The organism is Streptomyces mauvecolor (genome assembly GCF_039532965.1).
Classification (GTDB): Bacteria; Actinomycetota; Actinomycetes; order Streptomycetales; family Streptomycetaceae; genus Streptomyces; species Streptomyces violascens.
Genome location: NZ_BAAASQ010000018.1, coordinates 170185 through 225969, shown reverse-complemented (window position 1 = coordinate 225969; position 55785 = coordinate 170185). Strand labels below are relative to the sequence as shown.

General features: G+C 70.9%; 55 protein-coding genes, 1 tRNA gene and 1 pseudogene (2 of these 57 cut by a window edge). 34 read left to right on the top strand and 23 right to left on the bottom strand.

All coding sequences use genetic code 11. The annotated features are described in order from the left end of the window. On the top strand, positions 1-473 hold the 3' portion of the coding sequence (locus ABD346_RS24060; RefSeq protein WP_344377558.1) for an ECF transporter S component. 334 nt of this gene lie to the left of the window's left edge; 473 of the gene's 807 nt are visible here — the last part of the coding sequence; its start codon lies off the left edge, out of view; its stop codon occupies positions 471-473. A gap of 307 nt (positions 474-780) precedes the next feature. Beyond that, positions 781-1203: an aggregation-promoting factor C-terminal-like domain-containing protein gene (locus ABD346_RS24055; RefSeq protein ID WP_344377557.1), complete on the top strand. Its 423-nt coding sequence runs from the start codon at positions 781-783 to the stop codon at positions 1201-1203. Here the strand turns inward: ABD346_RS24055 and ABD346_RS24050 are convergent. Continuing rightward, positions 1200-2414, bottom strand: a complete 1215-nt coding sequence (locus ABD346_RS24050; RefSeq protein ID WP_344377555.1) for an alpha/beta fold hydrolase family protein — start codon at positions 2412-2414, stop codon at positions 1200-1202. The genes ABD346_RS24055 and ABD346_RS24050 overlap by 4 nt on opposite strands. A 321-nt stretch (positions 2415-2735) precedes the next feature. Here ABD346_RS24050 and ABD346_RS24045 point away from each other — a divergent pair, with 321 nt between their 5' ends. Continuing rightward, positions 2736-3515 (top strand): SDR family oxidoreductase, encoded by a 780-nt coding sequence (locus ABD346_RS24045; protein ID WP_344377554.1) that lies wholly within the window; start codon positions 2736-2738, stop codon positions 3513-3515. A gap of 268 nt (positions 3516-3783) precedes the next feature. On the opposite strand, the gene ABD346_RS24040 is transcribed toward ABD346_RS24045, so the two are convergent. After that, the gene (locus ABD346_RS24040) at positions 3784-4953 is read right to left on the bottom strand and encodes a steroid 3-ketoacyl-CoA thiolase (RefSeq protein ID WP_344377552.1); all 1170 of its coding nucleotides are present in this window, start codon (positions 4951-4953) and stop codon (positions 3784-3786) included. A gap of 237 nt (positions 4954-5190) precedes the next feature. Between ABD346_RS24040 and ABD346_RS24035 the strand changes: the two genes are divergently transcribed. The 6 genes from ABD346_RS24035 to ABD346_RS24010 all read left to right on the top strand — a co-directional run bounded on the left by ABD346_RS24035 (position 5191) and on the right by ABD346_RS24010 (position 10489). After that, the gene (locus ABD346_RS24035) at positions 5191-6438 is read left to right on the top strand and encodes a cytochrome P450 (protein WP_344377551.1); all 1248 of its coding nucleotides are present in this window, start codon (positions 5191-5193) and stop codon (positions 6436-6438) included. Between the two features lie 81 nt (positions 6439-6519). Continuing rightward, the gene (locus tag ABD346_RS24030; RefSeq protein ID WP_344377549.1) at positions 6520-7491 is read left to right on the top strand and encodes a phosphotransferase family protein; all 972 of its coding nucleotides are present in this window, start codon (positions 6520-6522) and stop codon (positions 7489-7491) included. Between the two features lie 62 nt (positions 7492-7553). Continuing rightward, on the top strand, positions 7554-8258 hold the full coding sequence (locus ABD346_RS24025; protein ID WP_344377548.1) for a pyridoxamine 5'-phosphate oxidase family protein: 705 nt from the start codon (positions 7554-7556) through the stop codon (positions 8256-8258). 151 nt (positions 8259-8409) lie between these two features. Continuing rightward, positions 8410-9516 (top strand): DUF2330 domain-containing protein, encoded by a 1107-nt coding sequence (locus ABD346_RS24020; protein WP_344377546.1) that lies wholly within the window; start codon positions 8410-8412, stop codon positions 9514-9516. Positions 9517-9596: 80 nt separating this feature from the next. Continuing rightward, positions 9597-9926, top strand: coding sequence for an antibiotic biosynthesis monooxygenase family protein (locus ABD346_RS24015; RefSeq protein WP_344377545.1), 330 nt, complete (start codon positions 9597-9599; stop codon positions 9924-9926). Positions 9927-9985: 59 nt separating this feature from the next. After that, on the top strand, positions 9986-10489 hold the full coding sequence (locus ABD346_RS24010; protein ID WP_344377544.1) for a GNAT family N-acetyltransferase: 504 nt from the start codon (positions 9986-9988) through the stop codon (positions 10487-10489). A 10-nt stretch (positions 10490-10499) separates the two neighbouring features. Here the strand turns inward: ABD346_RS24010 and ABD346_RS24005 are convergent, their stop codons facing one another. Next, positions 10500-12542 carry an MDR family MFS transporter gene (locus tag ABD346_RS24005; RefSeq protein ID WP_344377542.1) on the bottom strand — a complete coding sequence of 681 codons (2043 nt, stop codon included), beginning with the start codon at positions 12540-12542 and terminating at the stop codon, positions 10500-10502. A 194-nt stretch (positions 12543-12736) separates the two neighbouring features. Between ABD346_RS24005 and ABD346_RS24000 the strand changes: the two genes are divergently transcribed. From ABD346_RS24000 to ABD346_RS23990, 3 genes are all read left to right on the top strand, one after another. After that, positions 12737-13582 carry a peptidoglycan-binding domain-containing protein gene (locus ABD346_RS24000; RefSeq protein WP_344377540.1) on the top strand — a complete coding sequence of 282 codons (846 nt, stop codon included), beginning with the start codon at positions 12737-12739 and terminating at the stop codon, positions 13580-13582. Between the two features lie 87 nt (positions 13583-13669). After that, positions 13670-13888: a hypothetical protein gene (locus ABD346_RS23995; RefSeq protein WP_344377538.1), complete on the top strand. Its 219-nt coding sequence runs from the start codon at positions 13670-13672 to the stop codon at positions 13886-13888. A 167-nt stretch (positions 13889-14055) separates the two neighbouring features. Next, on the top strand, positions 14056-14730 hold the full coding sequence (locus tag ABD346_RS23990; protein WP_344377537.1) for an HAD-IA family hydrolase: 675 nt from the start codon (positions 14056-14058) through the stop codon (positions 14728-14730). A 118-nt stretch (positions 14731-14848) separates the two neighbouring features. On the opposite strand, the gene ABD346_RS23985 is transcribed toward ABD346_RS23990, so the two are convergent. Next, positions 14849-15430 carry a TMEM165/GDT1 family protein gene (locus ABD346_RS23985; protein WP_344377536.1) on the bottom strand — a complete coding sequence of 194 codons (582 nt, stop codon included), beginning with the start codon at positions 15428-15430 and terminating at the stop codon, positions 14849-14851. A gap of 256 nt (positions 15431-15686) precedes the next feature. Next, a complete protein-coding gene (locus ABD346_RS23980) occupies positions 15687-16451 on the bottom strand; it encodes an ABC transporter permease (protein WP_344377534.1) in 765 nt (254 codons plus the stop codon). Positions 16452-16776: 325 nt separating this feature from the next. On the opposite strand from ABD346_RS23980, the gene ABD346_RS23975 reads away from it, so the two are divergent. From ABD346_RS23975 to ABD346_RS23960, 4 genes are all read left to right on the top strand, one after another. Continuing rightward, positions 16777-17445, top strand: coding sequence for an HNH endonuclease family protein (locus ABD346_RS23975; RefSeq protein ID WP_344377533.1), 669 nt, complete (start codon positions 16777-16779; stop codon positions 17443-17445). A 102-nt stretch (positions 17446-17547) separates the two neighbouring features. Beyond that, complete coding sequence (locus ABD346_RS23970) at positions 17548-19224, top strand: alkaline phosphatase D family protein (RefSeq protein ID WP_344377532.1); 1677 nt, start codon at positions 17548-17550, stop codon at positions 19222-19224. An 82-nt stretch (positions 19225-19306) separates the two neighbouring features. Then, positions 19307-19765: a DoxX family protein gene (locus tag ABD346_RS23965; RefSeq protein ID WP_344377531.1), complete on the top strand. Its 459-nt coding sequence runs from the start codon at positions 19307-19309 to the stop codon at positions 19763-19765. A 271-nt stretch (positions 19766-20036) separates the two neighbouring features. Further along, positions 20037-20663, top strand: a complete 627-nt coding sequence (locus tag ABD346_RS23960; RefSeq protein ID WP_344377530.1) for a DedA family protein — start codon at positions 20037-20039, stop codon at positions 20661-20663. Positions 20664-20721: 58 nt separating this feature from the next. On the opposite strand, the gene ABD346_RS23955 is transcribed toward ABD346_RS23960, so the two are convergent. Beyond that, positions 20722-20952, bottom strand: a complete 231-nt coding sequence (locus ABD346_RS23955; RefSeq protein WP_344377528.1) for a DUF2277 domain-containing protein — start codon at positions 20950-20952, stop codon at positions 20722-20724. A 109-nt stretch (positions 20953-21061) separates the two neighbouring features. Here ABD346_RS23955 and ABD346_RS23950 point away from each other — a divergent pair, with 109 nt between their 5' ends. Further along, complete coding sequence (locus ABD346_RS23950; protein WP_344377527.1) at positions 21062-21475, top strand: RNA-binding S4 domain-containing protein; 414 nt, start codon at positions 21062-21064, stop codon at positions 21473-21475. 299 nt (positions 21476-21774) lie between these two features. After that, entirely contained in the window at positions 21775-22038 is a 264-nt protein-coding gene (locus tag ABD346_RS23945) for a hypothetical protein (RefSeq protein ID WP_344377524.1), read from the top strand. A 23-nt stretch (positions 22039-22061) separates the two neighbouring features. On the opposite strand, the gene corA is transcribed toward ABD346_RS23945, so the two are convergent. Continuing rightward, the gene (gene corA / locus ABD346_RS23940) at positions 22062-23147 is read right to left on the bottom strand and encodes a magnesium/cobalt transporter CorA (RefSeq protein WP_344377702.1); all 1086 of its coding nucleotides are present in this window, start codon (positions 23145-23147) and stop codon (positions 22062-22064) included. A gap of 225 nt (positions 23148-23372) precedes the next feature. Next, positions 23373-23936 (bottom strand): DUF1990 domain-containing protein, encoded by a 564-nt coding sequence (locus ABD346_RS23935; protein WP_344377523.1) that lies wholly within the window; start codon positions 23934-23936, stop codon positions 23373-23375. 445 nt (positions 23937-24381) lie between these two features. Between ABD346_RS23935 and ABD346_RS23930 the strand changes: the two genes are divergently transcribed. From ABD346_RS23930 to ABD346_RS23920, 3 genes and pseudogenes are all read left to right on the top strand, one after another. Then, the gene (locus ABD346_RS23930; protein ID WP_344377521.1) at positions 24382-25122 is read left to right on the top strand and encodes a DUF6879 family protein; all 741 of its coding nucleotides are present in this window, start codon (positions 24382-24384) and stop codon (positions 25120-25122) included. After that, positions 25119-25257: pseudogene (locus ABD346_RS23925) on the top strand (helix-turn-helix domain-containing protein); the annotation flags it as partial. The gene ABD346_RS23930 and the pseudogene ABD346_RS23925, both read left to right, overlap by 4 nt. Positions 25258-26205: 948 nt before the next feature. Then, complete coding sequence (locus tag ABD346_RS23920) at positions 26206-27069, top strand: nuclease-related domain-containing protein (RefSeq protein WP_344377520.1); 864 nt, start codon at positions 26206-26208, stop codon at positions 27067-27069. 210 nt (positions 27070-27279) lie between these two features. Here ABD346_RS23920 and ABD346_RS23915 read toward each other — a convergent pair. After that, positions 27280-27354 (bottom strand) — tRNA-Val (locus ABD346_RS23915). Positions 27355-27519: 165 nt separating this feature from the next. On the opposite strand from ABD346_RS23915, the gene ABD346_RS23910 reads away from it, so the two are divergent. From ABD346_RS23910 to ABD346_RS23890, 5 genes are all read left to right on the top strand, one after another. Then, positions 27520-28278 (top strand): DUF4097 family beta strand repeat-containing protein, encoded by a 759-nt coding sequence (locus tag ABD346_RS23910; protein ID WP_344377518.1) that lies wholly within the window; start codon positions 27520-27522, stop codon positions 28276-28278. Between the two features lie 150 nt (positions 28279-28428). Beyond that, positions 28429-29790, top strand: coding sequence for a coiled-coil domain-containing protein (locus ABD346_RS23905; RefSeq protein WP_344377517.1), 1362 nt, complete (start codon positions 28429-28431; stop codon positions 29788-29790). Between the two features lie 214 nt (positions 29791-30004). Then, entirely contained in the window at positions 30005-30520 is a 516-nt protein-coding gene (locus ABD346_RS23900; protein WP_344377516.1) for a DUF4383 domain-containing protein, read from the top strand. A 183-nt stretch (positions 30521-30703) separates the two neighbouring features. Further along, a complete protein-coding gene (locus ABD346_RS23895) occupies positions 30704-31390 on the top strand; it encodes a FadR/GntR family transcriptional regulator (RefSeq protein ID WP_344377514.1) in 687 nt (228 codons plus the stop codon). 109 nt (positions 31391-31499) lie between these two features. Next, positions 31500-32435 carry a sugar kinase gene (locus tag ABD346_RS23890; protein WP_344377513.1) on the top strand — a complete coding sequence of 312 codons (936 nt, stop codon included), beginning with the start codon at positions 31500-31502 and terminating at the stop codon, positions 32433-32435. Between the two features lie 298 nt (positions 32436-32733). Here the strand turns inward: ABD346_RS23890 and ABD346_RS23885 are convergent, their stop codons facing one another. The 5 genes from ABD346_RS23885 to ABD346_RS23865 form a co-directional block, all read right to left on the bottom strand. Next, the gene (locus ABD346_RS23885) at positions 32734-32946 is read right to left on the bottom strand and encodes an FmdB family zinc ribbon protein (RefSeq protein ID WP_344377512.1); all 213 of its coding nucleotides are present in this window, start codon (positions 32944-32946) and stop codon (positions 32734-32736) included. A gap of 382 nt (positions 32947-33328) precedes the next feature. After that, positions 33329-33991: an O-methyltransferase gene (locus ABD346_RS23880; protein WP_344377509.1), complete on the bottom strand. Its 663-nt coding sequence runs from the start codon at positions 33989-33991 to the stop codon at positions 33329-33331. Positions 33992-34004: 13 nt separating this feature from the next. Next, entirely contained in the window at positions 34005-34817 is an 813-nt protein-coding gene (locus ABD346_RS23875) for an HAD family hydrolase (RefSeq protein WP_344377508.1), read from the bottom strand. After that, on the bottom strand, positions 34814-37255 hold the full coding sequence (locus ABD346_RS23870) for a phosphoribosyltransferase (protein WP_344377506.1): 2442 nt from the start codon (positions 37253-37255) through the stop codon (positions 34814-34816). The genes ABD346_RS23875 and ABD346_RS23870 overlap by 4 nt, the downstream gene beginning before the upstream one ends. A 79-nt stretch (positions 37256-37334) precedes the next feature. Beyond that, positions 37335-38498 carry an HpcH/HpaI aldolase/citrate lyase family protein gene (locus ABD346_RS23865; protein ID WP_344377505.1) on the bottom strand — a complete coding sequence of 388 codons (1164 nt, stop codon included), beginning with the start codon at positions 38496-38498 and terminating at the stop codon, positions 37335-37337. Positions 38499-38707: 209 nt separating this feature from the next. Between ABD346_RS23865 and ABD346_RS23860 the strand changes: the two genes are divergently transcribed. Then, on the top strand, positions 38708-39505 hold the full coding sequence (locus tag ABD346_RS23860) for a TerD family protein (RefSeq protein WP_344377503.1): 798 nt from the start codon (positions 38708-38710) through the stop codon (positions 39503-39505). A 21-nt stretch (positions 39506-39526) separates the two neighbouring features. On the opposite strand, the gene ABD346_RS23855 is transcribed toward ABD346_RS23860, so the two are convergent. From ABD346_RS23855 to ABD346_RS23830, 6 genes are all read right to left on the bottom strand, one after another. Then, entirely contained in the window at positions 39527-40264 is a 738-nt protein-coding gene (locus tag ABD346_RS23855; protein WP_344377502.1) for a TerD family protein, read from the bottom strand. Positions 40265-40417: 153 nt separating this feature from the next. Beyond that, positions 40418-41560: a DUF475 domain-containing protein gene (locus tag ABD346_RS23850; protein ID WP_344377500.1), complete on the bottom strand. Its 1143-nt coding sequence runs from the start codon at positions 41558-41560 to the stop codon at positions 40418-40420. Positions 41561-41720: 160 nt separating this feature from the next. Continuing rightward, entirely contained in the window at positions 41721-42296 is a 576-nt protein-coding gene (locus tag ABD346_RS23845; RefSeq protein WP_053727176.1) for a TerD family protein, read from the bottom strand. A gap of 93 nt (positions 42297-42389) precedes the next feature. Further along, on the bottom strand, positions 42390-42965 hold the full coding sequence (locus ABD346_RS23840) for a TerD family protein (protein ID WP_189960861.1): 576 nt from the start codon (positions 42963-42965) through the stop codon (positions 42390-42392). A 162-nt stretch (positions 42966-43127) separates the two neighbouring features. Next, the gene (locus ABD346_RS23835) at positions 43128-43586 is read right to left on the bottom strand and encodes a peroxiredoxin (RefSeq protein WP_114035478.1); all 459 of its coding nucleotides are present in this window, start codon (positions 43584-43586) and stop codon (positions 43128-43130) included. 117 nt (positions 43587-43703) lie between these two features. Continuing rightward, on the bottom strand, positions 43704-44126 hold the full coding sequence (locus tag ABD346_RS23830; RefSeq protein WP_189960860.1) for a DUF3052 domain-containing protein: 423 nt from the start codon (positions 44124-44126) through the stop codon (positions 43704-43706). Between the two features lie 439 nt (positions 44127-44565). Here ABD346_RS23830 and aceE point away from each other — a divergent pair, with 439 nt between their 5' ends. Next, complete coding sequence (gene aceE, locus ABD346_RS23825) at positions 44566-47298, top strand: pyruvate dehydrogenase (acetyl-transferring), homodimeric type (RefSeq protein WP_344377497.1); 2733 nt, start codon at positions 44566-44568, stop codon at positions 47296-47298. Positions 47299-47574: 276 nt separating this feature from the next. On the opposite strand, the gene ABD346_RS23820 is transcribed toward aceE, so the two are convergent. The 3 genes from ABD346_RS23820 to ABD346_RS23810 all read right to left on the bottom strand — a co-directional run bounded on the left by ABD346_RS23820 (position 47575) and on the right by ABD346_RS23810 (position 50065). Beyond that, positions 47575-47886 carry a small hydrophobic protein gene (locus tag ABD346_RS23820; protein WP_344377495.1) on the bottom strand — a complete coding sequence of 104 codons (312 nt, stop codon included), beginning with the start codon at positions 47884-47886 and terminating at the stop codon, positions 47575-47577. 48 nt (positions 47887-47934) lie between these two features. Continuing rightward, entirely contained in the window at positions 47935-48303 is a 369-nt protein-coding gene (locus ABD346_RS23815; protein WP_344377493.1) for a peptidase inhibitor family I36 protein, read from the bottom strand. A gap of 163 nt (positions 48304-48466) precedes the next feature. Continuing rightward, entirely contained in the window at positions 48467-50065 is a 1599-nt protein-coding gene (locus ABD346_RS23810; protein WP_344377492.1) for an MFS transporter, read from the bottom strand. A 137-nt stretch (positions 50066-50202) separates the two neighbouring features. Here ABD346_RS23810 and ABD346_RS23805 point away from each other — a divergent pair, with 137 nt between their 5' ends. From ABD346_RS23805 to ABD346_RS23780, 6 genes are all read left to right on the top strand, one after another. Continuing rightward, positions 50203-50835 carry a TetR family transcriptional regulator gene (locus ABD346_RS23805; RefSeq protein WP_344377700.1) on the top strand — a complete coding sequence of 211 codons (633 nt, stop codon included), beginning with the start codon at positions 50203-50205 and terminating at the stop codon, positions 50833-50835. 158 nt (positions 50836-50993) lie between these two features. Next, the gene (locus ABD346_RS23800; protein WP_344377490.1) at positions 50994-52205 is read left to right on the top strand and encodes an alpha/beta hydrolase; all 1212 of its coding nucleotides are present in this window, start codon (positions 50994-50996) and stop codon (positions 52203-52205) included. Between the two features lie 117 nt (positions 52206-52322). Then, positions 52323-53189: a DUF4429 domain-containing protein gene (locus ABD346_RS23795; RefSeq protein WP_344377489.1), complete on the top strand. Its 867-nt coding sequence runs from the start codon at positions 52323-52325 to the stop codon at positions 53187-53189. An 88-nt stretch (positions 53190-53277) separates the two neighbouring features. Further along, positions 53278-54555, top strand: coding sequence for a sensor histidine kinase (locus tag ABD346_RS23790; protein ID WP_344377487.1), 1278 nt, complete (start codon positions 53278-53280; stop codon positions 54553-54555). A gap of 9 nt (positions 54556-54564) precedes the next feature. Further along, a complete protein-coding gene (locus ABD346_RS23785; protein ID WP_344377486.1) occupies positions 54565-55248 on the top strand; it encodes a response regulator in 684 nt (227 codons plus the stop codon). Positions 55249-55428: 180 nt separating this feature from the next. Then, a protein-coding gene (locus ABD346_RS23780; protein ID WP_344377484.1) for an alpha/beta hydrolase crosses the window boundary here: on the top strand, positions 55429-55785 show its 5' end (the start). It continues 687 nt past the right edge of the window; 357 of the gene's 1044 nt are visible here — the first part of the coding sequence; the start codon lies at positions 55429-55431; its stop codon lies off the right edge, out of view.

Sequence of the window (55785 nt, the reverse complement as noted above, 5' to 3'; positions counted from 1 at the left end):
TGCTCGGCCCGGGCTTCGGCTTCGTACTCGGCTCGGTGACGATGTTCGCCTCGGCCCTGCTGACCGGCGGGGTCGGGCCGTGGATGCCGTTCCAGATGCTCGCGATGGGCTGGTTCACGATGGGCGCGGGCCTGCTGCCGGGCCCGCAGCGCCTGCGCGGCCGGGCCGAGCTTGCCCTGCTCGCGCTGTACGGGGCGCTGGCCTCATTCGCCTACGGCACGGTCATGAATCTCCAGGGCTGGACCTTCATCGGCGGGATGTCCTCGGGCATCTCCTTCCACCCCGGCGACGCCCTCCACGACAACCTGATCCGCTTCTTCGCGTACTGCGCGGCCACCTCGCTCGGCTGGGACCTGGGCCGGGCGGCGCTCACGGTCGTACTGACCCTCACTCTCGGGACCACTCTGCTCAAGGCGTTGAGGCGGGCGACAAGGCGCGCCGCCTTCGAGGCCCAGGTCACATTCGAGGCCTGAAAAGGGTCCCGCCGGGGTGAGGCCGCCCACAGGCCCTTGGTCCTCTACGAGGCGGGATAGTGGCCTCAGAACATGATCCACGAGGCCTCTCGCGGCCGCGCTGACCTGCACTTATCCGGGTCTTACATCCGACGGACGTTTCACCCGTCATGCGAATCCCGCTAGTAAACGGGGTCATTGCGGCCACCCATCGAGCCGGTTACAACTGTTCGAGTCGCCGGAACCGCCCGGTCCGCTCGCCGGGCTGATTCATTACGAGTTCCCTCGCCGTGGAGGTCTTCGAACCTCCGGCGGAGCGCGACGGCCAATGTCCCCGAAGTTAGGTTTCGCCTTGTCTTTCGCCGCCCGCATCACCGCTCGTAAGAAGTCCATTGCCGCCGCCGGCGCCACGCTGCTCGCCGCTGCGGGTGTCGCCATGGCCGCCGTCCCGGCTCAGGCCGCACCGACGAGCGCCCAGGCGATCGCGCAGAAGATGATGCCGTCCGACCAGTTCCAGTGCTTCAGCAAGATCGTGAACCACGAGTCCGGCTGGAACCCGTCCGCCACGAACGCCTCCTCCGGCGCCTACGGCCTGGTCCAGGCCCTGCCCGGCAACAAGATGGCCTCGGCCGGCGCCGACTGGCAGACCAACCCGGCCACCCAGATCAAGTGGGGCCTGGGCTACATGAACGAGCGTTACGGCAGCCCGTGTGGCGCCTGGAACTTCTGGCAGCAGAACAGCTGGTACTAAGCCGTACCGGCAACGGAGTCGAAGAGCCGCACGATCTGCGGCCCCGACTTCCTGAAGGCCCCGTTGTGGTCGACCGCTCCCTGGTCGACGACCGGGGCCTTCTTTCCGTGCGCGGCCAGCTGCCGGACGCAGCTGAGCGTGTTGGCGAGGGGCACGTCGGTGTCCCCGGTGGCGGTGTAGAGACGCACGGGCACGGCGGGCTTCCAGTCACAGGTGTGATCGTTGTCCTGCATGGCAGCGAGCAGCGCCCCGCGCGGATGCTGAAGCCGCTGGTAGAAGCCGGGCGTGAGCAGGTCCTTCACCTTGCCGGGCAGGGCCCCGAGGATCTCCTCCTCGGTGTGGCTCCCGTCGAGGAGCCCGTCGACGACCCGGTCGTACGGCGCACGGAAGGCTTCCCCGGGCTCCTTGTACAGGGGGTGGAGCCGATTCTGCGCAGTGAGCCAGTAGGACAGGTAGAGCACCCCACTGGTGTCATTGACCCGGCCGTCGAAGAGAGCGGGCACCTCTTGCCCCGCGAGGTCGTACGGTCCGGAGACCGGTGCCAGTGCCTTCAGCCGGAAATGGGCGTCGGCCCCCTGGCCGAGCGCCTTGCCGAGCGCCATGGCGACCTGCCCGCCCTGCGAGAACCCGGTGCCGTACACGTCCCCGGTCAACGGCCGGCCCAGCTCGCGGGCGGCGGTGCGGGTGGCCCGCAGCATGTCGAGCGAGGCGGACACGGACGATGCGGTGTCCATATAGGGGTGCCGGCCGGGCCCCTCGCCGAGCCCCAGATAGTCGGGCGCGGCGACGGCCCGCCCGGCAGAGGCATGCAGATACGGCGAGAGCCGCCCGTAGTCGTTCCCGACGGAGGGCGCGTAGTCCCGGTCGACCATGGTCCCGTGCGTGTCCGCGACGAGATCGACCCGCCCGTGCCGCCCGTCGAGAGGCAGCACGAGCAACCCGGTGGCGGTGGTGGGGGCGCCTTGCGGGGTGATGGTCCGGTACGTGACCCGATACCCCCGCACTCCGTACCGGACGGTGGCGCTGTCGACACCGGCGTCCTTGAGAAAGCCGGAGACCTGGGCGGGGGTGAGGTCGGAGACGGGCGTGAGGGACAACAGGTCACCGCGGTGTTCCGGGGTGGTGCGGGCCTGAGCGGGCGCGGCGCCCCCAACGAACCCTGCGACCAGGGCGGTTGAGGCGGCGACGACCCGAGCGATGGAATGAGTCATACGGAAATCCTGGCCGTTCCCGCCGCCCGGGCCCATCCGGCCAGCCCCCGCACCGAAAGGGGGCCCAGGTCCACCAGGGGGGTGCCCCCTTCCTCGTACCGACCCGACCGCCGATCCCATGGATGCCCCGCCTCGGCATGCCCCGCGCGCCAACTCCTTTACCCGCGACGGGACTTACCGCTGCCCCACAGCAAGCAGCAAGGGGCTGTCCCATTCCCCGGTCTTCTCGCCGGACTTCACGTACCGTGCGATCGAGAACGTGTTCAGGACGGTCGGTACAGGCCGGCCTTCGGGCGGGCGGCGCAGCGGGGAGAGGCGATCATGGAGAAACTGGACGGCAGGACCGCACTGGTGACGGGCGGCTCGCGCGGGATCGGGCGCGCGGTCGCCCTGCGGCTCGCCGCCGAGGGTGCGCTGGTCGCGGTCCACTACGGCGGCAGCCATGCGGCCGCCGAGGAGACGGTGGCGCTGATCGACAAGGCCGGGGGCCGGGCGTTCGCGGTGCAGGCCACCTTCGGCGAGAGCGGCGCGGTGGACCGGCTGTTCGAGCAGTTCGCCGCCGGTCTCGCGGATCACGGCGCCGACGGCCTGGACATCCTCGTCAACAACGCGGGGGTCCACTCGGTCAGTTCCGTCGCGCAGCTCACCGAGGAGGAGCTCGACCGGGTGCTGGCCATCAACGTGCGCACGCCGGTCTTCGTGATCCAGCGGGCGCTGCCCCTGCTGCGGGACGGCGGGCGGATCATCAACGTGGGCTCGGCGGCCACCCGGATCGCCAACCACCTCCAGATCGCCTACACCGCCAGCAAGGCGGCGCTGGCCGCCCTCGCCCCCTCGCTCGCCAACGAGCTGGGCCGGCGCGGCATCACCGTGAACACGGTCGAACCCGGGGTGGTGCAGACCGACATGACCGCCGGGTGGACCGTCGCCCCCGAGGCGGTGGCCGGCCTCGAAGCGATCACCGCGCTCGGCCGGATCGGCGAGCCGGAGGACGTCGCGGATGTGGTGACCTTCCTGGCAGGCCCCCAGGGCCGCTGGGTGACGGGCCAGGCCATAGACGTCTCCGGCGGCACCTACCTCGGCCCGATCACGGCCGGGTGACCCGCCGTCCGGGCAGGTACGACGGGTCCGGCCTGCCCGGTCCGACGTCAACGAGCATGCGGGGCGCCCTACAGGGGCGCGGGGAACTGCGCGACCAGCCACCCACGACCTGCAGCCGAAAGCGGACCACACACAGCCCCTCCGGCGTTTGAGGAGCGGGGGTCCGGGGGCGGCGCCCCCGGGAACGGACCTCAGCCCATCACGACCCCCGGAGGCCACGCGGCGGAGCCGCAGAGTGTCGCAGCGGGAAGGGGCGGGCTGGGGAAACCTACAGCCGCTGAATGATCGTCCCCGTGGCCAACGCCCCACCCGCGCACATGGTGACCAGCGCAAACTCCTTGTCCCGCCGCTCAAGCTCGTGCAACGCCGTCGCGATCAGCCGAGCCCCGGTCGCCCCCACGGGATGCCCCAGCGCAATCGCACCCCCATTGACGTTCACCTTCTCCAGGTCCTGCTCGAAGACCTGCGCCCAGCTCAACACCACAGAAGCGAACGCCTCGTTGATCTCGACCAGGTCGATGTCCCGCAACGACATGCCCGCCTTGCCGAGCACCGCCCGCGTCGCGTCGATCGGCCCGTCGAGATGGAAGTGCGGGTCGGCCCCCACCAGCGCCTGGGCGACGATCCGCGCCCGGGGCTTCAGCTTCAGGGCGCGGGCCATCCGCTTGGAGGCCCACATGATCGCCGCCGAACCGTCCGAGATCTGTGAGGAGTTGCCCGCCGTGTGCACGGCCGTCGGCATGACCGGCTTGAGCCGCCCGAGCGCCTCCATGGACGTGTCACGGAGGCCCTCGTCGCGGTCGACGAGGCGCCACATGCCCTGCCCCGCCGCCTGCTCCTCCTCCGTCGTGGGGACCTGAACCGCGAACGTCTCGCGCTTGAAGCGTTCCTCGCCCCAGGCGACCGCCGCCCGCTCCTGCGACAGGAGACCGAGAGCATCGACCCGCTCCCGCGTCAGGCCTCGGTTACGGGCGATCCGCTCCGCCGCCTCGAACTGGTTCGGCAGGTCCACGTTCCACTCGTCCGGCCACGGCTTGCCCGGCCCGTGCTTGGAGCCCGAGCCAAGGGGCACCCGTGACATCGCCTCGACCCCACAGCTGATGCCGACGTCGATGACCCCCGCCGCGATCATGTTGGCGACCATGTGGCTGGCCTGCTGGGAGGATCCGCACTGGCAGTCCACGGTGGTCGCGGCCGTCTCGTACGGCAGCCCCACCGCGAGCCAGGCGTTGCGCGCCGGGTTCATGGACTGCTCGCCGGCGTGCGTGACCGTACCGCCGACGATCTGCTCGACGCAGTCGGCGTGGATGCCGGTGCGGCCGAGGAGTTCGCGATAGGTCTCGCCAAGGAGATAGGCGGGGTGCAGATTGGCGAGCGCGCCTCCACGCTTGCCGATGGGGGTGCGTACGGCTTCGACGATGACGGGTTCCGCGGCCATGAGCTCGTCCTCTCCTGACACAGCCGCTGGGTGTCCCGGCACCGCACGGCCACGAACTGATACGCGTTCTAGTTCTGAGTGCAGTCTTATGAGAGCTACCCCGGGTACGCAAGGGTTGTGCACGTCCCGCGTAGGGAGTTCCGTGCGCAACAGATGCTGCCGCGGCCCTTGCCACTTGTAGAACCCGTTACTACCTTTCGGACAACTTCTGATGGACCGTCAGACATGGAGTGGCCAATGCGTTGCCCCCACCTGCCCGACGGGTTCGACTTCACCGACCCCGACCTGCTCCAATCCCGCGTGCCGCACCCGGAGTTCGCCGAGCTGCGGCAGACAGCCCCGGTGTGGTGGTGCGCCCAGCCGAACGGCATCGCCGGCTTCCAGGACGACGGCTACTGGGCGGTGACGCGGCACGCGGACGTCAAGTACGTGTCCACGCACCCGGAGTTGTTCTCCTCCACCACCAACACCGCGGTCATCCGCTTCAACGAGTCGATCAGCCGCGAGCAGATCGACGTCCAGCGGCTGATCATGCTGAACATGGACCCGCCCGAGCACACCCGGGTCCGGCAGATCGTCCAGCGCGGCTTCACCCCCCGCGCGATCCGCTCCCTGGAGGGCGCCCTGCGCGAGCGCGCCCGCAGCATCGTGAACGCGGCCCTGTCGGAAGCCGACAAGAACAACGGCACCTTCGACTTCGTCACCAACATCGCCGTCGAGCTCCCCCTCCAGGCCATCGCCGAACTCATCGGTGTCCCCCAGGAGGACCGGACCAAGATCTTCGACTGGTCCAACAAGATGGCGGCGTACGACGACCCCGAGTACGCGATCACCGAGGAGATCGGCGCCGAGGCGGCGATGGAGCTGGTCTCGTACGCGATGAACCTCGCGGCGGCCCGCAAGGAGTGCCCGGCGAAGGACATCGTCTCGACGCTGGTCGCGGCCGAGGGCGAGGGCAACCTGCTCTCGGACGAGTTCGGCTTCTTCGTCATCCTGCTCGCGGTGGCCGGCAACGAGACGACCCGCAACGCCATCAGCCACGGCATGCACGCGTTCCTGACCCACCCCGACCAGTGGGAACTCTACAAACGCGAGCGCCCCGAGACCGCGGCCGAGGAGATCGTGCGCTGGGCGACCCCGGTGGTCTCCTTCCAGCGCACGGCGACCCAGGACACCGAACTCGGCGGCCAGAAGATCAAGGCGGGCGACCGCGTCGGCATCTTCTACTCCTCCGCCAACAACGACCCCGAGGTCTTCGAGAACCCCGAGCGCTTCGACATCACCCGGGACCCCAACCCCCACCTCGGCTTCGGCGGCGGGGGCCCGCACTTCTGCCTCGGCAAATCCCTGGCGGTCCTCGAAATCAACCTGATCTTCAACGCGGTGGCCGACGTCCTGCCCGACCTGCGTCTGGCCGGCGATCCCCGCCGCCTCCGCTCGGCCTGGCTGAACGGGATCAAGGGCCTTCAGGTGTCCCGGAGTTGACCCACCCGGAACCGGGAGGCAGGGGCCGTCCCCCTACGCCCCGCCCCTGTCTCCTCCCGGGCTTCCCGTTACGCTCGTGCCATGGTCAACGGGGTGGACACCGCAGGTCAGGGCTGGGGCGCGACCCGGCTGTGGGTCGAGAAGAGCGTGGGCGCGCAGGTCGAGCAGGCGGTCGCGCTGCACGGCGGCATCACGTCCGAGATGCGGCGGCTGTACGTAGGCGGGGAGCGGCCGCGCTCGGTCGTGCTCCGCTCCTTCGTCATGGAGTTCTACGTCCGGCACGCCCGCGGGCTGCTCACGCGCGAGGCCGACATCCTGACCCTGCTCGCCCGCACCGGCGTGCCAGCCGCCGAGCTCATCGCCGTCGACGCGGGCGGCGACCACTGCGACCACCCCTCGCTGCTCATGTCGCTGCTTCCGGGCGAGGTACGCCTCGACGCCTCCGGCGCCGACGGGCGCGCGCCGCTGCTCGCGCGCCAGCTCCTCGACATCCACCGCGTCGAGGTCGGCGCGTCCGAGCGGCCCCGCGACTACCAGGCCTGGACCACCGCCGACGAAGTCGAGGCACCCGAGGACACCCGCCGGCCCGACGTCTGGCAGCGCGCCATCGACGTCATCCGGCGCCGACCGCCCACGTACCGGCCGGTGTTCCTGCACCGCGACTTCCATCCCGGCAATGTTCTGTTCACCGGCGCCGGTGCGGATCTGCGCGTCAGCGGCGTGGTCGACTGGGTCGAGACGTCCTGGGGCCCGGCCGACCTCGACGTGGCGCACTGCTCGACCAACCTCGCGCTGCTCCACGGCGCCCCGGCCGGGCTGGCCTTCGCCGAGGAGTACGCCGCGGCGGGCGGACAGCTCGCGTCCGACCCGCACGACCGGCTGTACTGGCGCCTCCTCGACGCCCTCGCCTTCGCCCCGGATGCCGCGAAGGTCGCCGTCCCCTGGCGCGCACTCGGCCGCACCGACCTCACCGAGGACCTCGTCAAGGAGCGCCTGGAGGACTACGTCCAGGCCGTGCTCGACCTCTGCACGCGGGAGACCGACACCTCTTGATGAGCGCCCTTTCTGCTGAAACAGTTGACCAGGCATGCCCTCGCAACTGAATCGGCAGGAAAATGGACGCAGAGCGACCGGATCAACACATTCAGCCGACACACCTGGCCGTCACCGAACGGACCCGGCATCGGCGGCTGCGTGACCAGGGCAGCACCCGGGTCGCGGATCTCGACGCGATCCTGAGGGCCGGGTTCGTGTGTCATCTCGGGGTGGTCGTCGACGGCACGCCGATGGTTGTGCCGACCGTGTACGGCGTGGACTTCGAGAGCCGGACCCTGTTCGTGCACGGCTCGGTCGCCAGCCGCAGCATCGTTCAGGCGCCGGACGCGACGGTCTGCGTGAGCGTCACGCACATCGACGGGCTCGTGCTCGCCCGGTCGGTCTTCGAGCACGGGGTCAACTACCGCAGCGCGATGGTGTACGCCGTGCCCCGGCTGATCACCGGCGGGGACGAGCTCCTGCACGGGCTCAGGGTCGTCACCGAGCACTGCACGCCGGGCCAGTGGGACTACGCCAGGCGCCCCAACTCCCGTGAACTGGCGGCCACTTCACTGCTCGCCCTCTCGCTGGAGGAAGCGTCCGTGAAGGTGGCCGCGGGCCCGCCCGACGATGCGGACGGGCCCGACGGGGAACTCGGCCTGTGGGCCGGGGTGGTGCCGCTGCGAAGCCGCTTCGGGGCGCCCGAGGCCGACCCGGCGCTGCCCGTCGGCATCGCCGTGCCCGCCCATGTCGCGGCTCTGGGCGGCGGCAGCCCGGGGAATTGACGACCCGCGCAACCGTGTCTACGCCTGGCCGTCCCGCAGATTTGTCCGGAACGGTCCCGGAACGAGCCGCGAACGGGCAACGTACCGGAACCGAAGGCACCGCAACGCCGTCGTAGCTCCCGTCGATCGATCAACACGGGGGTTCGCGGACATGCGGAACGGTCAGAGGCGATGGCGGCGGGCGCTGTTGGTGGCATTGGCGCTGGTGGCGATGCAACTGGGCTCGCTGGTGGCGCCCGCGTACGCCTGTGGCTGCGGGGCGATGGTGCCGCAGAGCGGGCGGCAGTTGAGCGTGAAGCAGGAGACGTCGGCCGTGCGCTTCGACGGGCACACCGAGCAGATCGTCATGCGGCTCACGGTCGACGGAAACGCGCCTAAGGCGGCGTGGATCATGCCGGTGCCGAGCCGGGCGACGGTGAAGCTCGGCGACCGGCACCTCTTCGACCAACTGGAGGAGCTCTCCGAGCCGGTGAACCGCACCCGTTCGTACTTCTGGCCCCGGGACGGCGACTGGCCGTTCACCAAGAGCCGCAGCGTAGGCGACGGAGCGCCGAACCCCGGGGCAAAACCTCCCGTCGAGGTGATCGGCAGGGAGCGGCTCGGCCCGTTCGACGTGGCCCGCCTCACCGCCACCGACCCGACGGCCCTGCGCGACTGGCTGACCCGCAACGGCTTCCAGCTCCCGCCCGCCCTGGCCACGGAGCTGCGCCCGTACGTCGACCAGAAGTGGGAGTACGTGGCGATCCGCCTCGCCCCCGACCAGCAGGGCCAGACCCTGGGCGGCCCCCTGGACCCCCTGAGCCTGACCTTCGCCAGCGACCGCCTGGTCTACCCGATGCGCCTGTCCCGTCTGGCGAAGACCCCGCAGACGCTGAACCTGTACGTCCTGGCGAACCACCGCATGGAAACGACGTCACCGATCGGCGGCTCCACCCCCCAGCTCCTGTTCGCGGGCGGAATCGCCCACCCGACGGGCTCCCTTGCCGACCTGGTGGGCCGTGAAAGCCCGGTCTACCTGACCGCCATGACCCAGTTCTTCCAGCATCCGTCCGAGATCACCGGCGACCACGAACTGAAGACGTCGACCGACGACACACCCTTCCAACGGGCTCGGTACACGGACGCGTTGATGACGGTGGGCGGGATTCCGGCCTGGCTGTTGACGGTGGGGGGCGTGCTGGTGGTGCTGGGGGCCGGGGCCGGCCTCGCCGTCCGGGCCCGCGTGAGGCGTCGGGCCACCGCCCTCACACCGCTTTGACCTGGCCATGTAGCACACTGACCCCACAAGGACGAGGCGAAGGCCCCCACCCCCGGCGGCCTTCTGACGAGAGGTGTCGCGTGGCCAGCGTCGTAAAGATCAACGTACTGACCGTGCCGGAAGAGCAGCGGGAGGTCCTTGAGAAGCGGTTCGCTGCTCGGGCCGGGTCGGTGGAGAACTCGGACGGGTTCGAGTGGTTCGAGCTCCTTCGGCCGGCCGAGGGCACCGACCAGTACCTCGTCTACACCCGCTGGCGCAGCGAGGAGGACTTCCAGAACTGGATGGCCACCTCGATGCGCGGCGCCCACGGCGGCTCCCAGGGCGAGGGCGGCGAGCGCCCCAAGCCCGCCGCCTCGGGCTCGGAACTGTGGTCCTTCGAGGTCGTCCAGCAGGCCGCGCCCAAGGCTTGAACCCGGCGGCCCGCTTAAATCGGTGGCCACAACGGCCACCCCCGGGATAGGTAGGGGCCATGAGTTGGATCATGGCTGCCGAGCAGCCCGACACCCCCGATGCGAGTCTTCTGCGGCGCGACTACTACGACGAGGTGGCGAGCCGGTGGTACGGCCGGCCCGCCACGGTCGAGGAGATCGCGCAGGGGCTCACCGATGACGGTGCCGATCAACTGCGGTCGCCCACCGGAGGCTTCGTGGTCGGGCGGTACGGCGGGCGTCCCGCCGCCTGCGGGGGTGTGCTGCTGTGTGCCGAGGCTCCCGTCATCGACGGGACCGCCCCGGCCACGGCCGAGCTCACCCGCGTCTACGTCCGCCCCTTCGCGCGCGGCACCGGCGGTGGCGCCGCGCTGCTCTCGGCCCTCGAGGACGCGGCCCGGCGCCTCGGCGCCCGGCGGCTCGCCCTCGACACCCGGCACGATCTCGTCGAGGCCCGCGGGCTCTACGCCAAGCACGGCTATCGCGAGGTCGAACCGTACAGCGAGGGTCCCTACAGCGAGCGCTGGTTCGCCAAGGAGCTGTGAGTACGGCGCCCTACGCCGCGTGGTCCCTCGGCGCCCCCGGGCCCGTCGGCTGTTCCCCGTCCGAGCCCGACAGCTCCGCCGAGAGTTCCGCCACCAGTTTCTCCAGGTCCCTGGGGCGGTCCGGGCCCCACCAGTCGCCGAGCAGCTCGGCGAAGGACTCCTCCCGTGCCGCTGCCAGGCGGACCGCGACCTCGCGGCCCTGGTCCGTGAGGATCATCGGCATGCCCTCGCGCGTGGCGAGCCCGCGTTCCTCGATCTGGCGGGCCGCCTCGGTGATGACGTGCAGCGGTACGGTGACGCGCTCGGCGAGCACCGCGGGGTCGGCGGACCCGTACTTCCTGATGCGCAGGAGCAGCCAGCTCGCCGCCGGGAGAAGGTCGAGGTCCGCCTTCGTCGTGATCGTCTCGTAGATCTTGCGGCGGCCCTCGCGCGTGCCGAGGACCGAGAGGGCCCGCGCGCACTCGTCGTAGGAGGAACGCTGGACGGGGTTCGAGGCGAGGGTCTCGCTGGTGTCGGGCGCGGTGACCGCACCCCGCAGCTTGTCCTCCTTCAGGAACCACGCCGTGACGAAGGCGAGGAGCACGACCGGCGCCGCGTACAGGAACACGTCGGTGATGGAGGACGCGTACGCGTGCAGTACCGGCGGCCGTGCGGCGGGCGGGAGTTGGCCGATGGCGCGCGGGTCGGCGGCGATGGTGCCGGGGCCGACGCCGGGCGGCAGCTGCTGTCCGGCCAGCGCGTCGGCGAGCTTGCCGGTGAGCCGGTTGGTGAAGATCGTGCCGAAGATGGCGACGCCGAACGAGGCGCCGATGGAGCGGAAGAAGGTGGCACCCGAGGTCGCGACGCCCAGGTCCGCGTAGTCGACGGCGTTCTGCACGACCAGGACCAGGACCTGCATGACCAGACCGAGGCCCGCGCCGAAGACGAAGAAGTAGACGCTCATCTCCCAGGTGGAACTCGTCTCGGTGAGCCGGTGCAGGAGCAGCAGGCCGATCGTCGTGACCCCCGTGCCCGCGATGGGGAACACCTTCCAGCGTCCCGTCCGCGACACGATCTGGCCGGACGCCGTCGAGGTCAGCAGCATGCCGAGGACCATCGGCAGCATGTGCACCCCGGACATCGTCGGCGAGATGCCCCGCACGACCTGGAGGAACGTCGGCAGGTACGTCATCGCGCCGAACATCGCGAAGCCCACGATGAAGCTGATGACCGCGACGAGGGTGAACGTACGGATCCGGAACAGCTTCAGCGGAAGCACCGGCTCGACCGCCCTGCGCTCCACGGCGGTGAAGGCCACGAGCAGCACCACGCCGAGCACCGCGAGCCCGATGATCTGCGCCGATCCCCAGGCCCACGTCGTACCGCCGAGGGACGCGACCAGGACCAGACAGGTGGCGACGGAGGCGATCAGGAAGGTGCCCAGGTAGTCGATGGTGTGCCGGGTGCCGCGCGCCGGGATGTGCAGCACGGCGGCGATGACGAGGAGCGCGATCACCCCGATGGGCAGGTTGATGTAGAACACCCAGCGCCAGCTGAGCTGTTCGGTGAAGAACCCGCCGAGCAGCGGACCGAGCACGCTGGTCGCGCCGAAGACCGCGCCGAACAGGCCCTGGTACTTGCCGCGTTCGCGCGGCGAGACGATGTCGCCGACGATCGCCATGGACAGGACCATCAGTCCGCCGCCGCCAAGACCCTGGAGCGCCCGGAAGCCGATCAGCTCGCCCATGTTCTGCGCGATGCCGCACAGCCCGGAGCCGATGAGGAAGATGACGATCGCCAGCTGGAACAGCTTCTTGCGGCCGTACTGGTCACCGAGCTTGCCCCACAGCGGGGTGGCGGCGGTGGCGGCCAGCATGTAGGCCGTGACCACCCACGACAGGTGCTCCATCCCGCCGAGGTCGCTGACGATGGTCGGCAGCGCGGTCGAGACGATGGTCTGGTCGAGTGCGGCGATCAGCATGCCGAGCAGCAGCGCGCCGATGGCGACCAGCACGGTCCGCCGTTCCTGCCCCGCACCGGGGGCGACGGTGGCGGGAGCGATTCCCTGAGCCATGACCACGTCCCATCCGTGTGTGTGCTCCGACTCGCTCCCACCATCTTGATCGGAATGTACGGAAATGGCCTGCCGGGCTGCTCCCGCGCACCCCGGGTGCCCGCGGGCCTCCGGGCATAATCGCTCGCAGTCCATGGGGAGGGGACCCGACGATGACCGGACACGGCTGTCCTGAATGCGGCGCGGAACGGGGGGTGGACGGCAGACCCGGCTGCGCCTGCGCCGAGCGCGCCGCCGAGACCCTGCACGCGGAACGCGTCGCCGAGGCCGCCGCGGCGGAGGACTTCGACCCGCTGCGGATCCGGCCGTACGTGATGCTGCCGAACGCCGGGGAAGAGCCGCCCGCCGCCCCCGAGGCCCCGTCCGAGCAGACCATGCGGCTCGGGACGGTCCCCGCCGAGGAACCCCCGGCCACGGTTCCCGAGCCCCCGAGCCCCGCGGGAGCGCCCCGCAACCGGCGCCGTCTCGCCGCCCTGGCCATCGGCGCCGCCGCCGCGGTCGTCATCGGTACGGCGGCGTTCGCGAGCACCCTGTTCGCCGGGGACGCCACGCCGAAGCGGGCCCTGCCGGACGTCGCGGACACCGGCGTCCCGTACGGCGGCGCCGACACCGCCTCCGCCGAGGCTCCCTCGGCCGTTCCCTCCCGTACGAAGAAGGCGGCCCCGGGCCGCTCCCCCTCGGCACGGCCCTCGCCGACTCCGTCCGCGTCCAGGGCGGCCTCGCCGCCCCCGTCGAAGCCCGCGCCCAAGCCCTCGGCCCCCGCATCCGGACCGCCCTCGAACTCCCCCGGCGACAAGCCGCTCGCGCCGCCGCCGAGCACGACGCTGCGGCGGGGCGACAGCGGGCCCGCTGTGCTCGAACTCCAGGAAAGACTCGGCCAGTTGGGGCTCTACACCGGAACCCCGGACGGCGTCTTCGGGTCCCGTACGGAGCGCGCGGTACGCGACTTCCAGTCGTACACGGGCGTCGACGGCGACCCGGCCGGGGTCTACGGCCCGGCGACCCGCCGCGCCCTGGAGTCGATGACGGACCGGCCGTAGGCGCGGCACGGCATCCCCGGCCGAGAGGCCCGGTTCCGCCTCCGCACGGCCCGTGACATCCGGGCGCGGGAGGCGGACCGTGGAGGAATGACGCCCACGAGTCCGGCCAAACCCAGGCGGAGCCCCTGGCTCCTGCTCGTCCTGCCCCTGCTGCCGCTGATCGTGCTGCTGCGGCTGCTCCTGCGGCGCCGCACGCCGGACGGCTCCGGCCCGGGCGGCCCGCCGCCCGCCGGGGTGCGCGAACCGCGCCGGCCGAGGCCCGGCCCCCCGGCCGCGACGGTGGCCGCGCCGGTCCCGGGCGAGTAGCTCCGGCCCGCAGCTCCGAGCGACAAAGGGGGGCCGGGTGGCACAACCCCCTCCGCGTTTTGTATCGTGGTGGAACAAAGTGATCCCTGCCTGTACTCCCTGACCGGCGGGCGGGGGTCACCTTTGTGTTTCTGTGCCCCCCCGCTCCCGTGCTCTGGAGTCCGCCGATGCCGGCCAGCACCACGACCACCACCGTCCTGACCGCCCGCGCCTTCCTCCTCGACATGGACGGCACGATCGTGAACTCGGACGCCGTCGTCGAGCGCTGCTGGCGCCGCTGGGCCGAGCGCAACGGCCTCGACCCCGAGGAAGCGCTCAAGGTCGTCCACGGCCGCCAGGGCTACGCCACGATGGCCGTGCTGCTCCCGGACCGCCCCATGGAGCAGAACTACGCCGACAACAAGGTGATGCTCGCCGAGGAGACCGCGGACACCGACGGCGTCGTGCCGGTCGCCGGGGCCCCCGCCTTCATGGCCGCCCTGGCCGGCCGGCCGCACGCCCTGGTGACCTCGGCCGACGCCGCGCTCGCCCGGGCCCGTATGACGGCCGCGGACCTGCCGATGCCCGAGGTGCGGGTCACCGCCGAGTGCGTGGGCGCGAGCAAGCCGGACCCGGAGGGCTTCCTCAAGGGCGCCGCCGAGCTGGGCTTCGCCCCGGCGGACTGCATCGTCTTCGAGGACTCGGAGGCCGGCATCGCGGCGGGCAGGGCCGCGGGGATGCGCGTCGTGGGCGTCGGCCCGCGCGCGAACGCCCACGAGCCCACCGCGTACGTCCCCGACCTCACGCACCTCACCGTCACCGCCCAGGCCGACGGCACCCTGCGCCTGGAGATCACCGGCTGACCTCCCGATCGGTGCACCAAGAACAAACGGCCCCCGTCCTACCACGGGGGCCGTTTTCACATCCGTACGCCTGGAACATCCGTACGCCTGGGACATCCGTATGCCCGGGAGAGGAGCCTCAGCCCGCGACCGCCTCGAACAGGCTGAAGCCCGCGAGCGCCAGCATCAGGCAGGCCGCCACCTTGGTGATCAGGCGCAGCGGCACGCGCTTCATCAGGGCCTTTCCGCCCACGATGCCGAGCCCGGCGACCGCCCACAGGCCGAGCACCGCGCCGAGGCCGACGGAGAGCGGGTTGTCGTAGCGTGCGGCCAGGTTGGCCGTCATGATCTGGGTCAGATCGCCGAACTCGGCGACCAGGATGAGCATGAAGCCCGCCCCCGACACCTTCCAGAACGACTGGTCGGCGGGCGCCTTCACTTCCTCGTCGTCCTCGCCCTTCTTGAAGAGCAGCATCGCCGCGCCCGCGAGGAAGAGCACCCCGACGATCGCCTGGAGCAGCCGGTGCGGCAGCAGGGTCAGCACGCTGCCCGCCGCGATGGCGAGGACGACATGGACGGCGAAGGCGGCCGCCACGCCGACGAAGACGTACGAGGCCTTGTAGCGGGTGCCGAGCATCAGGCCCGCGAGCGCGGTCTTGTCCGGGAGTTCGGCGAGGAAGATCACACCGAAGGTGATCGCCATGATCGTGAAGCTGAGCACGGAAGGAGTTCCTCAATCGGTCGGGCACGGCCGCACCGAGAGCAGTTCGGACAGAATCCGGGGTCGCTTCGGCTCGGCAGCGCCATGAATGGTCATGTCACTGCGGCCGAAGGTCTCGCTGGCGGGTCCCTCGCGGGCACTCGCCTCCGGGCGCCGGCCGAGAACCCCCTGAGGGACCCGGCAGTATGTCGACGTTCCGGCGAAGAGCTACTCCCCTTCTGCGCCCTCAAGGGTACGGCATGCCGTACGCACCCCATCAGGGACTTTGGTCCCGTACGGTCACCCGCGCCTCGCGGTGCACCTTGCCCCGCGCCACGAGTTCCAGCACGACCGACACCGCGACCGCCTGTACGGCCATGAGCGCGACCAGGACGAAGAGCTGGACCGCGCCCGCCTGCACGGGAGAGGCGCCGCCGAGCAGCATGCCGACGAACGCGCCGGGCAGCGTGACCAGGCCCACCGTCCTGGTCTGGTCGAGGCCGGGCAGCAGCGCGTCGGAGGCGGCGGGCCGGGCGATCTCCAGGCGGGCGTCCCGGTCGAGCAGGCCGAGCGCCATCCCCGCCTCCACCTCGCCGCGCCGCGCGGTCAGCTCGTCGAGGGCGCGGCGCCCGCCGAGCACGGTCGCGGTGAGCGCACCGCCGATGAGGATGCCGGTGACCGGGATCAGCGTGATGCCCTTGACCGGGACGAGCCCGGTGAGCAGCAGCGCCGATACCACCGGTACGACGCCGGCCGCGATGGGGGCGGCCGCCCACCACCAGGTGGTGTTGGCGGTCATGCGGCGCCCGGCGGTGCGCACCGCGACGGCGTACATCAGGGCCAGGAATCCGAGCAGCAGCGGCACCGAGCCGACCACCCAGTGGATCGCGAGGGCGACCACGGCGAGCTGAACGGCCGCCCGCACCCCGGCGATCAGGATCTCGCGGTGCCGCCCCAGGTGCGCGGCCGCGGCGACGCCCGCGGCGGCGAGGAGCAGGGCGACGAGAACGGCCCCGAGCGTGACATTCACCGGCAGCAGCACGCGCCCACCGTACGACGGGCGGCCCGCCGGGACGCTCACCCTCGCGGGGCGGGTGCGCCCGGCAGGACGCTGCCGCACGAACGGCCCGTCGGCTTCCTTCCCTGTCAGGGACGCGCGAACGGCCCGTCAGCTCCTTTCCCATCGGTTGCGCACGAACGATCCGTCAGTTCCCTTCCCCACGGGTCCCGTCCGAGCTCTTGATCTGACGTGCCCATGTCGCCACGCTGTTACCTGGCGCCCACCCGAAGGAAACCTGGCGCCGTCACGCTGGCCGGGCCGCCCGTCCCGTGGCCGGTCAAGTTCCCCCCACTTCAAGGGAGTTAGCATGTCAGCCGCCATAGGAACCCGTACGCCCCGCGTCTACGCGCGTCGCACGGCCGTTCTCGCCGCCGCTGCCGCGCTCGCCGCGGGCGCCGCCCTCATCACCGCCCCGGCCGCCGTGGCCGCGCCGCCCACCCCGGTCGACGCCGCCACCGCCCGCGCCTACCTCGGCCAGCTGACCGTGCAGGCGGAGGGCTCGCTGACCGGCTACAGCCGCGACAAGTTCCCGCACTGGATCACCCAGTCCGGCACCTGCAACACCCGCGAGGTCGTCCTCAAGCGGGACGGCGTGAACGTCACGACCGACTCCAGCTGCGCGGCCACCAGCGGCAGTTGGTACTCCCCGTACGACGGCGCCACCTGGACCGCCGCCTCCGACGTGGACATCGACCACATCGTGCCGCTCGCCGAGGCCTGGCGCTCGGGCGCGAACAACTGGACCACCCCCCAGCGCCAGGGCTTCGCCAACGACCTGACCCGCCCCCAGCTGATCGCGGTCACCGACAACGTCAACCAGGCCAAGGGCGACAAGGACCCGGCCAAGTGGCTGCCGTCGCAGACCTCCTACCGCTGCACCTACGCACGGATGTGGGTCGACGTGAAGCACTACTACAAGCTCACGGTCGACTCCGCCGAGAAGTCCGCGCTCCAGGGCATCCTCAACGGCTGCTGACACCCTGACCTCAACTGCCCCGGATTCGGAGGCCGTTGAAACCTGTCGTACCCCTCCGTCGTTCCGTACCGTACGAACGACCGGCGACGGAGGGGGCACCACATGGCCGGGCTTCGCCTGGGGCCGCTGCTGCGGTACGTGGATCAGCGAGGGGCCGCCACGGTCTGGGCCGAGGCCGACCGGCCGTGCACGGTCCGGGTGCGCTGCGCCGACGGCACCACGGGCTCCGCACGTACGTTCCAGATCGCCGGGCACCACTACGCGCTGGTCCCGCTGGCCGGGCTGACGCCGGGCACGGCCACCGCGTACGAGGTGCTGCTCGACGGGCGGCCGGTCTGGCCACAGCCGGACTCCCTCTTCCCGCCGAGCACCATCGCGGTCCCGGCGGACGGGTCCGCGCTCCGTGTCACCTTCGGGTCGTGCCGGCGCGCGCCCGAGACCGGCGGCACGGACGCGCTGGACGCGCTCGCGGCGGGCCTGGCGGCCGATCCGGAGGCCGAGCGGCCCGACGTGCTGCTGCTCCTCGGCGACCAGGTGTACGCGGACAGCGTCTCGGCGGAGACCCGCCGCTGGCTCGGCGCGCGCCGGGACCTGCGGGACGCGCCGGGCGCCCAGGTCGCGGACTACGAGGAGTACACCCGGCTGTACTACGAGTCCTGGCTCGACCCCGAGGTGCGCTGGCTCCTGTCGACCGTCCCGAGCTGCCACATCTTCGACGACCACGACGTGATCGACGACTGGAACACCAGCGCCGCCTGGCTCGCCGGGATGCGCGCCACGCCCTGGTGGCAGGAGCGGCTGATCAGCGGCCTGATGTCGTACTGGGTCCACCAGCACCTGGGCAACCTCTCCCCCGCCGAGCTCGCCGCCGACCCGCTGTACGCGGCGGTGCGGGGCACTCCGGACGGCACGGAGGCGCTGCGCTCCTTCGCCGCGTCGGCCGACGCGGACCCGGCGGCCGTGCGCTGGAGCTACCGGCGCGACTTCGGCCGCACCCGGCTGCTGATGGTGGACAGCCGGGCGGCCCGCGTCCTGGACGAGGAGCGGCGGGCGATCCTCGACGAGGGCGAGGCGCGGTGGCTCCAGGAGCAGCTGCCGGCGCCGGGCGCCTGCGACCACCTTCTGATCGGGACCTCGCTGCCGTGGCTCCTTCCGCCGCTCATCCATGACGCGGAGGGCTGGGACGCGGCTCTGTGCGCGGGTTCGCGGGGCCCGCGCTGGGCGCGGATCGGCGAGAAACTGCGGCGCCGGGCCGACCTGGAGCACTGGGCCGCCTTCCCCGCATCGTTCGGGCTCCTCGGCGAGCTGATCGTCCGCGCGGGGTCGGGACCCGGCGCGCCCGCCACCGTCGCCGTCCTGTCGGGTGACGTGCACCACGCCTACGTGGCGGAGCCCTTCTGGCCAAATTCCGCGCCCCAACCCACCGCGCGTGTCGCCCAGTTGACGTGTTCGCCGGTCCACAACTCCGTTCCGGCCCCCGTGCGGGCCGGATTCCGCTTCGGGTGGAGCCGTTTCGGACGCCGGCTCGGGCGCGCACTGTCCCGGCACGGCAGGGTGGTTCGGCCACCGGTCGACTGGCGCAGAACCGGTGGACCATGGTTCGGCAATCAGCTCATGACCCTTACGCTGCACGGCCGTTCCGCACGCCTGCGGCTCGATCAGGCGCGCCGCGCGAGAGTCCTGCGAATTGGTCCAGTCCAACTGAAAACCATCTTGGACCGGCCACTGACCCTCGACGCCACACCTGGCTCAATTCACCCGATGGAAACAAGACATTAAGAATGTTGAACTTGCAAGCACTAGTGAGGGCTGCCTAACCTGTGGATCCCATCGGTCACGTCCCCAACCGAAGGAGCCCCCCATGGCTTCCCCCACGCTCGATACCGAGCGCGCGCGTCCCTACGCGCTCGCCCTGTTCCGCATCGTCATCGGCCTCCTCTTCGCCTGCCACGGCGCGGCCTCCCTGTTCGGCGTCTTCGGCGGCGCGATGGGCGGCGGCTCGATCCCCGCGGGCACCTGGCCCGGCTGGTACGCCGCGGTGATCCAGCTCGTCGGCGGCATCCTGGTTCTGACGGGACTCTTCACCCGCCCGGCGGCCCTTGTCTCGTCCGGCTCGATGGCGTACGCGTACTTCAGCGTCCACCAGTCCAACGCGCTGCTCCCGCTGCAGAACGGCGGCGAGGCCTCCGCGATGTACTGCTGGGCGTTCCTGCTGCTCGTCTTCACCGGTCCCGGAGCGCTCGCGCTCGACCAGCTCCTCGGCGCCCGCCGCACCGCCCGGCCGGCCTCCGACACCCAGCGCGAGACCGTCACCGCCTGAGGCTCACGCACCCAACGCCCGCCCCGCTGCCCGGAGTTCAGCCGCCGAACTCCGGGCAGCGGCATGCCGTCCCCCGTCGCCCTCACGGTGGCCACCCCCCGCGGTCACGGCCCGCTCGAACCTCCCTGTGCCGCAACACCACCCACCCCTGGAAGAAACGCACAAGAACCCCGGCGTACGCTGTACGGCTGTACCGCCGCCCCTGCCGCTTCCCCGCGACACCGCGGTATTCCGGGTCCCGGGGAACCGACGAAGCCGCAGAGGAGCGAACGTGCTGGAGAGTGTGGGGGCGCTGACGTCCAGCCCCTGGATCTACGCCGTGGTCACGCTCTCCGTGCTGCTCGACGTGTTCCTTCCCGTGCTGCCCAGCGGTGTGCTCGTGATCACGGCGGCGACCACGGCGGCCGGGTCCGCCGGAGCGGGAGCCGCCACCCAGACCGCGCACGCCGATCTGTTCGCCCTCGCCGCGTGCGCGGCGACCGCGTCCGTGCTCGGCGACCTCATCGCGTACCGCCTCGCGCGGCGCGGCGGGGCCCGCCTGGAGCGCGCGATCGCCCGCTCCCGCCGCCTGACCCGGGCGCAGGAACGACTCGGCATCGCGCTCAGCCGGGGCGGCGGCGGCCTTGTCGTCATCGCGCGCTTCGCCCCCGCCGGGCGCTCCGTCGTCTCGCTGGGCGCGGGCGCGGCGCACCGCAGGATCCGAGAGTTCCTGCCCTGGTCCGCGCTGGCGGGCGTGGCCTGGGCGACGTACAGCGTGGGGCTCGGCTACTTCGGCGGGCAGTGGCTGGGCGCGACCTGGCTGGGCACGGCGGTGTCGGTGCTCGCCCTGTTCGCGGCGGGCGGCCTCGCGGCGTACGTCATGAAGCGCCCGGAACCGGCGCCGGCCTCGGCGTCCTGACGAGAGCGCGGCCCGAGCCCGGCGGCTCCTCCGCGCCCCGGCACGCACACCGCCCGGGCTACGCGGGCTTCCTCGCGGCGGCTCCCCGCACCTCAAGACCGGCCAGCAGCTCGCGCGTGGCCTCGGCTATCTCGTCGACCGCGCGCTCGAACACTTCCCGGTTGTGCGCGGCGGGCGCCCGGAAGCCGGACACCTTGCGTACGTACTGCAGGGCGGCGGCCCTGATGTCGTCGTCGGTGGCCTCCTCCGGCATGGCCGGCGGCCTCAGCGTCTTGATACTTCTGCACATGCCCCCAGTGTGACCGACACCACTGACAACGGCCCCGGCCCGCCCACCCTGCTGGTCCAGGTCCGAAATGCGCGAGGTTTCGCCGGGCCATCCGTCTAGAGTCGGAGGCATGGCGGAAGCAGCGAACGGCACCAGCACCGGCCCCGTACGCGTCGACAGCTGGATCTGGTCGGTCCGGCTGACGAAGACGCGCTCCCAGGCGGGCACGGCCTGCCGGGCCGGCCACGTCCAGGTCAACGGCGAGCGTGTGAAGGCCGCCCACCAGGTCAAGGTGGGCGACGAGGTGCGGCTGCGCATGGACGGCAGGGAGCGCATCGTCAAGGTCGTCACGCTGCTGCGCAAGCGGGTCGGCGCCCCGGTCGCGGTCGAGGCGTACATCGACAACAGCCCGCCGCCGCCCGCCCGCGCGGACGCCCTCGCGGCCGGCGTACGGGACCGGGGTCTCGGCCGTCCGACCAAGCGCGACCGGCGCGAGATGGAGCGCCTGCGCGGCCTCTCGGAAAGCCGCCGCGCGGCGGGCTGAGGACGGCTGAGGGCACGGCCGGGGTTCTGACGGATGGCGCCGGGGTGCCTCACGGACGACGGCCCGGATTCCCCGCGAAGGGCTCCGGAGTGCCTCACGGACGACGGCCGGGATTCCCCGCGAAGGGCTCCGGAGTGCTTCACGGATGACGGCCGGAATTCTCCGCGAAGGGCGGTCGGGGTTCTCCGCCGATTAACTCAGGGGCCAACTTCCCCTGTTCCGGAGTAGCTTGGTGGCTTGAACCGGGGGTCAGGGGAAGCCCCCGATCCGTCCCTCAAGGACCCACCATGATCCTCTGGATGATCCTTCTCGCTCTGATCCTGTACGGATTCGGCCTCAGCCTCGGCAGCATCATCTTCTGGGTGGCCGTCGTGGCCGTACTGCTCACCGTCTCGCGACGCCCCGGCGGCGGTCCGGCCGCCGGCTCGGGCGGCGGAGGCGGCGGGGCCGGCCGCATGGACTCCGACTACCGCGCCTACCGTGCCCGCCGGGACCGGATGGACCGCTGGGAGCGCCGCTACCGGCGCGAACGCCAGGGCCTGTTCTCCCGCCACCGCGACTGACCGAGCGGCGCAACGGCTGACTGCTACAGCCAGCCGTTGCGCCGAAACCCCCGATAAATGACGAAACAGGCCGCCGCCATGAGCCCGAGCGCCATGAAGTAGCCGTAACGCCAGTGCAGTTCGGGCATGTTGTCGAAGTTCATGCCGTAGATGCCGCACACCATGGTCGGCACGGCGACGATGGCCGCCCATGCGGTGATCTTCCGCATGTCCTCGTTCTGGGCCACCGTGACCTGGGCGAGGTGGGCCTGGAGGATGGAGTCGAGCAGTCCGTCGAAGGCGCAGATCTGTTCGGTGGTACGGAGCAGGTGGTCGGCGACGTCGCGGAAGTACGGCCTGACCTCCGGGGCGATCGAGGGCACCGCTTCACCGGCGAGCTTCTGCAGCGGCCGGTCCAGCGGGGCCACCGCCCGCTTCAGTTCCAGGAGTTCGCGCTTGAGCTGGTAGATCCGGCCCGCGTCGCCGCGTCCGGCGTTCTCGGCGAACACGGCCGTCTCGACCGCGTCCATGTCGCTCTGCATCGCGTCGGCGACGGCGAGGTACTCGTCGACGACGTGGTCGGCGATGGCGTGCAGCACCGCGGAGGGCCCCTTGGCGAGCTGCTCGCGCTCCTGCTCCAGCTCCTCCCGCAGCGGGCCGAGCGAGCCGTGCATGCCGTGCCGCACGGTGATGACGAAGTCGGCTCCCGTGAACACCATCAGCTCGCCGGTGTCCACCACCTCGCTGCTGGCGGTGAGCTCCTCGTGCTCGACGTACCGGCAGGTCTTGAAGACCGAGAACAGGCTGTCGTCGTACGGCACGACCTTGGGGCGCTGGTGTGCGGTCACCGCGTCCTCGACGGCCAGCGGGTGCAGCCCGAACAGCTCGGCGAGCCCGGCGAACTCCTCCTGGGTCGGCTCGTGCAGCCCGACCCACACGAAGGCCCCGTCGCCCAGTTTGCGCACCCGCCGCAGCGCCTCGTCGACGGGGCAGTCGTCCTTCTGCCGCACTCCGCCGGCGTACACCGCACAGTTGACGACGGCGCTCCCCAGGGGCGAGCGCGCCGGATGGCTGAGGTCGACGGTCCGCCGGTAGGCGCGGCGCACCGCCCTCCGCAGATTCCGCATCATCGCCACGACCAGCTTCCCTTCCCCAGCCCCATCACCATCACCGAACGAGCGGCCAGTGTGCCACCGTCTCCTGTACGCACTCCGCGGGAGGCGCCTTTGCCTGGGAGGCGCCTCGCCCGGGAGGCACCTTGTCCGGGAGGCACCTTGTCCGGGAGGCACCTCCCTCGGCAGTCGTCCCCCCGGGAATCGGCAGGCCCCCTCCCTCGGAGACGAGGCGGGCCGCGCCTACGTTCCCCGGCGGGCGGCGGCGGCCACGGACAGGCAGTAGCGCCGAGTGGCCAGATCCTGGAGCAGCCGCGTGAGGGGCCCGCCGAGCCGGGAGTACCAGCGAGCCGGCCGCGAGAAGGCGGCGACTTCGAACCAGACGACTCCATCGGGGTCACGCCCCACGACGAACGACTCCTCACCGCACTCGGGGTGCCCGGGCAGGGTGCCGTAGGCGAATCCGATGCGTTCGGCGGCCCGTACGGTCCACACGACGCGGCACGGGATGGCGAGGCGAGGGACCGGCAGCCTCGGCAGCCGCAGAACGACGAGCGCGGTCGCGCCGGGCACGGCGGGCCCGTCGGGGTACACCCCGAACCCGGCCCCGCGCTGCGCGCCCCACGCGAGCACGTGCGCCCCGGCCCACTCGAAGACGTCCTGCCCGTACCCGACGAGGATCCGCCGCCGAAAGGTCCGGTATCCGCCGGGCAGCACGGCGCCTTCCGTCGCCCCGACCTCGGCGTAACTGGGCTCCGAGGCGAGGGCATGCCGATGGGCCGCTCGCAGACTCCGCTTCACACCCATGCCCAGGCCCTCACTCCCTCACCACGCACCAGAAACACACGGCACCGCACCCGAACCAACAGGCCCCGGGCGCCCCGTGAATCCGCCGGGACCTCATCACGCACAGGGGTTACGTTTCAGCCAACCACAGGCGTAATCTCAGCCATCCGGCGGAGTCCTCCCCGCTCCTGACCCGCCGGAACTCCGGCGCCGAGCGCATCCCCGAGCGCGCTGCGGCCCCGGCCGAGAAGCCCCGTCCGCACCCCGACGGGGCTTCCCGCTGAACGCGGGTGCCCCCATGTTGTCGCGGGTCCCGGCAGGCCGCCATGTCCGGCCCCGCCGCACTGGGATGGCGCGCAACCCGCTGCCGAGTGCTTCCCTTCGCAATCTGCCGCACTCGCCGAGCGGGGCGGGGGTGGTGCGCCGCATCCTGGTTGCTCGACCAGCGCATATGGAGGGCGGCCACATGACGCTCCGTTTCATGGGAACCACCAGCGACGACGGCGACTGCCCCACCCTGTACGAAATCGAAGGGACCGACAATGTACTGGTCCAAGGGGAGCGGGTGACCGACCCAGAGCATCTGGCGCGGCTGCGCGACGTGAAGGAGTCCGAGACATTCGTCGTGGTCCCCCGGAACCTCCTCACGCGCTATGCCCCGAGGGAAGCCGCAGCCGAGCTGGTCCTCTTCACAGAAGTGACCCACCTCTTCAGGGACTTCAAGCACATGGCATGGCGCCTTGAGACGCGCCGCGGATACGCCTCCGACCTCCAGGGCGCAAAGTGGCAGCGCTGGCAGGCGGGCGAGGACATCGCCGCCGAGCCGTTCGACGCCTGGCGCATCAACGTCCGCGAACAGACCGAGCGGGGCAAGCGGTTCGAGCGAGTACGCGTGGTCGACGTCCCGCCGACCGAAGGTCAGCGGTACCTCCTCGCCTCCGGGCTCGGCAATGTCGCCGCGGGCAAGGACATCCGCAACCTCCCCCGGACAGAGGCCGAGAAGCTCGGCCTGCCCGACCGGGACTTCTGGCTCTTCGACTCCCGCATCCTGGTCCGCCTGGTCTTCGACGACCAGGACACCACCCTCGGCGTCTTCGTCAGCGAAGACCCCGCCGAAGTCCTCGCCACCTGCCAGGCCCGCGACAAGGCCTGGCATCACGCCGTACGTACCGAGAAGTTCCAGAGGCGGGTACGTTCCACGACGTGACCACGGACTTCCAGAACGCAAGGCTCGCCCTCGGCGCGCGGCTGCGCGAGCTGCGCACCGGGGCAGGCCTGGACGGCAAGGGGATCGCCGAACGGCTCGGCTGGCAGCTCCAAGGTGTCCCGCCTGGAACTCGGGACTTTGAGGTCTGGCCTCGTCCCTATCAGGTCGATCACGGGGAACCACCGACATCGGTCAATCCACTACGTGCCTCGGACAGCAGGCCGCTGGAGTTCGGCCCTGACCGATGTCGTTCGTGGCTGTTGGTGTCAGGCGCTGATGTCAAGCTCGGAGACGGTCTTGACGTGGCCCGCTTCACCTATCAGCAGCGGAATCGTGGCGCTTCGTTGCCCGGACTCGGTCGATGATGAGCCCCATAAGCCCTGCAAGGAAACAGAGCGCCCCCACGCCCAGGCCCACCCGTAGCAACAAGGGTCGGCCGTGGCTCATTGCGCGGGCGCCTGCCCATGCCGATCCGGCCGCGAGTCCCACGGCCTGTAGCCACCATTGATCCTTCTTCGTGTCTTTCATGTCCCCCCAACGCGAGACACGATGATCTCACCTCAACCCACCACTCTCCCCAGCTCCCATCTCGTCTGCCGTCGCCCCACACGCATGTGGAGCGGGCGTGGTTCATGGCGTCCAGGTGGAGCGCGCCACTGTACGAACGACCTGGACGCCAGGGGCCGCATCTGCTCGGCTCTGCCTGGGTCGACGGTGGACGGGTGGGAGTCCCCACACTCGCCACAATGTGCCCGCGGCCGGGAACAGGGCCCCCTCCCACCCGGTGCCGGCCGATCCCCCGCCGGAGGCATCGTCTGTGACTGTGGGACGCAGAGGTCCGGGTGATCGACTCATGGCCTCCGGGGTCTATCCACAGTGGGCGGGCGTCGGCGCGGCCGGGGCGGAGCGGGCCGGAGGCAGGAGCGGCGCCCCGAGCGGAGCCGGAAAGCCCGCCTGGCGGAGCGAAGCGCAGCCGGGTGCTTGACGAAGTAGGGAAAGTTCCACCACGCACGTCGTCTTGTGGGGACAGGCCCGGGCTGTTGCCATGTTGGTGGGGTGGCACACCGACGCCGGGGGGCTTGCGTGAGCGATCTGAAGATCACCGTGTGGAAGCGGTACGGGCATGATCGGCTGTATGTGAACCTGCCGAACGGGGTCGCCGTCGCATTCCTCGACCGGCACACCGGCAAGGTCACCATCCTGAGGGCGGAGTATCGAACTGCCGCCACTGAGGCTCTCGTTCAGTACCTTCCTGCTGCCGAGCCCGCTCCTCCCCCACCCCGGTCTTCGGCACCACCTCGTCCCAAGGTGCATCCTCTGCCAGAGCTCAGTCGGGAGGACGACCTCGCTCTATGGCCGCCGGGCAAGGCTCTGCGGGACAAGCTCCGTAGCGAGGGACCTGGCCCTGCGAAGCGCTTCGTGAACCTGCTGCTGCGCCGCAAGACCGAATGGGACTCCTGGCGCAAGGGGCTGGCCGGCGAAAAGCGGGTAGGTCGGGAGCTGCGCCGATTATCCGGTGACGGCTGGCTCGTGCTGCACTCCGTACCTCTGCCGCGGAAGGTCGATATTGACCATCTCCTCATCGGGCCCGGCGGAGTGTTCAGCATCAACACCAAGCGGCATCCGGACAAGGATGTCTGGGTCGGTGACGACATGGTCAAGGTCAATCACGGCAAGCCTCAGCCGTACCTACGAAAGAGCCGTGCCGAAGCCAGGCGCGTGCAGCGGGTGCTGGAGCGCTACTGCGACTTCGAGGTCCCGGTGACACCGGTCCTGGTGTTCGTCGACATCCGTCACCTGGACAAGGTCGCCACCTTGCTCGACGTCCGGGTCTATGAGGAGCGGGCTGTATCCGCGCTCGGCCCTCTCACGGGTGTGTTCCAGCCTGAACAGGTACGGCAGCTGTACGAAGCCGCCCGTCGCAAGGCGATATGGGAGAACGCCTGAGGCCACCCGGAGTCAGCTCGCGTCGCTGAGGCCTCGGCCGTCGTGGGTGCGAACGTACAGCCCGCTGTCGCGCAGCGCGAAGCCGTCAGCCATACGACCCCGGCTGCTCAGGAGGCGGCCCGAGCGTGGATGACCATAAACGTTGATGTCGTCGGACCAGGATGTCAAAGGCCCCCCGCCATGATCGGCGAGGGGCCTTCGCAAAACATCTGGTGGGCGTGGACGGTTTCGAACCGCCGACATCTGCTTTGTAAGAGCAGCGCTCTACCCCTGAGCTACACACCCGTGGATGAGGGAACAGCGTACATGGCCCATGGGGTGCCGCCGCAAACCCGATCCGGGGTGGGGCTAGCACCACTCCCGATCCGGTCGCGGGCTCCAGTGCGCGAGAGGCGTGCCGGTTCGTACCGTGGGGCACGGGCATCGCCACGTCACCGGGGGAAGATCACCATGGCATTTCGCTGTCGCACCGCGCTGTTCGCCGCCGTCGGGACCGGGGTGCTCTGTCTCGGTCTCGCGGGGTGCGGGAGTTCGGATGCCTCGGACGCTCCCGTCGAGCACAAGAGCTTCGCCTTCGGGGGCAAAGCGCTGACCATCGATGCCGGGCACTCCACCCTCGTCGTTGCGCCCGCCGACGTAACAGACGTCCAGGTCTCTCGGCAGGTCGACGGGTGGGTCGTGTTCGGGAACGGGCCCGATGCCGACTGGGAGCTCAGCGGCGGCACGCTCAGGCTCGGTGTGAAGTGCAGCGGGGTGATCAAGAACTGCGGTGCCCGGCACGAGGTGAAGGTCCCGCGCGGGGTCGCGGTCACCGTGCGCAACGACGACGGGCGCGTCGAGGCGAGCGGGTTCGACACCCCGCTGGTCATCGCCTGCGACAACGGGCGGATCAGCGTCAAGGACTCCTCCGGGCCGCTGGACCTGACGTCCAGGGAGGGACGGATCGACGGGCAGGGGATCCGGGCCAAGAACGTGCGGGCCGGTTCGGACAACGGCCGGGTGGCGCTCGCCTTCGCCGCCGTGCCGGACAGCGTGGTGGCCACCAGCAACGACGGACGGGTCGACCTGGCCGTACCGAAGGACACGTACAAGGTCGCCGCCCGCGCCGACAACGGCCGCGTCGATGTCACCGTGGGCCGCTCCGATTCCAGTACGCATGTGCTCACCGTGCGGAGCGACGACGGGCGGGTGAGCGTCCACGACAGCTGACCCCTTGATGACGCGACAGCTGAGCTGAACCGTCCCGGCTGAGAACGGGACCCGAGATCGGAGGGGGAATCATGAACTAACCGGCCGGTGTGTTCGTCCTTACCTGGTGGGAGAATGGACCAGCAGGGCGACACAGCACGGGAGAGGGATGTGACGGCGACACACGCGCGGCCGTACAGCAGAGCGGGTGCCACCGTCCGGGACGTGCTGGTGCTCATCGCGCTCCCCGTCGTCCTCGGGGCCGCGGTGCTGCCAGGCGCCTTCGCCGGAGGCGGTACGCGCCGCTGGTTCGGCGGGCGCGGCGAGAGCCTGCGCGCCGACGCCCAGGCGGCCAAGGACGCGGCGGCTGCCGCGTTCTACGAGCTCGACACCGCCCAGCGCGATCTGCGGATCTCCATCGAGACGATCACAGCCGTGGACAGTTCGCCCGGCGCCCGCCGCGCCGTCGACGACTTCGCGGCTCTGGGGCGCCGTATCGACGAGGTCTCCAACCAGTACATCAACGCCGTCGACGCCCACGACCTGGACCGGGACGACCTCGACGCCTCCGTCGCCTCGCGGGCCCGGGCCGAGCTGACCGCCGCCAAGGACGAACTGGTCCGCGTGAAGGGCGAGCTCGACCGCTTCGAGCAGAGCCTGCGGCCCCTCCTCGACACCGCCGAGACCCAGCTCGCCCGGCTCGCCCCCGCCGTCGAGCGCGCCCGGCACGCGCTGCTCGGTGCCAGTACCGCGCTGGATGCCGTACGGGCCTCGGGCCTGCGCGCCGACGAGCTCGCGGCGCGGCTCGCCTCGCTCGGGCCCGAGCTGACCAAGCTCAACGAGGGCGCCGGGCGGCACGGCGTGCCCGAGACGCTCCAGCGCGCCGACCGGGTGCTGCGCGACGCCGAGGCCGTACGGGCCGAGGCCGAGCAGCTGCCCGCGAAGGCCGCCGAGATCGACCGCCGGCTCGTATCCCTGCGCACCCGCGCCCAGGCGCTCACCACCCGGGCCGGCGGGGTCGACCCGGTGCTCAGCGAGCTGCGCCGCCGCTTCGCCGCCGCCTGCTGGCAGGACCTCCAGCAGGTGCCCGAGCAGGCCGCCGTCTCCGTACGGCAGGCGGAGGAGAAGCTCAAGGAGGCGGCCAAGGCGCGCGATGAGCAGCGCTGGGCGGATGCGACGTCGCGGCTCAGTACGGTGCGGGCGCTGCTCAACTCCACGGACGAGGCGGTCTCGGCCGCCGGCGACCGGCTGCAGAAGCTCAACGCCGTCGCGAAGGACCCGCAACAGGAGATCCAGCGCACCCGGTTCGCGATCCGCGACGCCCAGCGCCTGGCGATGTCGGGGCGCAACACCCCCGACCCCCGTCACGCCAGGCCCCTGGACGATTCGGTGGCCCGCCTGGAGCGGGCGATCGCCACGCTGGAGGGCCGGCACCCGGACTACTGGCACTTCCTGACGGAGACGGACGCCGTGCGGCGGACCGTGGCGGATGTGGTGTCCCGCATTCGGGAGGAGCTCGGGCACGGGGCGTGAGCGCTCCGCGGGGGGCGGATAGTCGGATGCCCTTGTTCGGCTGCGGGCCCGTTGTGGCTGGTCGGCCCCGCGCGGGGGAGCCGCACAATGGAACAGCCCCGCGCCCCTGGCAGGGTGCGGCAGCCGGCCCCCTTGAGTTGATAGGGGCCGTCACCCGGCGGATGCTGGTGTACGTACGCCCTGCGTGCCTCGCGATAGGGATGAGGAGGGCCCCATGGCCACCCACACGATCTCGCAGCGCCTCAATCACAGCCGGGTCTCGCTCAACGAGCATCTGCCGGTCGACCACCGCCTCAACCGCGTCTACCGCTTCGGCGCCGGGGTGATGGGGGTCGTCCTGCTGGTCTTCGGCATTCTCGGGCTGGTCCATCAGATCGGGTTCTTCGACACCGGCGGTGACCGGGTCGCCGGGCTGAACACCAACGGCGCGCTGAGCGTGCTGTCCATCGTCGTCGGTGTGCTGCTCCTGTACGGGATGGTCAAGGGCGGCAACTTCGCCTCGACGCTCAACATCACGCTCGGCATCCTGTTCCTGATCAGCGGCTTCGTGAACCTCGCGCTGCTCGACACCACGCACAATTTCCTGGCCTTCAAGATGCAGAACGTGCTGTTCAGCTTCGTGGTCGGGCTGCTTCTGATGGTGTTCGGGATGTACGGGCGGGTCACCGGCTTCCTGCCGCACGACAACCCGTACTGGAAGGCCCGCCACGAGCACGCCGACGATCTTTGAGCCGGTTGCGCGGGGCGGAGGCCACGCCCGGGATGCCTGAAGGCTCCCGGGCGCAGCCGTGCCAGCCGCGCGACGTGCGGGCGCGATTAATTGGTAATTAATTAGCACTTGTGCAACTCTTTACCTCGCCAAGGGTAAACATTGACCGGCGTCCAGGTCGGGCCGAGCGAGGGAGTGCGCCACGTGAGCGAGGCCGCCTACATCGGGCGCGGTGTCCACCGGACCGCCGTCGAGAGCTTGGCCCTGAAGATCTTCGACGGTACGTACGACGAGGGTGACACCCTCGAACTCCCCGCACTCATGGCCGAGTTGGGGGTCAGCCAGACCGTGCTGCGCGAGGCCGTCAAGGTGCTCACCGCGAAGGGGCTGCTCGACGCGCGCCAGAAGCGGGGCACGTTCGTACGGCCCCGCGTCGACTGGAATCTGCTCGACAGCGACGTCCTGCGCTGGAAGCTGGCCGCCGGGGCGCCGCACGACTTCTTCGCAGACGTCCTCGAACTGCGCCGCGCGATCGAGTCGGCCGCCGCCTCGCTCGCCGCCGAGCACCGTACGGAAGAGGATCTGGCCGCTCTGGACGGCGCGCTCGACTCCATGCGGGCGGCCGGGAGGGATCCGGTACTCGCCGTGCGGGCCGACACCTCCTTCCACACCGCGCTCCTGGGCGCCTCGCACAACCGGTTCTTCATCCAGCTGCGCCGGGTGATCGTGCCCGCGCTCGTGGCGCGGGGCCGGCACGGGCGCACCCACGGGCACGAGGACCCGGTACCGGCGCACGCCGAGGTCGTCCGCTCCGTACGGGAGGGCGATGTGGACGGCGCGTACATGGCCGTGCTCGAACTCCTCGACCTGTCCCTGCGCGACCATCCGTGATCCCGAGGGGCCCGGTCCTCACGACCCCGGCTCCCACGAACCCGAACTCTGCGAACCCGGTCCCTACGAGCCCGAGAGGAACCCCCATGGACTGCGAGGCGGCCCGCGCATGAGCGTCTTCACCTTCGGCGAGACGACGATCGCGCTGCGCGGCAGCGGGCCGCTCCGGCTCGGCGGGTCCATGGACGTCTCGATCGCCGGGGCCGAGTCCGGTGTGGCCATCGGTCTGGCCCGGCTCGGGCACGAGGTGCGCTGGGCGGGCGCGGTCGGCGACGACGAGGCGGGCGAGCTCGTGCTGCGTACGCTGCGGGCCGAGGGCGTCGACGTGTCGGCCGCCTCCCGCGACTCCGGGGCGCCGACCGGGCTGGTCCTCTTCGAGCCGCGGCTGCCCGAGCTGACCCGGGTGCACCATTACCGGGCCGGGTCGGCCGGGTCCCGTATCACCGCGTGCTCGGTCGCCGAGGCCTTCTCGGCGGCGCCGCCCAGGGTGCTGTACCTGACCGGGGTCACCCCGGCGCTCAGCCGCACCGCCCGCTCGGCCGCGTGCCTGGCCCTCCAGCTGGCGGCCGAACACTCGACGCTGGTCTGCCTGGACGTCAACTACCAGGCTGAGCTGTGGAGTTCCGGCGAGGCGGGCGAGGTGATGCGGGAGTGGGCGCCGAAGGCGGACGTCCTCATCGCCTCGGACGACGAGCTCGCGCTCTGCCTGCCTTCGGGCGTCCCTGACGACGCCGGACTGCGGGCGAAGGAGTTGCTCGCGCTCGGCGTCGGCGAGGTCGTGGTGAGGCGAGGGGCGGCCGGGGCGACGGCGTACTCGGTGCAGGGGCGGGTTCACCGCCCTGCCCTCGCCGTACGGGCCGTGGGATCGGCCGACGCGGACGCCTTTGTGGCGGGGTATCTGTCGGCGCTGCTCGACGGGTCCACCACCGCGGCCCGGCTGGAGCGCGCGACGGCGGCCCGGGCCTTCGCGGGGGCCTCGCGCGGGGGCTGGGAGGGCGCCCCGGGCCGGTCCGAGCCGGCCCGGCTCGGACCGGGCATGCGCTGAGCCTTTCAGACCCCTCCGGGTCGGCTCCGCGGCGGCGGCCCGGCCCGGAGGTCTGCCCCCTGGGGCCGGAGGTGGACGGACCTCCGGCCCCAGGCGCTTCGCTCCGCGAGGGGGGCGGGTGTTTGAGTACGGGCAGTCCCCCGCGCCCCCAGCGGGACCTGCCCCGAGCCCGGTCAGCGCTCGGCGGGGTGCGGCTGTTCGTCCGCGGGCCGACTGTGGCTTGTCGCGCTGTTCCCCGCGCCCCACAGGATCCGCCCCGAGCCCACCCAACCCTCCGCGGGATGCGCCCACAGGCTCGCTAGCCGCAGCAGCCGCCTCCGCAACAGCCGCCGCCACCGGCGGACGGGGCGGGGCCGGACTTGGCGGAGCCTCCTACGGCCACCGTGGAGAGCAGCTTCACCGTGTCGGCGTGGCCTGCCGGGCAGGTTGCCGGAGAGGAGGACTCGGCCATCGGGCGGCTGAGCTCGAACGTGTCGTCGCAGGGGCGGCAGCGGTATTCATAGCGAGGCATGGCCCCAGACTAAGCGGGCTTGAGGAACTCCGACGCGCCCACCGCCCACCCCGCAGGGGCGCGGGGAAGTGCGCGCCCGGCCGCAGGCGGCCCGCCGACGAATCCTCGCGCCCAGGAAACCGCACCTTCGAGACAGGCGCGCGGAAGCCTCCCTGAAGGGGCGCGGGGAACTGCGCGCTCAGCCCGCGGCGACCCGCAGAGCGCTGGGCGAGCGTACGCAAACGCCCCTCGGGGGCGCGGGGCTGTGCCACTGTGCGGCTCCGCCGCGTCGGCGCGACCAGCCACAATCCGCCCGCGGCCGGACACCCCGTGGAACGCCGCGTGGGCGCCGCCAACCGCAACCGGCCCGCACACGAACAAGCCCCCCCCCCGCCCAGGGGAACTACCTCCGCCGCGAAAGAGTCAGGCCGTCCGCCACAGTCAGCATCACGCTGTCCATCCGCTCATCCGCGGCGACATGCTCGTTGAACGCCCGGATCGCCGCGGGCGCTCCTCCCGGCGCCTCCGGGTCGAGGACCCGGCCGTGGTACAGCACGTTGTCCGTGGCGATGACCCCGCCCGGGCGCAGGCGTGGCACCAACTCCTCCCAGTACGCGATGTAGCTGCCCTTGTCCGCGTCCAGGTACGCGAAGTCGATGTGGGGGTCGAGGGGCATCGCTCGCAGGGTGTCGAGGGCCGGGGCGATCCGGAGCTCGATGCGGTCGGCCACGCCCGCCTTCGCCCAGGCCTCCTTGCCGTACGCCGTCCACTCCTCGGAGACGTCGCAGGCGATCAGCTTGCCGTCGGCCGGGAGCGCCTGCGCCATGGCCAGGGCCGAGAAGCCGGTGAAGGTGCCCACCTCCACGACGTGGCGGGCGTTCACCAGGCGTACCAGGAAGGCGAGGAGCGGGCCCTGCTCCTCGGCCGACTGCATGCCCGCGTGGTCCGGGAGGCGGTCGTACGTCGTCTTCACCAGCTCCCGCTGCACCGCGTCCAGCGGCGGGTTGTGGGCCAGCATGTACGCGTACAACTCGTCAGTGATTTTGGTGCTGTTTCCCTTGGTCATGCGGCGACCGTACTCAATTCCGGGCGCCGAGGAAGCGGCGCAGGATCTCCTCGCCCGCCAACACCCCGCACTCGGCGAGGGCTTCCGTGCCCGGCGACCGCCAGCCCGTCTCGGCGAGTTCGCCGTGGCCCGGGCGCCAGCCGTGGTCGGCGGCGAGCAGCAGGTCGGCGTCGAGGAGGGAGTCCCCGGCGGCCAGGGTGAGTGCGGCCCCGGTACGGCGGGCGACCTCGCGGACCGCCGCGCTCTTGGTGAGCGGCTTGGGCACGGCGTAGATCTTGCGGCCCTGGAGCGAGACCGTCCAGCCGCGCGGCTGGGCCCAGGCCGCGAGCTCCTTCACCCACTCCTCGGGCAGCAGCTCCCGCTCGACGACGAGGTACGCGAAGAGGTCCTCGGCGACCCGCTCCTTGCGGAGCCAGCCCGGGTCGGCGACCGCCCGCAGGTGGGCCCGCACCTCGTCGAGGGAGGCGCACTCGGCGGCGATGCGGCCGGTCACCTCACGCGCCCAGTCCGGGTCGGACACCCCGTTCACGAGCAGGTGCCCGCCGTTGGCGCAGATCGCGAACTCCGAGGGCGCGCCCGGGAGTTGGATGCGCTGGTACTGCTTGCGCGTGCGGGTCGTGGTCGGCACGAACACGGTGGCCGACTTCAGCTCGGCGAGCAGCCGCGCCGCGTCTTCGGTGACGTACGAGAGGGGCTTGTGCTCGTGCACCTCGACGCAGAGCAGGCGCGGCGCCCGGTGGTCCGGCATGGTCAGCGCGAGGGCGGCCGCCGAATAGATCAGCGTGCGGTCGAGGTCGCTGGCGACCAGCGTCACAGGGGTGCTCACTTGGCCGCCACCGCCTTGCCGTCGGCGCCGGTCGCGCCCCGCGTGTACTGGGGGTGGATCAGGCCGACGCAGCTGTACGGCAGGCCGTCCACCTCCTCGACCGGCACGCCGCGCTGTTCGGCGAGCAGCCTGACGTGGTCGAGGTCGGCCCCGGCGCCCCGGCCGGCGAGGATCTTCCACGGAACCCGGCGGAGCAGCACCCGGGTGGTCTCGCCGACGCCGGGCTTGACCAGGTTGACGTCGTGGATGCCGTACTCCTCGCTGATCCGCTCGACGGCCGCCCAGCCCTCCCAGCTCGGCGTGCGGTCCGCGTCCCGCAGGGCCTTGGCCTCGCGGTCCACGTCGGCCGCGACCTCGTCGAAGCGGGCGGCGACGGCGTCGAGGAAGTCGCCCGACACGTCGGCGCCGGCCAGCTCGCGGTAGAACTTGGCGCCGTGGAAGTCGCCGGGGCCGATCAGGTCCTGGCGGAGGACGGTGCGCGAAATCAGCCCGGACACAGTCGAGTTGAGGCAGGCCGACGGGATCAGGAAGTCTTCTCGGGTGCCGTACGTCCGCACGCAGGACCCGGGGTCGGCGAGCACCGCGATCTCCGGGTCGAAGCCCTCGAACTCGGGGAACTCCCGTATGGCCGCGGCCAGTTCGCGGGTGATGGCGCCCTTGCCCGTCCAGCCGTCGACGAACACGACGTCGGCCGGGTCGTGGTGGGCGGCGAGCCAGCGCAGCGCGTTCGGGTCGATGCCCCGGCCGCGCACGATCGACACCGCGTAGTGCGGCAGGTCGAGACCGTGGCGGTGCTGTGCCCAGCGGCGCATCAGCACGCCGACGGGGGTGCCGGCGCGGGCCAGCGAGACCAGCACGGGGCGCGGCGACCGCTCGGCGAGGACGGTCTCGGTGACCACTCCGACGGCCTGCGCGATCCGGTGCGCCGAAGCGTCGAGCGCGGCACGGAACAGCTCCTGGTACTGCGGGCTCGGCTGGTACTCGACCGGCAGCGACTCCGCGTAGTGCGCCCCGCCGCTCTGGATGGCCTCCTCGCGCTCCTCGGTGGGGGCTTCGAGCTCCACCCCGGACAGGTCCTTGAGCAGCCAGCCGACCTCGTCGGGAGCGTAGGAGGAGAAGGCGGGTCCGCGGAGGGGTTCGGGCAGCGGCTCGGGCATGGGGGCACCTCCGGGTACGTACGAGGGCAGCACGGCGAGCACGACGTGCGGTATGTGGGCCGCGAGCTGGGCCAACAGGCCGTCGGGGGCGTGCAGTTGGGGGGTGTCGGCGGCCGAGTCGACAACGGCTATGACCGCGTCGAAGCCATGGCCGGCGACGTTGTACGCGTACCGCTCGCCGGGCCCGTCGGCCGGGTCGTCGTGTGCGGGGAAGGCGAGGCGGGTGCGTATGGCGTACCCGGGGTCGTCCACGGCGAGCACGGGCGAGCGGGTGGTGGTGGAGTAGCGCACCTCGGCGCCGCCGCGCTCTTCGAGGGCGACGGCGAGGCGGAGCGGCGCGTACATCAGCTCCTCGAAGCCGAGGACGAGGACGCGGGGCCTGTCGGGGGCGGTGGCGCCCACCGCGTCGGCAAGGCGGGCCGCCATTTCCGGCAGGGCCGCCTCCAGCTCGGCCCGGTGGGCCGGGGTGAACCCGTGCCGCCCGCCGTCGGGAAGGCTCGCGGGCCAGGGCAGGTCGACGCGGTGTGCGCAGCCCGGGGATGGAGCGCCGCTCCTGCAAAGCGGCTGTCCCTGGCCACTCGCCTCGAACTCCTCCACCAGCGCCCGCCCCTTCTCCAGCACCCCCTCCGGCAGCCGTACCGTCCCCGACGCCGAGGCGATCAGGTCGACGCGGGCACCTGTCTCCGCCGCGAAAGCGGTCAGGCGGTCGCGGTCCTGCGGGGAGCGCATGTCGACCAGGGCGACGATCACGTAGTGGTCGCGCGGATAGCGCGCGTGCAGGTCGCGAATCGTGTTCAGGACCGTGTTGCCGGTCGAGAACTCGTCGTCGACCAGGACCAACGGGCCCTGCCCGGCGAGGAGTCGGGGGTCCTCGGGCAGCAGCAGGTGGGAGGTGGCGTGGGAGTGGGACTCCTCGAAGCCGCCCGCCGTCGCCACGCCGTCCACCGGGCGGCGGGTCGAGTGGAGGAAGGGGGCGAGGGCGAGGCCGTCCGCGACCGAGTGGCCGAGGCCCGTCGCGGTCTCGGCGTACCCGAGCACCACGGCCCGCGCGGCCGCCTCCGCACCAAGCAACTCCCTTACCCGCAGCCCGAGTTCGTACCCCGTGCGCCACACCACGGTGGGGCTCTGCGGCACGTGCTTGCCCAGGACGTTCGAGACAAGGAGATGGGCGCGCTTCGGGTTGCGGCGCAGGGCGAGCCCGAGCAGACCGCTCAGTCCCTCGTCCCCGACGAGCTCGACTCCGAGCCGCTCGGCGACCCATGTTCCCGACCACTCAACCACGTTGCTGTGTCTCTCTGTTCGTTCGCACTGATCGTTCGTACTCGTCGCGTGCTCGTCGTTCGTGCCGGTGGTTCGTACGTCAGCCGGCCAGGCCGGCCGTGAGCAGGTCCACGAAGCCGACGTCCTCGGCGGCGACGCCGAACACCTCGGCCCGCAGCAGGGTGCGCTCGGCCCAGGCCCGGTGCGGCTTCACCTCGTTCATCTTGTTCGTGTACGCCGAGCGCAGCACCCCGCCGCCGCCCCGCTCGGGCCGCAGAATGTCCTGGGCGTCGCTGAACTCCTCGTGGCTGACCACCGACAGGGCGTGGACCGGCACCACGTGCGAGGGGTGGATGCAGGTCTTGCCTAGCAGGCCGTTGGCCCGGTCGAGCTCGATCTCGCGGAGCAGCCCGTCCAGATCGTGCTCGATGAGCGCGGTGCGCAGCTCCTCGGCGCGTCCTTCGAGGAAGGGGCTGCGGCGCAGCTGGGGCTTGAACATCCGCTCCTGGACGCGGAAGTACTCCCATACGGGCCCGGTGATGGTGAAGCCGCTGCCGTCGGCCCGGCCGAGCACGTTCACCACGTCCGCGATGACTCCGGCCACGATCTGCACGTCGTACGCCGTCATGTCGGGCGAGCGGCGAAGGCCGTAGGTGGAGCAGAAGTCGGTGACGCCGAGGCGCAGCGCGAGGATGCGGTCGCGGTACTTCTCCACCGTGCGCGCGATTCCGGCCAGGGTTTCGGCCCGGGTCTCCAGGTGGAGCAGCTGGGGCGATTCGAGGACGGGCATGGCGAAGAGGCGGCGGCCGCTCGCGGACTCGGCGGCGGTGAGCGCCTCCAGGAAGTCGATGCCCCGCTCCTCGGTGAACTTCGGCAGGACGAAGCCGCAGAGCAGGCGAGCGGAGTCGCCGAGGCGGTGCACGAGGTCGGGGATCTGGAGAGGCTCGCGGACCCGCACGAAGAGGAGGGGGACCTCTTCGCCACGGGCGTCGAGATCGGCGAACTGGCGGACCAGATTGGCCTCCGCGGCCACCACTTCGGCGTCGTCGATCGAGTCCTCCAGGCAGAGCACCATGGACACGACACCGCGGCCGACCTGTTTCAGGACGTCGTCGGCGAGGGTGGGCCGGGTCGCCGGGCTGTACAGGGTGGCGCCGAGGGCGGCCGACAGCACGCGTGCGGACGAGCCCGCGGTGAACTCGCAGGGCTCACGATGGAAGAGGTTCTTCCGTGCAGCCGGCGGGACGTGCCCGAAATGCCGCATATACATCCCCCGTACTGCCGGACGGCCGAGAATTTGGGTGGCCGGTAATAGTACGTAGGAACACGTGTCAAGAGTTCCCCAAGTGCATGAAATCCAGGTAACTCGTCTGCATCATTCGGCCCGTGCGCATGCGGCGAGCACGCCGCGGGACGCACCCGGGCCGGGCCCCGCGTTGTCCGCGGGGGCCGCGGGAAGGCAGGATGACCGGCATGACGCACGCGATGCTGAAGGGATCGAACGTCCCGCTGGAGGCCCCGGCCGTACGGGCCGTGCTCCGCTGGTCGCCCGGCGCCGACGTCCCGGACGTGGATGCCTCGGCGCTGCTGCTCGCCGCCGACGGCCGGGTGCGCTCGGACGAGGACTTCGTCTTCTACAACCAGCCGCGCCACCCCTCGGGCCTGGTGCGCCGGCTCCCCAAGAAGCGTGTCGCGGAAGGCCTGACCGACACCGTCGAGGCCGATCTGGCCGCCCTCGACCGCTCCGTCGACCGGGTGCTGATCACCGCGTCGTCGGACGGCGCGACCTTCCGTGCCGTACGCGATCTGCGGATCCTGCTGTTCGACGCGGCGGTCTCGGGAGCCGAGCCGGTCGCCCTGTTCGACGTGAAGCCGGAGACCGGCGAGGAGACCGCGATCATCTGCGGCGAGCTGTACCGCCGCGGCGACGGCTGGAAGTTCCGCGCGGTGGGCCAGGGGTACCCGACCGGTCTGGTCGGCCTCGCCACCGAGTACGGCATCTCCGTGGACGACGGCGAGGGCGGCGACAGCGCGCGGAGTGCGCCCAGTGCGCCGTCCGTGCCCCAGCCGCTGCCGCAGCACGCGGCCGAGCCCGCCTACGGCTATCCGCATCCCGCTCCTCCCGCCCGGCCGCCCCTCGCGCAGCCGTCCTACGGCTATCCGCAGCCGGCTTCGCCGCAGCCCGCGTACGGATACCCCCAGCCCGCGGCGCCCGCGCCGGACCCCACGTTCGTACTGCCGCCCATGGGGCCGCAGTTCATCCGCCAGTAGGCCGCGGGAGGCGGCCGCGGCTCAGGCCTTCGTCTTGTAGCCCCGGCCCCACTGCAGGCCCCAGCCGTACAGGCGGTCCAGCTCGGCCTGGAAGCCGTACACGAACTTCACCTCGCGCCGCACCACCATGTCGCCCTTGATGTTCTCGATGGAGACCACGGCGCAGGAGCGGGCCTCGGGGGCGCGCTCGTCGAGCTCGATCTCGATGCGCGGGCCGTTGCTCGGGTAGAGCGTCACCTTGGCGTGGGTGCGGTCGAAGGCCGGGGTCTGGTCGTAGATGTAGACGAAGACGAGAAGGCGCTTTATCTCGTCGCGGTGGTCCAGGTTGACGAAGATCGTCTCGCCGGAGGCCGAGCCGAAGCGGTCGTCGCCGCTGCACTCCACGTAGGGCGCCTTGTTGGTGGCGCCGAAGAAGTTGCCCAGCGGCTGGACGACGCCCTTGCTGCCGTCCTGGAGTTCGTACAGGCAGCCCAGGTCGAGGTCGACGTTGACCATGGACTGGGTATGGCCCTGGACCATCTCCGGCTTGAAGAACTTCAGCGGGTGGCGCAGCAGCCTCCCGCTCTGGTCGGGCTTGCCCCCGAAGTCCGACGTACGCATCCGCCAGGACAGGTTGACCCGCAGGCTGCCGGTGTTGGCGCCCTGCTTCCCGAGCGAGACCGTGTTGTGCCGTCGGGTCAGCTCGATCGTGTTGGTCGCCGCGCTGCCCGAGTCGAACTGTGTGGCCCTGCCCCGCCACAGGCCGTCCCAGAACGCCATTGCCCCCACCCCATAGGTCCGTGAACTGTCCCCGCACGCAAAACTCCGCGGGGCGGCCGGCGAGGCCGAGGCCTCGTGACCGCCCCGCAGAGAGCGTTCCTCATTCGACGGCGGATCACACGCCCGAGGGCGTGCGCTCCGGAAGCACCGGGGTCACACCCCGGAGCCGACTTCCGCCCGTTCGTTGGAATCCTCGCCGCCGTCCGCCGCGAGGCGCCGGTTGCGGCGCACGGAGGACCAGAAGGACCAGACGATCAGGAGGACGCCGACGGAACCGGTGATGACCTCCTGGATCTCGTACTGGATCGTGACCAGGAGGATCACGGCCAGCGCACCGATCGCGTAGTGCGCGCCGTGCTCCAGGTAGACGTAGTCGTCGAGGGTGCCCTGGCGGACCAGATAGACGGTCAGCGACCGGACGTACATCGCGCCGATGCCGAGGCCGAGCGCCATCAGGACGATGTCGTTGGTGATGGCGAAGGCGCCGATGACGCCGTCGAACGAGAACGACGCGTCCAGGACCTCCAGGTAGAGGAACATGAAGAACGCGGCCTTGCCGGCCATGACGACCGCAGAAACCTTGCTGCCGGTGCGCTCGGCCTCTTCCTCCGCCTCGTGCTCCCGCTCCTCGTCCTCTTCGAGACGGTTCTCGAAGTAGCCGGAGAGCCCGCCGACGACGAGGTACGTGATCAGGCCGGCGATGCCGGAGATCAGCACGGTCTGCGCCTTGTCGACGTGCGCGCCGCCGTGCTGGTGGGCGTGGGTCGCGACCGTCATGGAGGCGATGAGCAGGGCGATCATGGCGATGCAGACGGACAGCATGTCGATCTTGCCGAGCTTGGCCAGCGGGCGCTCCAGCCAGGCGAGCCACTTGATGTCACGGTCCTCGAAGATGAAGTCGAGGAAGATCATCAGCAGGAACATGCCACCGAAGGCGGCGATCGACGGGTGCGCGTCGGTGACCAGCTGCTGATAGCGGTCGGCGTCGTTGAGCGCCAGGTCGACCGCGTCGAACGGGCCGATCTTGGCGCTGATCGAGACGATGACGACGGGGAAGACCAGGCGCATGCCGAAGACGGCGATGAGAACGCCTACCGTGAGGAAGATCTTCTGCCAGAAGGCATTCATCTTCTTCAGGATTCCGGCGTTGATCACCGCGTTGTCGAAGGACAGCGAGATTTCCAGGACCGCCAGGATGGCCACCACGCCGAAGGCGGTCCACCCGTCGTAGAGCACGGCCAGGGCCAGGCCGATCGCGGTGATCGCGAACGACCAGCCGAAGGTTTTCAGAAGCACTGACTTCCCCATCGTGTAGAGCGGGCCGACCCGACGAAGAGCGGGTCTCCCCCCGCACCGCGCACGGCTTTACGCTGCTGTGTCCCGGGGGCGGGCCCCGGGCCCCCTTGCAGGGACCGCCCCGGACGGCGCTCGACTTGAAGGCAACCGGGTGATCTCTTTAGGAGACGTTGACCCCGAAGTCTAGAGCGATGCCCCGCAGCCCCGATGCGTACCCCTGACCAACTGCACGGAACTTCCACTCGCCGCCGTACCGGTACAGCTCGCCGAAGATCATCGCGGTCTCCGTCGAGGCGTCCTCGCTCAGGTCGTAGCGGGCGAGCTCCTGTCCGTCGGCCTGATTGACGACACGGATGAAGGCGTTGGCGACCTGGCCGAAGGTCTGGCCGCGGTTGTCCGCGTCATGGATCGAGACCGGGAAGACGATCTTGTCGCAGGCGGCGGGCACCTTCGTCAGGTCGACGATGAGCGACTCGTCGTCACCCTCGCCCTCACCGGTCAGGTTGTCGCCGGTGTGCTCGACCGAGCCCTCGGGGCTCTTGAGGTTGTTGTAGAAGACGAAGTACTCGTCGCCGAGCACCCGCCCGTTCGCGCACAGCAGGGCGCTGGCGTCGAGGTCGAAGTCGGCTCCGGTGGTGGAGCGTGCGTCCCAGCCGAGACCGACGAGCACCTGGGTGAGGTTCGGTGCGGCCTTGGAGAGGGAGACATTGCCTCCCTTGGCGAGCGTGACGCCCATGTTCGTGTCCTCCCCGAGAAGTGGAACAGGTGGTGAGCGCGTCCGGCGCCGCACCACGAGGGGTGCGGCGCCGGACACACGAGAGCGGTCGGCTCAGACGTTGACGCCGAAGTCCTGCGCGATGCCGCGCAGGCCCGAGGCGTAGCCCTGGCCGATGGCGCGGAACTTCCACTCCGCGCCGTTGCGGTACAGCTCGCCGAAGACCATCGCGGTCTCCGTCGAGGCGTCCTCACTCAGGTCGTAGCGGGCGAGCTCGCTGTTGTCCGCCTGGTTCACGACGCGGATGTAGGCGTTGCGCACCTGGCCGAAGGACTGCTGGCGGCTCTCGGCCTCGTAGATCGAGACCGGGAAGACGATCTTGTTGACGTCGGCCGGGACCCCGGCCAGGTTCACCTTGATGACCTCGTCGTCGCCCTCGCCCTCACCGGTGAGGTTGTCACCCTGGTGCTCGACGGAGCCGTCGGGGCTCTTGAGGTTGTTGAAGAACACGAAGTTCGCGTCGTTGGTGACCTTGCCCTGGTCATTGGTCAGCAGGGCGCTGGCGTCCAGGTCGAAGTCACCCCCGGTGGTGGTGCGTGCGTCCCAGCCCAGACCGACGATGACCGCGGTCAGGTTGGGGGCGGCCTTGGTCAGCGAGACGTTGCCGCCCTTGCTGAGGCTGACTCCCACGAGTCCTCCCAATGGTGTGAGGGGCCGGCTTGGACAGCGTCCCCGTCGTGCGTTGGCATCGGATCAACGAATGGATCCTAGTAACCGGTTCCCGGCTCAAACAGGCGATTCGACCGAACGATCATCCGGTGTCGGCCGGGCGGGACCGGGCACGTGCCGCGGTCAGATGGTGTCGAGCGCCTTGAGGTACTCGTTGAGGTCGCGGGCGTCCGGCAGGGCGTTGACGACGGTCCAGCGGACCACGCCCTCCTTGTCGATGATGAAGGTGCCGCGCACCGCGCACCCCTTGTCCTCGTCGAAGACGCCGTAGGCGCGGCTGACCTCGCCGTGCGGCCAGAAGTCGGAGACCAGCGGGTACTCCAGGCCCTCCTGCTCGGCGAAGACGCGCAGGGTGTGGATGGAGTCGTTGGAGACGGCGAGCAGCTGGGTGTCGTCGTTGACGAACTTCGGCAGGTTGTCGCGCAGTTCGCACAGCTCGCCCGTGCACACGCCGGTGAAGGCGAACGGGTAGAAGAGCAGCACCACGTTCTTCTCGCCGCGGAAGTCGCTGAGCTTCACGGTCCGGCCGTGGTTGTCCTTGAGCTCGAACTCCGGGGCCTTGGTGCCGACCTCGATAGCCATGGAAACGCCTTCCCTTCGATGGGCCGTATCGGTGAAACCCCACCCTACGCACCCCCCTATGCACAGGGCCCCCTCAGGCTGGTGCCTGAGGGGGCCCTGTGGGGCGTGAGGGGTGGATCAGCGCTTGCCGGACTTCAGGCGGGTGCCCGACCAGTCCTTGCCGACGCTGACGCTCTTGGCCGGTGACAGGCCGGCGGTCTGCGCGGCGTCTTGGATGTCGCTGGGCTCGATGTATCCGTCCCGGCCGGTCTTCGGGCTCAGCAGCCAGATCGTGCCGGCGTCCTCCAGGAGGCCGATGGCGTCCACCAGGGCGTCCGTTAGGTCGCCGTCCTCGTCGCGGAACCACAGCACGACGACGTCGGCGACGTCGTCATAGTCCTCATCGACGAGATCCTGGCCAATCAGGGACTCAATGCCCTCGCGGAGATCCTGGTCGACGTCGTCGTCGTAACCGATCTCCTGGACCACCTGTCCGGGCTCGAACCCCAGCCTTCCGGCCGGGTTGGTCCGCTCCTCCGCGTGGTCCGCGGTCGCGCTCACGGCTTGCCTCCTGATCTTGATTCGGTAAGTTCTGCAGCCGCGCGCATACGCGTGGCATGGGGCGTAGTCCACACGGGCGGGACGAATCTCGCAAGTACCCGGCCTCCGAACCCGCCCTTTGGGGGTCAGTGTGGCGGTGTTCAGGGACATCCGCATCCCCGTCGGTGATTCATCCCACACCATTGATGACTGTTTACGCCGTTCTGTTCCTTTGGGTACTCCAATCGGGCCCGAACACCCTTCGGGAACGGTTGGCCGGGTTGAGCGTAAGGTTGCGATTTGGCCCGACCCGTCCAGGCCCTGAGCCTACTTCCTGCTCCGGTGACGGTTACCTCTCGGTTACCTCTCAGTAGAGATGACGTTTGCGCCCCAGCGGTACACGATGGGATGCGGCGCAGAATTGGCTGTCTTCCGCATCCCCCGACAGTGAAGGAACAGCGTGGCTTCCGGATCCGATCGCAACCCGATCATCATTGGCGGCCTGCCGAGCCAGGTCCCGGACTTCGATCCCGAAGAGACCCAGGAGTGGCTCGACTCCCTGGACGCCGCCGTCGACGAGCGCGGCCGCGAACGGGCCCGCTATCTGATGCTCCGGCTGATCGAGCGGGCGCGCGAGAAGCGCGTGGCCGTGCCCGAGATGCGCAGCTCGGACTACGTCAACACGATCGCCACCAAGGACGAGCCGTTCTTCCCCGGCAACGAGGAGATCGAGCGCAAGGTCCTCAACGCGACGCGCTGGAACGCGGCCGTGATGGTGTCCCGCGCGCAGCGCCCGGGCATCGGCGTCGGCGGCCACATCGCCACGTTCGCCTCCTCCGCCTCCCTGTACGACGTGGGCTTCAACCACTTCTTCCGGGGCAAGGACGAGGGCGACGGCGGCGACCAGATCTTCTTCCAGGGCCACGCGTCCCCCGGCATCTACGCCCGCGCCTTCCTGCTCGACCGGCTCAGCGAGCAGCAGCTCGACGCGTTCCGCCAGGAGAAGTCGAAGGCCCCGTACGGGCTTTCGTCCTACCCGCACCCGCGGCTCATGCCGGACTTCTGGGAGTTCCCGACCGTCTCGATGGGTCTCGGCCCGCTCGGCGCGATCTACCAGGCGCGGATGAACCGCTACATGCAGGCGCGCGGCATCGCCGACACCTCCAAGTCGCATGTCTGGGCGTTCCTCGGCGACGGCGAGATGGACGAGCCCGAGTCGCTCGGCCAGCTGTCCATCGCGGCTCGCGAGAACCTGGACAACCTGACGTTCGTCGTCAACTGCAACCTCCAGCGCCTCGACGGCCCGGTGCGCGGCAACGGCAAGATCATCCAGGAGCTGGAGTCGCAGTTCCGCGGCGCCGGCTGGAACGTCATCAAGCTGATCTGGGACCGCAGTTGGGACCCGCTGCTCGCGCAGGACCGCGACGGCATCCTGGTCAACAAGATGAACACCACGCCGGACGGCCAGTTCCAGACGTACGCCACCGAGACCGGCGGGTACATCCGGGACCACTTCTTCGGTGACGACCAGCGGCTGCGCGCCATGGTCGAGAACATGACCGACCAGCAGATCCTGCACCTGGGGCGCGGCGGCCACGACCACAAGAAGATCTTCGCGGCGTTCTCGGCGGCCAAGGCGCACAAGGGCCAGCCGACCGTGATCCTGGCGCACACCGTCAAGGGCTGGACGCTGGGCCCGAACTTCGAGGGCCGCAACGCGACCCACCAGATGAAGAAGCTGACGGTCGACGACCTCAAGGGCTTCCGGGACCGGCTGCACATCCCGATCACGGACGCCGAGCTGGAGTCCGGCGCGCCGCCGTACTACCACCCCGGACGCAAGTCCGAGGAGATCCAGTACATGCACGACCGCCGGCTCGGGCTCGGCGGCTACGTGCCGACCCGTGTGGTGCGTGCGAAGCCACTGGCGCTGCCCGAGGACAAGACGTACGCGGTCGCCAAGAAGGGCTCGGGCCAGCAGTCGATCGCCACCACGATGGCGTTCGTCCGCATCCTGAAGGACCTGATGCGGGACAAGGAGATCGGCAAGCGCTTCGTGCTGATCGCGCCCGACGAGTACCGCACCTTCGGCATGGACGCGTTCTTCCCGAGCGCCAAGATCTACAACCCGCTGGGCCAGCAGTACGAGGCGGTCGACCGCGAACTGCTGCTCGCCTACAAGGAGTCGCCGACCGGGCAGATGCTGCACGACGGCATCTCCGAGGCCGGCTGCACCGCCTCGCTCATCGCGGCGGGCTCGGCGTACGCCACGCACGGCGAGCCGCTCATCCCGGTGTACGTCTTCTACTCGATGTTCGGTTTCCAGCGCACCGGCGACCAGTTCTGGCAGATGGCCGACCAGTTGGCGCGCGGATTCGTACTGGGTGCGACCGCTGGGCGTACGACGCTGACGGGTGAGGGTCTGCAACACGCGGACGGCCACTCGCAGTTGCTCGCCTCGACCAACCCGGCCTGTGTCGCCTACGACCCGGCGTTCGGCTACGAGATCGCGCACATCGTCAAGGACGGTCTGCGCCGCATGTACGGCCCCGACAGTGAGGACGTCTTCTACTACCTCACCGTCTACAACGAGCCGATCCAGCACCCGGCCGAGCCGGCGGACGTCGACGTGGACGGCATCCTCAAGGGCATCCACCGCTACAGCGCGGGGACTTCGGGCGCCATTCCGGCTCAGATCATGGCGTCCGGCGTGGCCGTGCCGTGGGCGATCGAGGCACAGCGGATCCTCGCCGAGGAGTGGAACGTACGGGCGGACGTCTGGTCGGCGACCTCCTGGAACGAGCTGCGCCGCGACGCCGTCGAGGTGGAGGAGCACAACCTCCTGCACCCCGAGGAGGAGCAGCGCGTCCCCTACGTCACGCAGAAGCTCCAGGGCGCGCAGGGTCCGTTCGTGGCCGTTTCCGACTGGATGCGGGCCGTTCCCGACCAGATCGCGCGCTGGGTGCCGGGCACGTACCAGTCGCTCGGCGCGGACGGGTTCGGCTTCGCGGACACGCGGGGGGCGGCTCGCCGCTTCTTCCACATCGACGCGCAGTCGATCGTGCTGGCTGTCCTCACGGAGCTGGCCCGGGAGGGGAAGGTCGACCGGTCTGCGCTCAAGCAGGCGGTTGACCGGTACCGGTTGCTCGATGTCAGCGCTGCCGAGCCCGGTGCGGCTGGGGGCGACGCGTAGGCTCCGCTGAGCCTCGTAGCGCGGGGTGTGATGGGTGTTGCGGGGTTTCTCCCCCGGGCCCCATCGCTTCCGCCTGTTGGGTGTTCGGTACCGGTTGTCCGTGGCTGGTCGCGCAGTTCCGCGCGCCCCAGTAGGTGACCCCGTGCGGGCGTCCCCACGCGGCGGAGCCGCAAAATGTCACAGCCCCGCGCCCCTGAGCAGGTGGCCCCGAACAGACAAGTGGAGGGGGCGGTTTCCCTGGTGGGAAACCGCCCCTTCCGGCCGTTCACGGCACGGTCAGAAGATGCCGTTGCCCACGCTTGCCGCACCTGCCAGCCAGATGATGGCCAGCAAGGTGTCTATGGCGCCCAGGACCAGGGCCACCACTGCCGGCAGGGGGTGGGAGCCGTTCCGGCGGCGGCCCATGGCCAGCCGGCCGCAGACGATCGCCGCCGGTCCCAGGACGATGCCGAGGACGAAGAATCCCGCCACCGCGCAGACCAGTCCGACGATGCCGAGCGTCGCGCGGTCCGGCCCGGTCCGGGGCCACATCCGGTTCCGTGGCCGGGGGGTCCTGCGTGTACGCGTGTGTCCGAAGCCCGCCATCATCACTCCCTGAGGTTGGTCGGCTCGGCCTCAAGGGGCGGGTACCACGCCTCAGCTCTCCCACACCTTGAACGCCCGTACCCGATAAGGGACTTGGGGCATCCACGTCCCGGCGCCCGGGTGCGTGTCGAACTCGCCCGTCTCCGCGCACTCGGCGGACTGGTAGGTCGTGACCGGCCGCCCCATGCGGTTGGCGAGGGACTGGGCGTCGGTGCCCGGCGGCAGCGCGGTGCAGCTCTCGATGTCGATGTGCGCCAGGTCGTACACGTGCCGGGCACCCTTGAATCCCGCCTTGCTCCAGAGGCAGAGCTCGCCCGCCGCGCAGTCCCCGAGGCGGGGTTCCGAGGCGGCATGGGCGGACGTGGGCAGCAGGAACGCGGTCGCGGCGAGCAGGGCCACCGTGGTCGTCGTCGTACGCATATGAGGTCAACTCCCGTGTCGGTTCGATCCGTTGGATCATGGGAACGCGGGGCGGGCAGGGGCGGTTCCGGGTTCCGAGGGCCGCGGGAAGAGATCATCCGGATAGGTGAAAGCCCCGCCGGACCGGGTCCGACGGGGCTTTCACGTAACGGAGTTGACGGGATCAGATGTGACCCGCGCCCACGCCCGCCTCCGCGTTCTCACCGCGCTTGGTGAACATGGCGACCGCGGCGGCCACGACCGCGACGATCCCGGCGACCGTGAACGCGCTGCTCATGCCTGACACGAACGTGTCGTGCGCGACGCCCGCGATCTTGGCGGCGACCTCCGGCTTCGTGCCCGGCGGGACCGGTGCGGCGCCGACCGAGACGGCCGAGGACGCCTGGGACAGCGGCGTGCCCTCCAGCTTGCCCAGCCCGGCCGCCGTCCAGTTGTCCGGCAGCTTGGAGCTGATCTGCGAGGACATCACGGCGCCGAGCACGGCGGTGCCGAGCGAGCCGCCGACCTGCATGCCGGCCTGCTGGAGACCGCCCGCGACGCCGGACAGCTCGATGGGGGCGTTGCCGACGATGACCTCGGTGGCGCCGACCATGACCGGGGCGAGGCCGAGGCCCAGCAGCGCGAACCAGATCGACATGGTGACGGTGCCCGTGCCGACGGTCAGCCGGGACATGCCGAACATGGCGACCGCGGTGCACACCATGCCGCCGACCAGCGGGACGCGCGGGCCGAGCTTGGTGATCAGGGCGCCCGCGATGGGCGAGGCGACGATCATCATGCCGGTGAGCGGCAGCAGGTGGAGCCCGGAGTCGACGGCCGACATGCCGTGCACGTTCTGCAGATAGAAGGTGACGAAGAAGAGGCCGCCCATGAAGGCGAACGCCATCAGGATCATCAGGACCGTGCCCGCCGACAGCGGCACGGACCGGAACAGGCCGAGCGGGATGAGCGGCTCCCTGACCTTGGTCTCCCACAGGGCGAAGAGGACGAAGCTGATCACCGCGGCCGCGATGAACCCGAGGGTCCTGCCGCTGCCCCAGCCGTACTCCGAGCCCTTGATGAGGGCCCAGATCATGCAGAACATCGCGACCGAGAGCAGCACGATGCCGAGGATGTCGAAGGACCTCGGCGCGTTCTCCGCGCGGTGGTCGCGCAGGATCAGCAGGCCCAGGACCAGGGCGATCGCGCCGACCGGCACGTTGATGAAGAAGACGGACTGCCAGCTGACGTGCTCGACGAGTACGCCACCGAGGATCGGGCCGCCCGCGGTGGAGGCGCCGATGACCATGCCCCAGATGCCGATCGCCATGTTCAGCTTCTCGGCCGGGAAGGTGGCGCGCAGCAGGCCGAGCGCGGCCGGCATCAGGAGCGCGCCGAACAGGCCCTGCAGGACTCGGAAGGCGATGACGAAGGTGACGCTGTGGGAGAGGCCGATGGCCCCGGAGGCGGCGCCGAAGCCGACGACGCCGATGAGGAAGGTCTGGCGGTGGCCGAACCGGTCACCGAGCTTGCCCGCGGTGATCAGCGAGACGGCCAGGGCCAGCATGTAGCCGTTGGTGATCCACTGGACGTCCTGCAGCGAGGCATCGAGGTCGTGCTGGATGGCCGGGTTGGCGATCGCCACGATGGTGCCGTCGAGCGCGACCATCATCACGCCGATGGCCACGGCGAAGAGCGTCAGCCAGGGGTGGCCGCGCAGCCCCTTGGCCGGCGCCGGTATCTCGTCCTGTGGCGCCTTTTCGACGGTGGTCTGACTAGTCATGCGATCGAGGCTAGTGTCAGTCGCTGACAGTTGACAAACCATTTCACAAGTCGGTAGCTGTCACGTGGCTCACAGTTAAGCTGAACACGCCAAATTGACTGAAAGAGGACTGCGAAGTGACGGTGGAGCAGCGGCCCATGGCGCCGAGCGGCGGCCTGCGCGAGCTGAAGAAGCAGCGCACCCGGGACGCGCTGCTGCGGGTGGCCCTGGAGCTCTTCACCACCAAGGGGTACGAGCAGACGACCGTCGACGAGATCGCGGACGCGGTCGACGTCTCGCAGCGCACCTTCTTCCGCTACTTCGCCAACAAGGAGGCCGTGGTCTTCGCGGCCCAGGACGCCATCGAGTCGCACTTCGTGGACGCGCTGCGCCAACGGCCGCCCGCGGAGGGCCCGTTCACCGCCATGCGGCGTGCGGCACTCTCGGCCTGGGACACCATCGAGGAGCTCCTGTCCCCCGTCGTGCCGGTCACCCTGTACATGCGGACGTACCAGGTGATCGAGTCGACCCCGGCGCTGCTCGCGGTCCATCTGCGCCGCTCGGCGGAGGTGGAGGAGCAGGTCGCGCGACTCATCGCGGAGCGTGAGGGCCTGGACATCGACGCCGACCCGCGGCCCCGGGTGGCCGTGGCCGCCTTCACCGGCGTGATGCGGGTGGCGGGCGGGCTCTGGGGGCAGGGCGAGGACCCCAGCGTGGCCGCGATCCGCGAGCTGACCGCGAGCTATCTGGACCATCTCGGCCCCGCCCTGGCCGACGACTGGCGCGCCTGAACCACACCGGGGAGGTGACGGCCGACACGCCGGAACCACAGCTCGGACGTACGGAGCGTGCGCCCGCGCGCGCTCTTGGTGAGACCACCCCCCGCTCAAACGTGATCTGAGTCACTGTCAGCCCAGTGGACCTCCAGGGTCTCCTACTGTGGTCAGCAGTGACTTCCTTCGACTCCTCCCCCACACTGAACGCCTGGCGCGCGCTGCTCGCGCTCGCCGTCGTGTTCGTCATGCTCGCGACCTCCGGCTGGACGGCGATCCGCGGCCACGCGGGCGACTCCGAGCCACGCGCCAAGGCCCTCGCCGCCTGGGCGCGGGGAACGATAGACGGCCACAAGCTGCCCAAGGCGGACGCCACCGCCCAGCAGCTGGCGCAGTTCTTCGGCGCGCTGACCCCCACGGAGCAGAGCACGCTCGCCCACCAGTACCCGCTGGTCGTGGGCAACCTGAACGGCGCCCCCGTACCCCTGCGCTACGAGGCCAACCGTGTCGCGCTCACCGAGGCACGCGCCGTCGAGGAAAAACGCATGGTCGACACCAGGCTCTCCGCCGACGGCCGCCAGGACGCGGGCCGCCGGATGCACCGGTTCGACTCGCTGCTCGACGACGGCCGCCAGATCCTCGCCTTCGACCCCTCCGACACCGGCCGGGTCGCGGAGGTCTTCGGCGACCTCGACCACGCGGAGCGCGTCTCCGTGATCGTCCCCGGAGTCGACACCGACGTCCTGACCTTCGAGAAGACCAGCAAGAAGAACACCGCCCCGGTCGGCATGGCCCAGTCGCTGTACGCGGCCGAGCGGGCGGCCGCGCCGGACACCCGGACCGCCGTGATCGCCTGGGCCGACTACACCGCGCCGGCCGGTCTCGGCATGGACGCGGCCATCGGCAGACTGGCCGAGGACGGTGCGGTACGGCTGTCCGCGATGGTGGGCGCGCTGCCCGGCAAGTCCTCGGTCGAGCTGTTCTGCCACAGCTACGGCTCGGTGGTGTGCGGCGTCTCGACGCGGCGGCTGCCGCCCCGGGTCGACGACATCGCGGTGGCCGGCAGCCCCGGCATGCGGGTGCGCAACGCCGCCCAGCTGGACACCTCGGCGCGCATCTGGGCGATGCGGGACAAGGACGACTGGATCCAGGACGTGCCGTACCTGGACGTCGCGGGCCTCGGCCACGGCGCCGACCCGGTCTCGGCGGCCTTCGGCGCGCGGGTCCTGTCGGCGGCCGGAGCCGTCGGACACACCGGCTATTTCGAGCCCGGCACCAAGAGCCTCGCCAACTTCGCCGCCATCGGAGTTGGCGCGTACCGGACGGTCGGCTGCGCCGACGGCGGCGCCGGGTGCGACAGCGGAATTTCCGACCGGCCGGCGGCTTGACGAACGCTCCGGCGGGCTGACACGCGTAGACGCCGTGGGATCGCCGGAGCGCTCGCGCGACGACGGGGTTTTCTCCGAGGGGGGACGCGCGGGCGTGCGCCGCCTACGATGAGGCGCATGGGTGATGTGCTGGCCGGAATTCATGCCACCTGGGAGTTCGAGTCCGACTCCGTGCTCATCCGCTTCGAACGGGGGATCCGCGCGCCGAAGCTGTTCCAGGCGCTGCGCGAACGGCGCATCCCCCACGAGGCGTTGGAGACGGTGACGCTCTCCCCGGGCAAACGCGGCACGGTGGTGCTGCACGCGGTGCCGAGACCGGGCGCCGACCCGTTGATGGATGCCGCGGCGGGCCAGTTGAAGGAGTCCTGCGACCCCTACCGCCTGGTGCTTCCGGCCGAGCGCGAGACGCTCGCCGAGTACTACGCGGACGAGCTGCGGGACGCGCTGCCGCCGGACGCCTCCGAACCCGCGGAGCGCCATCTGGTGGCGGCGCCCGAGGCCCCGCTGAACTTCAAGGCGTACGACGGCAGGGCCGCCTTCGACGGCCGGCAGGTCACCTTCCGCTGGTTCTGGACGGGCGCGTCCTCCGAGAAGTGGAAGGCCGGCGACCAGACCTTCCCGGTCGCGGCGCTGAGCGGTGTCGAGTGGCGCTCCCCCGAGGTCTTCGACGGCCACCTGCGCCTGCTGCGCCGCGAGGCCGACGGATCCGCCTCCCAGGCCGACCGCGACCCGGCGTCCGTGGTCTTCGGCCTCGGCTACGGCCCGGTGCACGAGTCCCTGCCGTTCGCGGCGGCGGTCCTCGCGGCCGTACGGGGCGGGGGCGGTCCCTCCATTCCGCACCAGGCGGTCCGCGTCGCGGCGGGCCGGCGCGACCCCGCGGACATCGCGGAAAGGATCCGCCACCTGGGCGACCTGCACCGGGCCGGCCTGGTCACGGACGACGAGTTCAGCGCGAAGAAGGCGGAGCTGCTCGCGGAGCTGTAGAGCGGCGGACCGATACCCAGGTCCGGGGTGCGGGTGGCACCCCGGTATGACGCGCGGCCGGGCCGATCCTGCCTACGCTGGCCGGGCCATGAAGATCGCACCCGCCTCCCGCCGCGCGCTCGCCCTGGTGTGGCCGCCCGCCGAAGCCACCCGGCCGCTGTTCTCACAGGCGCCCAGGCGCTGGCAGCGGTGGAGTCCGTACGTCGTCGTCGGCTGCTTCGTGCTGGCCCTGCTTCCCGTCACCATCACCGTGCTCGCCCATGACTACCAGCTCGGCGGCGGCTGGGCCGGGGCGCTGGGGGTGGCGCAGACGGTGCCGCTGCTGCTCGCCGTGACCCGGCCGATGACGGCCTGGCTGATCGTCCTCGCCTTCGACATCCTGGGCGCGCTGCTGCTGTACGACGCCGACACGGCCGGCCGCCCCTGGCCGTGGCCGCCCACGGTGATCGTCGGCTACCTGGCCCTCATGGCCTGCCTCGGGCTGCGCGAGACGACCCGCACGCTGGTCGCGGTGTGGCTGACGACGGGCGCGGCCAGCCTCGCGCTCGGCATCTTCCCGCCGAGCGGCTCCACCAGCACCTACGTCCTGCTCTTCGTGCTCACCGGCGTCATGCTGGCCTTCGCGGGCGCCGTACGCAGCCGGGAGGAGGCCGAGCGGGCGCTCGCCGAGCAGGAGACGATCAGCGAGGGCGAGCGCGCCCGGCGCACCCTCCTGGAGGAACGCGCCCGGATCGCGCGCGAGCTGCACGACGTGGTGGCCCACCACATGTCGGTGATCACCGTGCAGGCCGACTCGGCGCCGTACCGGCTCACCGGGCTCGACGAGGCGGCCCGCGGCGAGTTCGAGTCCATCGCGTCCAGCGCCCGGGAGTCGCTGAGCGAGATGCGGCGCCTGCTCGCGGTGCTGCGCAGCGACGGCAGCACCGAGGAGGGCGGTGAGCGGACTCCCCAGCCCGGCGTGGACCGCCTCCAGCAGCTCGTCGAGGCGACGGTACGGGCCGGACTGCCGGCCAGGCTCTCCCTTGCCGCGGACCTGCCGGCGCTGCCGCCCGCGGTCGACCTGTCGGCGTACCGGATCGTGCAGGAGGCGCTCGCCAACGTCGTACGGCACGCGCCGGGCGCCGCGACCCGCATCTCCGTCACGTGCGACGACCGGCATCTGACGGTGGTCGTCGTCAACGGCCCTGCGGCGGGCCGCACTTCGCCCCTGGAGGCCTCCGGTACGGGGCACGGGCTTGTCGGCATGCGCGAACGCGTACGGTTGACCGGCGGATCCCTGGACACGGGACCGCTGCCGGACGGCGGCTTCCGGGTGGCGGCGCGCCTGCCTCTGGATTCCCCCTCCGTTTCCCAACTCCCCTCCTAAGGAAGCCAGTTGACCATCCGCGTGATCATCGTCGACGACCAGGCCATGGTGCGGGCGGGGTTCGCCGCGCTGCTCTCGGCTCAGGCCGACATCGACGTGGTGGGCGAGGCAAGCGACGGCCGCGCCGGGGTCGAGGTGGCCCGCTCCACCCACCCGGACGTGGTCCTGATGGACGTCCGCATGCCCGAGATGGACGGGCTCGCCGCGGCCCGCGAGATCCTGGACCCGCCGATGGGGGTCGTCCACCGGCCGAAGGTGCTGATGCTGACGACCTTCGACGTCGACGACTACGTGTACGAGGCGCTGCGGGCCGGGGCGTCGGGGTTCCTGCTGAAGGACGCGCCTCCGGCGGACCTGATCGGGGCGGTACGGGTCGTGGCGGCCGGGGAGGCACTCCTCGCCCCCTCGGTGACACGGCGGCTCATCGCGGACTTCGCGGCGCAGCGGCCGGCTCCGCGGCGGGGGGCGGCGGCGTTGCGTCTCAACGGGCTCACGCCGCGGGAGACGGAGGTGCTGGAGCTGATCGCCCGGGGGCTTTCCAACCAGGAGATCGCGGGGCGGCTGGTGCTGGCGGAGCAGACCGTGAAGACGCACATCGGGCGGGTCCTGGCGAAGCTCGACCTCCGGGACCGGGCCCAGGCGGTGATCTTCGCCTACGAGGCGGGAGTGGTCCGCCCCGGCGACCCGGGCTGACCCGCGCCCCCTCGGGGGCGCGGCAGCATGCACGGGGGCTCCGCAGGGCAGGGGAAGGGCAACCCACCCCCTACCCAGGTACCACCCCCCACCTGGCCCCCCAGGGTGACGCCCCGCGCCCCACCCGCTTCCTACCTTCCTCCTCGTCAAGGGACAGACACGAGGAAGGGAAGTCGCGGCATGCATCGGTTCCGAAGGGCAATGGTCGCCTCCGCGTTGGTGGTCACCGCCATCGCCGGCACCGCGGGGTGGGCCACGGCCGATGCGCAGCAGGCGGTCACCGGGCCGCCCCCCGGCGCCGCCGCCTGGCGGGCCGACACCGTGATCGGGCGCCCCCTGCCCGACCCCGCGAGCGCGACCCCCCGCGAAGTCGCCCTGTTCTTCGCCGGGTTGAGCGAGCCGGAGCAGCAGACGCTGGTCCGGCGGCACCCCGAGGTCGTCGGGAACCTCGACGGCGCCCCCGTACACCTGCGGTACCGGGCGAATCGGCTGGCCATATCGGCCACCCATGACCCCCGGTTCGCCCGGCTCGCCGAG

Bases quoted from the DNA above. Each gene is read 5' to 3' on its own strand.
- ABD346_RS24055 (WP_344377557.1), top strand. From the start codon at position 781: ATGTCCCCGAAGTTAGGTTTCGCCTTGTCTTTCGCCGCCCGCATCACC.
- ABD346_RS24050 (WP_344377555.1), bottom strand. From the start codon at position 2,414: ATGACTCATTCCATCGCTCGGGTCGTCGCCGCCTCAACCGCCCTGGTC.
- ABD346_RS24045 (WP_344377554.1), top strand. From the start codon at position 2,736: ATGGAGAAACTGGACGGCAGGACCGCACTGGTGACGGGCGGCTCGCGC.
- ABD346_RS24040 (WP_344377552.1), bottom strand. From the start codon at position 4,953: ATGGCCGCGGAACCCGTCATCGTCGAAGCCGTACGCACCCCCATCGGC.
- ABD346_RS24035 (WP_344377551.1), top strand. From the start codon at position 5,191: ATGCGTTGCCCCCACCTGCCCGACGGGTTCGACTTCACCGACCCCGAC.
- ABD346_RS24030 (WP_344377549.1), top strand. From the start codon at position 6,520: ATGGTCAACGGGGTGGACACCGCAGGTCAGGGCTGGGGCGCGACCCGG.
- ABD346_RS24025 (WP_344377548.1), top strand. From the start codon at position 7,554: ATGGACGCAGAGCGACCGGATCAACACATTCAGCCGACACACCTGGCC.
- ABD346_RS24020 (WP_344377546.1), top strand. From the start codon at position 8,410: ATGCGGAACGGTCAGAGGCGATGGCGGCGGGCGCTGTTGGTGGCATTG.
- ABD346_RS24010 (WP_344377544.1), top strand. From the start codon at position 9,986: ATGAGTTGGATCATGGCTGCCGAGCAGCCCGACACCCCCGATGCGAGT.
- ABD346_RS24005 (WP_344377542.1), bottom strand. From the start codon at position 12,542: ATGGCTCAGGGAATCGCTCCCGCCACCGTCGCCCCCGGTGCGGGGCAG.
- ABD346_RS23995 (WP_344377538.1), top strand. From the start codon at position 13,670: ATGACGCCCACGAGTCCGGCCAAACCCAGGCGGAGCCCCTGGCTCCTG.
- ABD346_RS23990 (WP_344377537.1), top strand. From the start codon at position 14,056: ATGCCGGCCAGCACCACGACCACCACCGTCCTGACCGCCCGCGCCTTC.
- ABD346_RS23975 (WP_344377533.1), top strand. From the start codon at position 16,777: ATGTCAGCCGCCATAGGAACCCGTACGCCCCGCGTCTACGCGCGTCGC.
- ABD346_RS23970 (WP_344377532.1), top strand. From the start codon at position 17,548: ATGGCCGGGCTTCGCCTGGGGCCGCTGCTGCGGTACGTGGATCAGCGA.
- ABD346_RS23965 (WP_344377531.1), top strand. From the start codon at position 19,307: ATGGCTTCCCCCACGCTCGATACCGAGCGCGCGCGTCCCTACGCGCTC.
- ABD346_RS23955 (WP_344377528.1), bottom strand. From the start codon at position 20,952: ATGTGCAGAAGTATCAAGACGCTGAGGCCGCCGGCCATGCCGGAGGAG.
- ABD346_RS23950 (WP_344377527.1), top strand. From the start codon at position 21,062: ATGGCGGAAGCAGCGAACGGCACCAGCACCGGCCCCGTACGCGTCGAC.
- ABD346_RS23945 (WP_344377524.1), top strand. From the start codon at position 21,775: ATGATCCTTCTCGCTCTGATCCTGTACGGATTCGGCCTCAGCCTCGGC.
- corA (WP_344377702.1), bottom strand. From the start codon at position 23,147: ATGATGCGGAATCTGCGGAGGGCGGTGCGCCGCGCCTACCGGCGGACC.
- ABD346_RS23935 (WP_344377523.1), bottom strand. From the start codon at position 23,936: ATGGGTGTGAAGCGGAGTCTGCGAGCGGCCCATCGGCATGCCCTCGCC.
- ABD346_RS23930 (WP_344377521.1), top strand. From the start codon at position 24,382: ATGACGCTCCGTTTCATGGGAACCACCAGCGACGACGGCGACTGCCCC.
- ABD346_RS23910 (WP_344377518.1), top strand. From the start codon at position 27,520: ATGGCATTTCGCTGTCGCACCGCGCTGTTCGCCGCCGTCGGGACCGGG.
- ABD346_RS23900 (WP_344377516.1), top strand. From the start codon at position 30,005: ATGGCCACCCACACGATCTCGCAGCGCCTCAATCACAGCCGGGTCTCG.
- ABD346_RS23890 (WP_344377513.1), top strand. From the start codon at position 31,500: ATGAGCGTCTTCACCTTCGGCGAGACGACGATCGCGCTGCGCGGCAGC.
- ABD346_RS23885 (WP_344377512.1), bottom strand. From the start codon at position 32,946: ATGCCTCGCTATGAATACCGCTGCCGCCCCTGCGACGACACGTTCGAG.
- ABD346_RS23880 (WP_344377509.1), bottom strand. From the start codon at position 33,991: ATGACCAAGGGAAACAGCACCAAAATCACTGACGAGTTGTACGCGTAC.
- ABD346_RS23865 (WP_344377505.1), bottom strand. From the start codon at position 38,498: ATGCGGCATTTCGGGCACGTCCCGCCGGCTGCACGGAAGAACCTCTTC.
- ABD346_RS23860 (WP_344377503.1), top strand. From the start codon at position 38,708: ATGACGCACGCGATGCTGAAGGGATCGAACGTCCCGCTGGAGGCCCCG.
- ABD346_RS23855 (WP_344377502.1), bottom strand. From the start codon at position 40,264: ATGGCGTTCTGGGACGGCCTGTGGCGGGGCAGGGCCACACAGTTCGAC.
- ABD346_RS23845 (WP_053727176.1), bottom strand. From the start codon at position 42,296: ATGGGCGTCACGCTCGCCAAGGGAGGCAATGTCTCCCTCTCCAAGGCC.
- ABD346_RS23835 (WP_114035478.1), bottom strand. From the start codon at position 43,586: ATGGCTATCGAGGTCGGCACCAAGGCCCCGGAGTTCGAGCTCAAGGAC.
- ABD346_RS23820 (WP_344377495.1), bottom strand. From the start codon at position 47,886: ATGATGGCGGGCTTCGGACACACGCGTACACGCAGGACCCCCCGGCCA.
- ABD346_RS23815 (WP_344377493.1), bottom strand. From the start codon at position 48,303: ATGCGTACGACGACGACCACGGTGGCCCTGCTCGCCGCGACCGCGTTC.
- ABD346_RS23810 (WP_344377492.1), bottom strand. From the start codon at position 50,065: ATGACTAGTCAGACCACCGTCGAAAAGGCGCCACAGGACGAGATACCG.
- ABD346_RS23805 (WP_344377700.1), top strand. From the start codon at position 50,203: ATGGCGCCGAGCGGCGGCCTGCGCGAGCTGAAGAAGCAGCGCACCCGG.
- ABD346_RS23795 (WP_344377489.1), top strand. From the start codon at position 52,323: ATGGGTGATGTGCTGGCCGGAATTCATGCCACCTGGGAGTTCGAGTCC.
- ABD346_RS23790 (WP_344377487.1), top strand. From the start codon at position 53,278: ATGAAGATCGCACCCGCCTCCCGCCGCGCGCTCGCCCTGGTGTGGCCG.